General features: G+C 60.0%; 48 protein-coding genes and 1 pseudogene (1 of these 49 running past the window's edge). 22 read left to right on the top strand and 27 right to left on the bottom strand.

Going from position 1 to position 57,671, the window contains the following annotated elements; translation table 11 throughout:
* The first annotated feature begins 35 nt into the window (after nucleotides 1-35).
* From ACNA0J_RS04390 to ACNA0J_RS04420, 7 genes are all read left to right on the top strand, one after another.
* Nucleotides 36-1,748, top strand: a complete 1,713-nt coding sequence (locus ACNA0J_RS04390; protein ID WP_415817135.1) for an aspartate:alanine exchanger family transporter — start codon at nucleotides 36-38, stop codon at nucleotides 1,746-1,748.
* 82 nt (nucleotides 1,749-1,830) lie between these two features.
* Entirely contained in the window at nucleotides 1,831-2,256 is a 426-nt protein-coding gene (locus ACNA0J_RS04395; protein ID WP_415816790.1) for a universal stress protein, read from the top strand.
* Between the two features lie 274 nt (nucleotides 2,257-2,530).
* Complete coding sequence (locus tag ACNA0J_RS04400) at nucleotides 2,531-3,211, top strand: hydrolase (RefSeq protein ID WP_415816792.1); 681 nt, start codon at nucleotides 2,531-2,533, stop codon at nucleotides 3,209-3,211.
* A 466-nt stretch (nucleotides 3,212-3,677) separates the two neighbouring features.
* Nucleotides 3,678-5,249, top strand: coding sequence for a TerC family protein (locus ACNA0J_RS04405; RefSeq protein WP_415816794.1), 1,572 nt, complete (start codon nucleotides 3,678-3,680; stop codon nucleotides 5,247-5,249).
* A 77-nt stretch (nucleotides 5,250-5,326) separates the two neighbouring features.
* Entirely contained in the window at nucleotides 5,327-6,709 is a 1,383-nt protein-coding gene (locus ACNA0J_RS04410) for an NYN domain-containing protein (RefSeq protein WP_415816796.1), read from the top strand.
* A gap of 150 nt (nucleotides 6,710-6,859) precedes the next feature.
* On the top strand, nucleotides 6,860-7,339 hold the full coding sequence (locus ACNA0J_RS04415) for a hypothetical protein (RefSeq protein ID WP_415816798.1): 480 nt from the start codon (nucleotides 6,860-6,862) through the stop codon (nucleotides 7,337-7,339).
* A gap of 194 nt (nucleotides 7,340-7,533) precedes the next feature.
* Nucleotides 7,534-7,713 (top strand): hypothetical protein, encoded by a 180-nt coding sequence (locus tag ACNA0J_RS04420; RefSeq protein ID WP_094821088.1) that lies wholly within the window; start codon nucleotides 7,534-7,536, stop codon nucleotides 7,711-7,713.
* Between the two features lie 29 nt (nucleotides 7,714-7,742).
* Here the strand turns inward: ACNA0J_RS04420 and ACNA0J_RS04425 are convergent, their stop codons facing one another.
* Nucleotides 7,743-8,606, bottom strand: a complete 864-nt coding sequence (locus ACNA0J_RS04425) for a c-type cytochrome (RefSeq protein WP_415816800.1) — start codon at nucleotides 8,604-8,606, stop codon at nucleotides 7,743-7,745.
* An 11-nt stretch (nucleotides 8,607-8,617) separates the two neighbouring features.
* Nucleotides 8,618-9,022, bottom strand: a complete 405-nt coding sequence (locus ACNA0J_RS04430; protein ID WP_415816802.1) for a c-type cytochrome — start codon at nucleotides 9,020-9,022, stop codon at nucleotides 8,618-8,620.
* A 68-nt stretch (nucleotides 9,023-9,090) separates the two neighbouring features.
* Between ACNA0J_RS04430 and coxB the strand changes: the two genes are divergently transcribed.
* The 3 genes from coxB to ACNA0J_RS04445 are packed head-to-tail and all read left to right on the top strand — an operon-like array spanning nucleotide 9,091 to nucleotide 13,031.
* Nucleotides 9,091-10,131 (top strand): cytochrome c oxidase subunit II, encoded by a 1,041-nt coding sequence (gene coxB / locus ACNA0J_RS04435; RefSeq protein WP_415816804.1) that lies wholly within the window; start codon nucleotides 9,091-9,093, stop codon nucleotides 10,129-10,131.
* The gene (locus ACNA0J_RS04440; RefSeq protein ID WP_415816806.1) at nucleotides 10,128-12,677 is read left to right on the top strand and encodes a cbb3-type cytochrome c oxidase subunit I; all 2,550 of its coding nucleotides are present in this window, start codon (nucleotides 10,128-10,130) and stop codon (nucleotides 12,675-12,677) included. The genes coxB and ACNA0J_RS04440 overlap by 4 nt, the downstream gene beginning before the upstream one ends.
* A 6-nt stretch (nucleotides 12,678-12,683) precedes the next feature.
* Nucleotides 12,684-13,031: a hypothetical protein gene (locus ACNA0J_RS04445; protein ID WP_415816808.1), complete on the top strand. Its 348-nt coding sequence runs from the start codon at nucleotides 12,684-12,686 to the stop codon at nucleotides 13,029-13,031.
* Between the two features lie 62 nt (nucleotides 13,032-13,093).
* Here ACNA0J_RS04445 and ACNA0J_RS04450 read toward each other — a convergent pair whose 3' ends face one another.
* Entirely contained in the window at nucleotides 13,094-15,091 is a 1,998-nt protein-coding gene (locus ACNA0J_RS04450) for an acid phosphatase (RefSeq protein WP_415816810.1), read from the bottom strand.
* 211 nt (nucleotides 15,092-15,302) lie between these two features.
* Between ACNA0J_RS04450 and ACNA0J_RS04455 the strand changes: the two genes are divergently transcribed.
* Nucleotides 15,303-15,950, top strand: a complete 648-nt coding sequence (locus tag ACNA0J_RS04455; RefSeq protein WP_415816812.1) for a glutathione S-transferase family protein — start codon at nucleotides 15,303-15,305, stop codon at nucleotides 15,948-15,950.
* A gap of 104 nt (nucleotides 15,951-16,054) precedes the next feature.
* On the opposite strand, the gene ACNA0J_RS04460 is transcribed toward ACNA0J_RS04455, so the two are convergent.
* Nucleotides 16,055-18,283 (bottom strand): NADP-dependent isocitrate dehydrogenase, encoded by a 2,229-nt coding sequence (locus tag ACNA0J_RS04460; RefSeq protein ID WP_415816814.1) that lies wholly within the window; start codon nucleotides 18,281-18,283, stop codon nucleotides 16,055-16,057.
* Nucleotides 18,284-19,012: 729 nt separating this feature from the next.
* Here ACNA0J_RS04460 and ACNA0J_RS04465 point away from each other — a divergent pair.
* Both ACNA0J_RS04465 and ACNA0J_RS04470 read left to right on the top strand, forming a co-directional pair.
* Nucleotides 19,013-20,050 carry an amidohydrolase family protein gene (locus ACNA0J_RS04465; RefSeq protein ID WP_415817137.1) on the top strand — a complete coding sequence of 346 codons (1,038 nt, stop codon included), beginning with the start codon at nucleotides 19,013-19,015 and terminating at the stop codon, nucleotides 20,048-20,050.
* Complete coding sequence (locus ACNA0J_RS04470) at nucleotides 20,047-20,835, top strand: carboxymuconolactone decarboxylase family protein (protein ID WP_415816816.1); 789 nt, start codon at nucleotides 20,047-20,049, stop codon at nucleotides 20,833-20,835. The genes ACNA0J_RS04465 and ACNA0J_RS04470 overlap by 4 nt, the downstream gene beginning before the upstream one ends.
* Here the strand turns inward: ACNA0J_RS04470 and ACNA0J_RS04475 are convergent.
* Nucleotides 20,777-21,178, bottom strand: coding sequence for a YkvA family protein (locus tag ACNA0J_RS04475; RefSeq protein ID WP_415816818.1), 402 nt, complete (start codon nucleotides 21,176-21,178; stop codon nucleotides 20,777-20,779). The two genes, ACNA0J_RS04470 and ACNA0J_RS04475, sit on opposite strands and share 59 nt — an antisense overlap.
* A gap of 89 nt (nucleotides 21,179-21,267) precedes the next feature.
* Here ACNA0J_RS04475 and ku point away from each other — a divergent pair, with 89 nt between their 5' ends.
* From ku to ACNA0J_RS04490, 3 genes are read left to right on the top strand one after another with little or no spacing between them, the layout of a single operon-like run.
* Nucleotides 21,268-22,203, top strand: coding sequence for a non-homologous end joining protein Ku (ku, locus tag ACNA0J_RS04480; RefSeq protein ID WP_415816820.1), 936 nt, complete (start codon nucleotides 21,268-21,270; stop codon nucleotides 22,201-22,203).
* A gap of 2 nt (nucleotides 22,204-22,205) precedes the next feature.
* Entirely contained in the window at nucleotides 22,206-24,752 is a 2,547-nt protein-coding gene (gene ligD / locus ACNA0J_RS04485) for a DNA ligase D (RefSeq protein ID WP_415816822.1), read from the top strand.
* A gap of 39 nt (nucleotides 24,753-24,791) precedes the next feature.
* On the top strand, nucleotides 24,792-25,049 hold the full coding sequence (locus ACNA0J_RS04490) for a DUF1488 family protein (protein WP_415816824.1): 258 nt from the start codon (nucleotides 24,792-24,794) through the stop codon (nucleotides 25,047-25,049).
* Between the two features lie 25 nt (nucleotides 25,050-25,074).
* Here the strand turns inward: ACNA0J_RS04490 and ACNA0J_RS04495 are convergent, their stop codons facing one another.
* The 11 genes from ACNA0J_RS04495 to ACNA0J_RS04545 all read right to left on the bottom strand — a co-directional run bounded on the left by ACNA0J_RS04495 (nucleotide 25,075) and on the right by ACNA0J_RS04545 (nucleotide 44,731).
* Nucleotides 25,075-26,178 (bottom strand): FUSC family protein, encoded by a 1,104-nt coding sequence (locus tag ACNA0J_RS04495; RefSeq protein ID WP_415816826.1) that lies wholly within the window; start codon nucleotides 26,176-26,178, stop codon nucleotides 25,075-25,077.
* 486 nt (nucleotides 26,179-26,664) lie between these two features.
* On the bottom strand, nucleotides 26,665-26,949 hold the full coding sequence (locus ACNA0J_RS04500; protein ID WP_415816828.1) for a MatE family transporter: 285 nt from the start codon (nucleotides 26,947-26,949) through the stop codon (nucleotides 26,665-26,667).
* 50 nt (nucleotides 26,950-26,999) lie between these two features.
* The gene (locus ACNA0J_RS04505; RefSeq protein WP_415817139.1) at nucleotides 27,000-28,046 is read right to left on the bottom strand and encodes a DNA topoisomerase IB; all 1,047 of its coding nucleotides are present in this window, start codon (nucleotides 28,044-28,046) and stop codon (nucleotides 27,000-27,002) included.
* A gap of 41 nt (nucleotides 28,047-28,087) precedes the next feature.
* Nucleotides 28,088-30,175 carry a 4-alpha-glucanotransferase gene (gene malQ, locus ACNA0J_RS04510; protein ID WP_415816830.1) on the bottom strand — a complete coding sequence of 696 codons (2,088 nt, stop codon included), beginning with the start codon at nucleotides 30,173-30,175 and terminating at the stop codon, nucleotides 28,088-28,090.
* Nucleotides 30,172-31,926: a malto-oligosyltrehalose trehalohydrolase gene (gene treZ / locus ACNA0J_RS04515; RefSeq protein ID WP_415816832.1), complete on the bottom strand. Its 1,755-nt coding sequence runs from the start codon at nucleotides 31,924-31,926 to the stop codon at nucleotides 30,172-30,174. The genes malQ and treZ overlap by 4 nt, the downstream gene beginning before the upstream one ends.
* Nucleotides 31,923-34,019 (bottom strand): glycogen debranching protein GlgX, encoded by a 2,097-nt coding sequence (gene glgX, locus ACNA0J_RS04520; protein WP_415816834.1) that lies wholly within the window; start codon nucleotides 34,017-34,019, stop codon nucleotides 31,923-31,925. Before glgX ends, treZ begins: the two co-directional genes overlap by 4 nt.
* A gap of 18 nt (nucleotides 34,020-34,037) precedes the next feature.
* Nucleotides 34,038-36,185 carry a 1,4-alpha-glucan branching protein GlgB gene (gene glgB / locus ACNA0J_RS04525; protein WP_415816836.1) on the bottom strand — a complete coding sequence of 716 codons (2,148 nt, stop codon included), beginning with the start codon at nucleotides 36,183-36,185 and terminating at the stop codon, nucleotides 34,038-34,040.
* A complete protein-coding gene (gene treS, locus ACNA0J_RS04530) occupies nucleotides 36,182-39,463 on the bottom strand; it encodes a maltose alpha-D-glucosyltransferase (RefSeq protein ID WP_415816838.1) in 3,282 nt (1,093 codons plus the stop codon). The genes glgB and treS overlap by 4 nt, the downstream gene beginning before the upstream one ends.
* Nucleotides 39,460-42,558 (bottom strand): alpha-1,4-glucan--maltose-1-phosphate maltosyltransferase, encoded by a 3,099-nt coding sequence (locus ACNA0J_RS04535; protein ID WP_415816840.1) that lies wholly within the window; start codon nucleotides 42,556-42,558, stop codon nucleotides 39,460-39,462. Before ACNA0J_RS04535 ends, treS begins: the two co-directional genes overlap by 4 nt.
* Nucleotides 42,559-42,565: 7 nt before the next feature.
* Nucleotides 42,566-44,104: a glycogen synthase GlgA gene (glgA, locus tag ACNA0J_RS04540; protein WP_415816842.1), complete on the bottom strand. Its 1,539-nt coding sequence runs from the start codon at nucleotides 44,102-44,104 to the stop codon at nucleotides 42,566-42,568.
* A 111-nt stretch (nucleotides 44,105-44,215) separates the two neighbouring features.
* Entirely contained in the window at nucleotides 44,216-44,731 is a 516-nt protein-coding gene (locus ACNA0J_RS04545; protein WP_415816844.1) for a CinA family protein, read from the bottom strand.
* Nucleotides 44,732-44,884: 153 nt separating this feature from the next.
* Here ACNA0J_RS04545 and ACNA0J_RS04550 point away from each other — a divergent pair, with 153 nt between their 5' ends.
* Nucleotides 44,885-46,606 (top strand): hypothetical protein, encoded by a 1,722-nt coding sequence (locus tag ACNA0J_RS04550; protein WP_415816846.1) that lies wholly within the window; start codon nucleotides 44,885-44,887, stop codon nucleotides 46,604-46,606.
* Here the strand turns inward: ACNA0J_RS04550 and ACNA0J_RS04555 are convergent.
* Nucleotides 46,603-47,601, bottom strand: coding sequence for an SDR family oxidoreductase (locus ACNA0J_RS04555; protein ID WP_415816848.1), 999 nt, complete (start codon nucleotides 47,599-47,601; stop codon nucleotides 46,603-46,605). The genes ACNA0J_RS04550 and ACNA0J_RS04555 overlap by 4 nt on opposite strands.
* Before the next feature lie 112 nt (nucleotides 47,602-47,713).
* Complete coding sequence (locus ACNA0J_RS04560) at nucleotides 47,714-48,418, bottom strand: SDR family oxidoreductase (RefSeq protein ID WP_415816850.1); 705 nt, start codon at nucleotides 48,416-48,418, stop codon at nucleotides 47,714-47,716.
* A gap of 111 nt (nucleotides 48,419-48,529) precedes the next feature.
* On the opposite strand from ACNA0J_RS04560, the gene ACNA0J_RS04565 reads away from it, so the two are divergent.
* From ACNA0J_RS04565 to ACNA0J_RS04580, 4 genes are all read left to right on the top strand, one after another.
* Nucleotides 48,530-49,027, top strand: coding sequence for a hypothetical protein (locus ACNA0J_RS04565; protein WP_415816852.1), 498 nt, complete (start codon nucleotides 48,530-48,532; stop codon nucleotides 49,025-49,027).
* 382 nt (nucleotides 49,028-49,409) lie between these two features.
* Entirely contained in the window at nucleotides 49,410-49,823 is a 414-nt protein-coding gene (locus ACNA0J_RS04570; protein WP_415816854.1) for a VOC family protein, read from the top strand.
* Nucleotides 49,824-50,015: 192 nt separating this feature from the next.
* On the top strand, nucleotides 50,016-50,744 hold the full coding sequence (locus ACNA0J_RS04575) for a lytic transglycosylase domain-containing protein (protein ID WP_415816856.1): 729 nt from the start codon (nucleotides 50,016-50,018) through the stop codon (nucleotides 50,742-50,744).
* A gap of 254 nt (nucleotides 50,745-50,998) precedes the next feature.
* Nucleotides 50,999-51,580 carry an SMI1/KNR4 family protein gene (locus ACNA0J_RS04580; protein WP_415816858.1) on the top strand — a complete coding sequence of 194 codons (582 nt, stop codon included), beginning with the start codon at nucleotides 50,999-51,001 and terminating at the stop codon, nucleotides 51,578-51,580.
* A 12-nt stretch (nucleotides 51,581-51,592) separates the two neighbouring features.
* On the opposite strand, the pseudogene ACNA0J_RS04585 reads toward ACNA0J_RS04580, so the two are convergent.
* Nucleotides 51,593-51,667 (bottom strand): annotated as a pseudogene (locus tag ACNA0J_RS04585) (arsenical resistance protein ArsH); the annotation flags it as partial.
* A 4-nt stretch (nucleotides 51,668-51,671) separates the two neighbouring features.
* Nucleotides 51,672-52,859, bottom strand: coding sequence for an MFS transporter (locus ACNA0J_RS04590; protein WP_415816860.1), 1,188 nt, complete (start codon nucleotides 52,857-52,859; stop codon nucleotides 51,672-51,674).
* A gap of 91 nt (nucleotides 52,860-52,950) precedes the next feature.
* Here ACNA0J_RS04590 and ACNA0J_RS04595 point away from each other — a divergent pair, with 91 nt between their 5' ends.
* Nucleotides 52,951-53,745 carry an AraC family transcriptional regulator gene (locus ACNA0J_RS04595; protein WP_415816862.1) on the top strand — a complete coding sequence of 265 codons (795 nt, stop codon included), beginning with the start codon at nucleotides 52,951-52,953 and terminating at the stop codon, nucleotides 53,743-53,745.
* A gap of 43 nt (nucleotides 53,746-53,788) precedes the next feature.
* Here ACNA0J_RS04595 and arsH read toward each other — a convergent pair whose 3' ends face one another.
* The 7 genes from arsH to ACNA0J_RS04630 all read right to left on the bottom strand — a co-directional run.
* Complete coding sequence (gene arsH / locus ACNA0J_RS04600; protein ID WP_415816864.1) at nucleotides 53,789-54,514, bottom strand: arsenical resistance protein ArsH; 726 nt, start codon at nucleotides 54,512-54,514, stop codon at nucleotides 53,789-53,791.
* Entirely contained in the window at nucleotides 54,507-54,932 is a 426-nt protein-coding gene (gene arsC / locus ACNA0J_RS04605; protein WP_415816866.1) for an arsenate reductase (glutaredoxin), read from the bottom strand. Before arsC ends, arsH begins: the two co-directional genes overlap by 8 nt.
* Nucleotides 54,933-55,077: 145 nt before the next feature.
* The gene (arsB, locus tag ACNA0J_RS04610; protein WP_415816868.1) at nucleotides 55,078-56,157 is read right to left on the bottom strand and encodes an ACR3 family arsenite efflux transporter; all 1,080 of its coding nucleotides are present in this window, start codon (nucleotides 56,155-56,157) and stop codon (nucleotides 55,078-55,080) included.
* A gap of 60 nt (nucleotides 56,158-56,217) precedes the next feature.
* On the bottom strand, nucleotides 56,218-56,712 hold the full coding sequence (locus tag ACNA0J_RS04615) for an ArsI/CadI family heavy metal resistance metalloenzyme (RefSeq protein WP_415816870.1): 495 nt from the start codon (nucleotides 56,710-56,712) through the stop codon (nucleotides 56,218-56,220).
* A gap of 13 nt (nucleotides 56,713-56,725) precedes the next feature.
* Complete coding sequence (locus tag ACNA0J_RS04620) at nucleotides 56,726-57,052, bottom strand: ArsR/SmtB family transcription factor (RefSeq protein ID WP_415816872.1); 327 nt, start codon at nucleotides 57,050-57,052, stop codon at nucleotides 56,726-56,728.
* A gap of 162 nt (nucleotides 57,053-57,214) precedes the next feature.
* Entirely contained in the window at nucleotides 57,215-57,382 is a 168-nt protein-coding gene (locus ACNA0J_RS04625) for a hypothetical protein (RefSeq protein WP_415816874.1), read from the bottom strand.
* A 288-nt stretch (nucleotides 57,383-57,670) separates the two neighbouring features.
* Nucleotide 57,671, bottom strand: partial view of a DUF6644 family protein gene (locus ACNA0J_RS04630; protein WP_415816876.1) — a 1-nt sliver only. The gene runs 464 nt beyond the window's last position; only 1 of the gene's 465 nt is visible here; its start codon lies off the right edge, out of view — the gene reads right to left on this strand; its stop codon straddles the right edge of the window (only 1 of its three bases is visible, at nucleotide 57,671).

A 57,671-nucleotide genomic window follows, 5' to 3' on the forward strand; every position in this document is an offset into this window, starting at 1 on the left:
CCCCCCCCNGGCGTCGTCGTTGCAAGCGAGGTTACATGCAATTCGAGCAACTGTTTGAAGTGGTCCGTGCGCATCCAGAGTTGGCCTTGTTCACGACGATCGTCGCGGGCCATTTCATCGGCCGGGTGGAAATACGCAAGGTCAGCCTCGGGACGGTGGTGGGCACCTTGATCGCCGGCATGATTCTCGGTCTGTTGTTCAAGCCCGAGATCCCAGATTTGCTGAAATGGGCTTTTTTTGACTTGTTTTTGTTTGCGGTCGGTTATTCCGCCGGCCCGCAGTTTTTTGCCAGCCTGAAGCGTGAGGCATTGCCGCAGATGGCGCTGGCTGTGGTGGTCTCGTGCACCGGCTTGGCTGCGGCGATTGCGATGGTGGCACTGTTGGATTTCGACCCGGGCCTGTCCGCCGGCCTGGTTTCCGGCTCGATGACGCAGTCCGCGGCATTGGGCAGCGCGCTGAGCGCGATTTCGGCGATGGACCTCGATGAGGCCACGCGCAATGTGTTGATGGCGCATGCGCCGCTGGCTGACGCCACGACCTATATCTTTGGCGAGATAGGGCTGATCCTGTTCGTGACCGTACTGGCCCCGCGATTGCTGAAGATCGATCTGAAACGGGTTGCGAAGGAGGGCGAGGCGGAACTGCGGGATCAGGCGGACGCGGCGGACGACGGCGAATGGGATAGGGCGCCTTTATCGTTGCGCACCTACCGGCTGGAAAATCCAGAGCTCAATAACACGACGGTCCGTGAGTTCGAAAGCCGTTATGCCGCAGGGCGGTTGACCATCATGGCTATCCGTCGCGGTGGGGAAATCCATCGTGAAGTGCGGCCCGGCACGTCATTGGCACTGGACGACGTCGTGCTGATCGCCTCGCGGCGCGCAGGCATCGTCGGTGCGGCGGGGCAGATCGGAACCGAGGTAGACGATCAGGAATTGTTCCAGGAACCCATGGTGGAGGTTTCCATTGTGTTGACGCGCTCCGAGCTCGCCGGCAAGACGCTCGGAGAGCTGGTGCGTGGCGCCGCACGAGGCGCCTTTCTGGAGTCCCTACGCCGGGGACCCAGCACGTTGCCTCGTGCGCTCGGCACGCGTGTTCAACGTGGCGATGTTTTTCGCTTGAAAGGCAGCCGCACCGCTATCGCGATCGCAGCAAAGAATCTGGGCTCGATCGAGCACGACCCGGGACACACCGACCTCGTCTATTTGGCGGGCGGCGTGGTGGTCGGCATTCTGTTCGGTCTGTTGCAAGTGCATTTGACCGGCGTGCCGCTGGGGTTGGGGACGAGCGGCGGTGTGTTGGTGGCAGGTCTGCTGGCGGGTTGGTTGTACAGCCGCTATCCCCTGGTCGGCCATATACCGGAGCCGGCATTACGATTGCTGTCGGATGTGGGGCTCATCGTCTTTATCGCCGCCATCGGCCTGTCTGCCGGTCCGCACGCCATACAGGCTGTGCACGAGGGGGGTGTGACGCTATTTGCCAAGCTGCTCGGCGCCGGCGTGATCGTGACGTTGGCAGGGCCTGTGGTCGGGCTGCTCGTCGGCCGTTATGTGCTGCGGCTTCCCCCTTTGCTGTTGTTGCCCGGCCTGGCGGGAGCTCAGACTACGGTGGCCACGCTCAACGCGTTGAAAGAGCGCGGAAACAGTGATGTCTATGCCATAGGGTTTACGGTGCCGTTTGCGGTCAGCAATGTCTTGATTACCTTGTGGGGGCCCATCATCGTTGCGTTTTCCGTGGCTCTGGGATAGTTGATCTGGATCAATACCGCGTATAGCTGATCTGCTATCCTGAAATGGCGGCATCCATTCACCTCTTTTTATGGAGCAGCTCATGTTCAAGATACTAGTTCCCGTAGACGGCTCGGAATCCGCGCTGCGCGCACTGAAGACAGCCATTGCCATGGCGGGCCAGCACGACGAGGCGGAATTGCATTTGCTGAATGCGCCGCCGCCCATTCTGTCTGGCCATGCCAAGATGTTCCTGGACAAGCAAGTTGTCCAGGATTACTACAACGAAGAGGGCGAAAAGGCGCTGGCTGACGCCCGCAAAGCCGCGGAAAACGCCGGGGTGCGTTTTGTCACCGCCATCAAGGCGGGTCAATCGGCGCAGACTATCGTCGACTATGCGCATGCGCACCAATGCGCGCATATCGTGATGGGCACGCGCGGCCTGAGCGCTTTGCCAGGCATCTTGCTGGGTTCGGTGGCCAACAAAGTCATTCACCTCGCGGATGTGCCCGTGACCCTGGTGAAATAGGGCTCGCTTCCGGATTCGAAAAAAGCACGCTAAGCCGGCCGCAATGGCCGCTTGGCCTGTTTGCAGTCTCGGCTCGTCCCATCTGAACTACCTCGAATGCCGCCGCTATCGTTCAGATAATAGGACGCTGAGACGCGATTTAGGCCACTACACGTAATATCGTCTCGAAATTATGCTTCTCCCATCAGTGCAAACAACATTTTGCCTGGGCTGACCTCTCTGGGTCGGCGGACATTCCGGTGCCATGCACCATTGAACCCTGAAGGAGAAAGCTATGAGCACACCCGCCAATTTCAACGGCCAGCGTCCCGTCATCGACGCGAGCGATGCTGTCATGTTGCTGATCGACCATCAAAGCGGCCTGTTCCAGACCGTAGGCGACATGCCGATGACAGAGCTGCGCGCCCGCGCCACTGCGCTGGCCAAAATAGCCACACTATCCAAATTGCCGGTCATTACCACGGCGTCCGTTCCGCAGGGCCCCAATGGCCCCTTGATTCCCGAGATTCACGAGAATGCACCGCACGCTCAGTACGTGGCGCGCAAGGGCGAAATCAATGCCTGGGACAATCCGGATTTCGTCGCAGCCGTGAAGGCCACCGGCCGCAAGACGCTCATCATCGCCGGCACCATCACCAGTGTTTGCATGGCTTTCCCCGCCATCAGCGCAGTTGCGGAGGGCTATAAGGTGTTTGCAGTAGTCGATGCCTCCGGCACCTACAGCAAGATGGCTCAGGAAATCACGCTGGCCCGCGTCGTGCAGGCTGGTGTCGTACCCATGGATACGGCAGCTGTGGCCTCTGAACTGCAAAAGACCTGGAACCGCGAGGACGCCCAGCAATGGGCTGAGGTCTACACCAAGATCTTCCCGGCCTACCAGTTGCTGATTGAGAGCTATACCAAGGCGCAGGACGTGGTGAAGAACAGCGAAGTGCTCGATTCTGTGCGCCAGTAATCACTGATACCTTGTTCCGGCAACGGCGGGCGCAATGCTCGCCGTGTGGCTGATAGCTCCGGGACGGTTTAGCAGAATTGCCGAATTTCCATTATTATTCAGCTTTATGTCAGCTAAGGGCGCTGCCTGGCCGGCTGTGATCAGCCGGGACGTGTGCGTCCTCTTTTATGAGCAACGAGCCTCCTAGTACCACCGCGCCGTCAGCGATCCAGCCGCGGCGCTTCCCCCTGAGGGCAATGCCCCTCGCGCAGATTTTTTCCTCTCACGAGGCACAGGCTTGGCCATGGCGCCAAGTACGGCGGCCGTTCGTGCATCTCTTCCTCTATCGAGACCGGGGCTTGGCTCCGCCCGGCGCCGTTGCAGCGCCCGCCCGGGCTCGCGCATGTTGACCCCGAATTTGTCCTCTATCACGGCCGCATCGCGTCGTGACGACGGCTATTGCCTTTTCCTTTACTAGGATCTCTGCATGTTTTTTGACTGGATGGCCGACCCCACTGCGTGGTTGGGTCTGGCGACACTGATTATTCTGGAAGTTGTCCTGGGTATCGACAACTTGGTCTTTATCGCCATCCTGGCCGATAAATTGCCGCCTGAGCAGCGCAATCGTGCCCGTGTGATCGGCCTGACGCTGGCGATGCTGATGCGTCTGGGCCTGCTGGCGAGCATCGCCTGGGTGGTCACGCTGACCGAACCGCTGTTTACCGCATTCGGCGCCGAGATTTCCGGCCGGGATCTGATCCTGATCCTGGGTGGCCTGTTTTTGCTGTTCAAGGGCACGATGGAACTGCATGAACGGGTCGAGGGCAGGGCGCACGGCGGGAGCCAGAAGGTGCAGCACGCGGTGTTCTGGCAGGTGATTCTGCAGATTGTCGTATTGGACGCGGTGTTCTCGCTGGACTCTGTCATCACCGCCGTGGGTATGGTTCAGGAATTGAGCATCATGATGATTGCGGTGGTGATCGCCATGGCAGTCATGATGCTGGCCAGCCGTCCGTTGATGGCGTTCGTCAATCGCCACCCGACGGTAGTGATCCTGTGTCTGGGCCTGCTGCTGATGATCGGTTTCAGCCTAGTGGCCGAAGGCCTGGGTTTTCATGTGCCCAAGGGCTATCTGTATGCCGCCATTGGCTTTTCGGTCGTGGTCGAGGCCTGCAATCAGCTGGCCCGACGTAACCGCAGCCGGCGCACGCAGAATCTGACCGGGCGTCAACGCACGGCTCGGGCAGTGTTGCGCTTGCTGCGCGGCGGCAAGAGCCCGGCAGATCAGAATGCCGTGGAGGACGTCGCAGCCCTGGTTGATGGCGCAGGTGACGAACCCGGGTTTGGTCCGGAGGAAAGCCAACTGGTCGAACGTGTGTTGGGTATAGGCACGCGCAACGTGCGATCCATCATGGTGCCGCGCGGCGAGATGATCTGGCTGGACATCAAAGATCCCGTGGATGCCATCGTCAAGAAATTCTCGGCCGGCCATGCGCGTATGCCTCTCTGCGACGGCGATCCTGCCAATGTGATTGGCGTTGTCCACTTCAAGGATTTGCTGCATAAGCTGCAGTTGCCCAGCGCTATCGATCTGGTCGAGTCGGCACGTAAGCCTTATTACATCCTCGAAAGCACGCCGGTGCTCAAGGTGCTCGACGTGTTGCGCCAGTCGCGCGAACACATGCTGATCGTCGTGGACGAGCTTGGCGGCTGCGTGGGCCTGGTCACGCCGCTGGACGTATTGGCGGCGGTGGGAGGAGATCTGCCCGAAGACGCGAACGAGCCCCCGCAGGCGACTCGACTCGCCGATGAGGTGTGGCTGCTGGACGCCGCCATGCCGATCGAGGAGGTACGGTTGCTGCTGGCGAGCCCGGAAATGCATCAACCGCTGCCCGACGCTACCCTGGCGGGGGCGCTGTTGAGAGTGGCCGAGCGGTTGCCGGAGGTGGGCGAGACGATTCGCTGGGGAGAGTGGGCCTTTGAGGTCACCCAGCGTGACGGTTGGCGCATCAGCCAGGTCCGGGCAGACCGGATCGCCGGCCAGGATGAGCAGACATGATGCGTCGGCGAGGCCGCCGGCGTGTCAAAATAGCGGCTACCTCTGCGCCATTGTCCTGAGGTGCATTAGGAGAGCTTGTGAACAATTCCAACGAAAGCGTCAGCATGGCGCTTTTCTGCGACTTCGAGAACGTCGCGCTCGGCGTGCGTGACACGAAGTACCAGAAATTCGATATTCGCCCCGTGCTGGAGCGGCTGCTGCTCAAAGGCAGCATTGTCGTTAAAAAAGCCTATTGCGACTGGGAGCGTTACAAGGAGTTCAAGTCTCCTATGCACGAGGCGAATTTCGAGTTGATCGAGATTCCACATCTGCGGCAGTCGGGGAAAAATTCCGCCGACATCCGCCTGGTCGTGGACGCGCTGGACTTTTGCTATACGAAGTCGCACGTCGATACTTTTGTGATCATCAGCGGCGACTCCGATTTTTCGCCGTTGGTATCAAAGCTGAGGGAAAACAACAAGAAGGTCATCGGTGTGGGCGTCAAGCAGTCCACGTCCGACCTGCTGGTCGCAAATTGCGACGAGTTTATTTTCTATGACGATCTCGCCAGGGAAGGCCTGCGCAAGGCGGAATCCCGTCGAGACAATCGGGGGACGCCCGCCGCGGGTCAGCGCCGTACGCCAGAGGAAGAACGCAAACGGAAGGAAGAGCTGGAGCTGCGCAAAACGCAAGCGGTTGAAATGGTCGTCGAGACCTTCGAGGCCCTGATGGCCGAGCGCGGGGATAGCGGCAAGATCTGGGCGTCCGTGCTCAAAGACGCACTCAAACGCCGCCGGCCCGATTTCAACGAATCGTATTATGGCTTTCGCGCCTTTGGAAACCTGCTGGACGAGGCGCAATCGCGTGGGTTTCTGGAGGTCGGCCGAGAGGAAAATTCCAGCGCTTATGTGTATCGCAGCGGCGGCGGGGCGTCTACCGCTGTGCAGGACGAGCCACGTGCCAAACTAGCGCGCAGGACTCGAGGCGGCCGTAGAGCCGAAGGCGCCGGCAAGGAAACGGGACAGCAGCCTGTTCAACACGCCGATCAGAGTCGTATGTTCAATGATGCCGATGCCGGCCATCAGGAACGTACGGCAACTGAGCCCGGCGCGCCGCTGATCGAGCAGCCAAAATATCCCGATGTCCTAGAGCCGCGAGCAGCAGCCAAACCAAGTGCCGGTGAGGCTGCGGCGGTCGCCGTTGAACAGCCGGATGATCGTGGCACGGCCGCATCCGCCGCGGTCAAGCGCAGTCGCTCACGGACTCGTCGAGCCAGCAAAACGGCCGATGCAGGGGAGGCTGTGCCTCAAGGCAACGCGCCTCAGGAGGCCCTTGTTCTCGACGCCGCAGCGGGATCTGCGCCAGAGGTCGAATCGGCCTCGGCAGTGTCAGAGGCTCCCAAAAAAGCGGCGCGGAAAACTTCTCGCAGCACAACGACGCGCACGCGGCGTCCGCGCAAGACCGCCAGCACAGAGGTTTGAACGTGGGGGGAGCGGTTCCAAGGATATCGACGCGCCAATCATAGATATCGGTTTATTCCAGTTAAAACGATATCTATGACTGATCGGAGACGCGCCAGGAACGGTGCTTGCTCAGGTGTGTGGTCTCAAACCCGAGCAAAGGAATCTGTCATGCCGTCTGTCCCTCTCGCTGCCTACTGGGATCGCGATGCCGCGGTTCAAGCCGTGCGTCTGGCGCGGCCGATGTTGGATGCCGCGTTGTCTGATACAGGGGTAGGAGAAAGCGGTTTTTTACACGTGGTGGTCATGAACCCCTTGGCCAAGCCCGGCGGGTGCGATTTTGCCGACGCGATCCTGTATGAGGAAAGCATAGGCAATCCGGAAGAATGGGACGCGGACTATGGCGCGTTTGCGCGGGGTAAGGCCAGGCTCAGCTGGCGCACGGGCTTGCCCAGCCACGAGGTCGTAGCGCTAAAGCCGCATTTGTTGCAGGCGAAAGACGGCACCGTGTGGGGCAGTGTCTGCCTTGACGGCATTGTGGTGGGGGTGAGCGGCGCCAACCCGTGGTTCGATGAGGCATTTGCCACGGCGGTGGCGGCGCTGTTCAAAGCGGTGGTTCATGGACGGCGCGATGAGGAAATGGTCCCTTAGTTCAAGCGTCGCGTCTGACGTACACCTGCAGGATATAACGCCGGCTGCGGGGTAGCTATGCGTACCCGGCCCTTTGCTATACCCCTCGGTAAAAAGTACAGAAATGGCACTAGCTGGCTGCGGCATTGGTCAACACAGGCATCTGGCATGGCACTTGCGACGCGCCAAGTCTCAACCCGATAAGGACACTGACGATGAAGCAGCCACAAAGTAAGCCCAACCCGTCCGAGGACGATACGGCACGCGAAGCGCAAAGTAGCCATCGCGATACACAGAATCGCAGCAAAAAAGAAGGTCACGCCACCCAGATCGGTACGGGTCAGGATCAGCAGAGCCAGCGCAACCGTGGGTCCGGCGCCCGAAGCAAGCCTTAATGACGGCACGCCTGGGCGAGGCCGTAGAGCTATTGAGGTTCGGACAAGGTGGTCAGGAACGCCGCGATGTCGCGCGCGTCCTGATCACTGATGCTTAAATCCGGCATGGCCGTGCCGGGCTTGATCGTGGTGGGCGCCATCAGCCATAGCCGCATGTTGTCGGGATTGTTCGATAGCACGCCAGCAATGAATGGCCGGGTGGCAATACCGGCCAACGACGGGCCTACATGGTGAGACGCGCCGGCCACATCGGGAATGACATGACAGGTAGCGCATAGATATTGCTCCACCGCTTGACGCCCCGCGGTCGCGTCGCCGATCCGTGACGTGCTGGTTGGGGCGGAGGCAGACGATGCGGACCGGGGCAACCCATTCGTCGATTTTTCGTCCCATTGCCGATAATCCACGGGTGACAGGGCCGGCAATATCCGCATGAAGGCCACCACGTCCCACATCTGGGTGTCCGTCAACCGGTATTTCCAGGCTGGCATGCCGGTCATTTTGATTCCCTCTCGGATAATCCAGAAGATCTCCGTCGCCGGACGTTCCCGGGCGCTGGCGACCAAGGATGCCGGAACGGGATTCAAGCCCAACGCGTAGGGTGCGGGAGCCACACCGGGGGCACCGTGACATTGAACACAGTGCGTGCGAAACAATTCAAACCCATTTTGAATACGTGCCTCACCATTCAGGTCCGGTTCTCGGATCTGTTCGGCGCGCACGGCGACCGAGCGTGCCAATCCTATATCCAGCAATCGATGAACCAACTTCGTATGCGGCCGGGTGGCGCTGACGTCGTACCAGCCGATATAGACCAGCAGGCCCGCGGCCAACAAGGCGCATACCGCCAATCCGGCAAGGGTGAGGACCACAACGCGTTTGCAGCTTTTCATGTTGCCATTGCTCAGGGTAACGAGATTAAGAAGGCGGCAATGTCCTCGGCTTGCGCCACGCTCAATCCCATATTTGGCATGGCGGTTCGAGGATTGACGGCGGGCGGGTCCAGCAACCACTGCACCAGGTTTGCCGGGGTGTTGGGCAGCAAGCCGCTCAAATAGACTTGGCTTCGTACGTCAGTCAATGGCGGGCCGACGGTCGACACGGGGGCGCGGATCTGCGGTACGACGTGACAGGCGATGCAGCCTTTCTCGGCGATCAACCGGCGGCCTCGGGCTGGATCGGCCTGATTCAATAGGCGTGCAGTAGAGGCGTCTTGAGCCAGCGGCGGCTTCGCGTCGCCGCAAGCCGCCACGCCACTCAATCCGAGGATCGCCAGCAAAAAGAGGGTGGTGCGGACGGGCTCGCGCAAGGTCTTCTGCTCCTGATCCTGATGGAGGTACCTAGGCGCAAGTTTCGTACCTGGGGTGGGTACGGCGCATGCTCCTCGATCGGTCCCTGCTATTACGCGCCGATCCTGCTTCCCACATGTCTGGTGCCGCTCATTTTCTGGTGTTTATCGTTTGGGCCGCTTTGATGTGGCCGTCGCTGGCGCGAGCGAGGCCGACACGCGACGGACTGCCGCACAGTGAAACCGCGATGCGGACCGCCGAAATCAGTGATGTGCTGTTCGTGGGCGCCGCAGTCATTTTTGTGGTCATGGTGGTGCTGGTGGTGATTGCTGCCTTTGGCCCGGTACGCATTCGTCATCGGCTGGCGCGGCCCGCACTCATCCACGTTGCCGGCATTGCCTTTCCAGTGATCGTGTTGACGCTATTGCTGTCCTATACCCTGGGCGCGCCGGCCTCGTCGAAACAAGGGGCAGCCCCAAAGCTGCGAATCGAAGTCGTCGGGGAAATCTGGTGGTGGCGGGTACGTTATCTCGATGAGTCGGGCTCGCTATGGTTCGAGACAGCCAATGACATCCGTATTCCCGCCGGCGTACCAGTGGACCTGGTGCTGAAGTCGGACAACGTCATTCACAGCTTCTGGGCGCCGGAGCTGGGTGGCAAGCTGGACATGATTCCGGGCCACGTTAACCGCATGACGATGCAGGCTGAGGAACCGGGCGTATTCCAGGGGGTATGCGCTGAATATTGCGGGGCACAGCACGCGAAGATGCGATTCACGGTGCATGCATTGGCGCCAGAGGTGTTCGATGCATGGATGTCCGCGCAACGCCGTCCCGCCAGAGAGGCCGGGCCGGCGTTGCAACCCGGGGCCCAGCGGTTTCTCCAAGCCTGTGCAATGTGTCATACCGTGCGAGGCACGCCGGCTGCGGGGACGTCTGGCCCGGACTTGACGCACGTGGGCAGCCGACCGTCGCTCGCAGCGGGAACCTTGCCTAATAACGTGGGGGCGTTGGCAGGGTGGATCGCCGCGAGTCAGCGCATCAAGCCAGGCAATCCCATGCCGTCGTTCGATCACTGGTCGGGAGAGGATTTACGCGCCGTGGCCACCTACTTGGAAAGCCTGAAATGACGACACCTGTTCCCGTATCCGCGCCGTCGCAGCCACTGCCAAATCCGGTTCCGCGACCTCCGGGAGAACTCGAGCTATTGAAGCAGGTCTGGCGGCGTCCGAGCGGAATCAGATCGCTGACGGTCGTCAACAATACGCACATAGGCTTGCTCTACATCGGCACTGCACTGCTGTTTTTTGTGCTGGCCGGGGTGCTGGCGTTGCTCATGCGCACACAGCTGGCCGTGCCGGAAAGCGGCCTGATCGGTCATGAACTGTACAACCAGTTGTTCACGATGCATGGCACGGTGATGATGTTTCTGTTCGCCGTGCCGGCAGTCGAGGCGGTGGCTGTGCTGCTCTTGCCCAATATGCTTGGGGCACGCGATCTGCCATTTCCGCGATTATCGGCCTATGCGTATTGGGCCTACGCCGTAGGCGGGGTGGTGTTTTTTTGCAGCCTATTTGCAGGCCTCGCGCCGGATGGCGGGTGGTTCATGTATCCGCCGCTCACCAGTACGCAGTATTCCCCCGAGGTCAATGCAGATTTGTGGTTGCTGGGAATCGGCTTTATTGAGATTTCGGCTATTGCCGGTGCCGTGGAGCTGGCGGTAGGTATTCTCCGCACGCGCGCGCCAGGGATGTCATTGGAAAAAATGCCTGTTTTCGCTTGGGTAATGCTGGTGTTCAGCGGGATGGTCATCATCGCGTTTCCGGCGGTGATCGTGGCTACGGCATTACTGGAATTGGAGCGTGCATTTGATATGCCGTTCTTTATTGCCGAGCGTGGTGGCGACCCGCTGCTGTGGCAGCATTTGTTCTGGTTCTTTGGTCACCCTGAGGTCTACATTATTTTTCTGCCGGCGGCTGGCATGGTGTCGATGATCGTCCCTGCTATGACGGGTACACCGTTGGTGGGCTACCGCCTGGTTGTGCTGGCGATCATAGGCACCGCATTCCTCAGTTTTGGGCTGTGGGTGCATCACATGTATGCCACCGGGATTCCCCCGTTGTCCTTGAGCTTTGCGTCAGCGGCGAGCATGGCAGTGTCCGTACCCACCGCGATCCAGGTGTTTGCCTGGGTCGCTACGATCGCTGCCGCGGTACGCCTGCGGCCGATCAAGACGCCCATGCTGTTCATCCTGGGATTCTTTTTCATTTTCATATTGGGCGGACTGACCGGTGTCATGGTGGCCGTCATTCCCTTTGATATGCAGGTGCATGACACGTACTTCATCGTCGCGCATCTGCATTACGTCTTGTTTGGCGGCATGGTGTTCCCCTTGTTTGCGGCCTTTTATTATTGGATGCCGTTCGTCAGTACGCGTGCACTGTCTGAACGTCTCGGCCGCTGGGCATTCTGGTTGATGTTCGTCGGATTCAATGTGGCGTTTTTCCCTATGCATCTGACGGGGTTGGCAGGTATGCCGCGCCGCGTTTACACCTATGCAGAGAGTCAGGGCTGGGGAACACTCAATATGGTATCGACCATTGGCGCATACCTGATCGGTGCCGGGGTGCTGGTGTTCCTATGGGATCTGGTGCGCAACTTTCGACCCAGCAGCGAGCACAATGCCGGCAACGTGTGGAACGCAGGCACGCTCGAATGGCTGCCGGCGGCGAGTTACGGGCTGCGCAGCATTCCTGTCGTCACCACGCGTGAACCGCTATGGGATCAGGCTGGTATCGATGACGATGTGTCGGCCGGGCGCTACTTTCTGCCTGACGCGCCGGCAGGACTGCGTTCGACGTTGGTGACAAATGCACTGGATGCAAGGCCCGAATATGTGTTGCCATTGCCGGGGCCAGGATGGTCGCCGTTCGTGGCGGCGTTAGGGACGGCGGGCTTTTTTTTGTTGCTGACTTTCAAACTGACTTTGCCCGCCGGGGTCTGTGGTGTGCTGGCGATTGCGGCAATATGGCGTTGGCTATGGGACTCGGACAGGGCGCCTGACATTCCGCCGGTCAGTATTGGGGCAGGCATTCGGTTGTCAATGGGTTGTTCAGGACCAGCGTCTCATGCCTGGTGGGCCATGATGCTGCTGATCATTGTCTGCCTCAGCATCTTTGGCGCGTTGATTTTTGCTTATCTGTTTCTATGGGTCACGTCCCCAGAGGTCTGGCCGTCTGCGGCATCGCTTGTGTCCCCGGCTTGGCCAGGACTGTCTGCCGCGCTGCTAGTGGGGGCGTGTGTCGTAGCGATACATGCCGCGCGAAAGCTGCGTCGGGGCGGAGTAGGGGCCTTAAAGGGTTATCTGCCCCTGGGTATTGCACTGTTGATAGCGGCAAGCGCCTTGGATCTGTACACCTATTGGCAACATGGCCTGCGGCCTCAGGCATCGGCGTATGCGGCTGTGGTGTTTGCCCTGATCGGCTTGCAAGCCACATTCACCCTGTTGACCGGTTTGATGGGGATATTTACGGTCGCGCGGCTATTGGCAGGCAGGTTGAGCGCGGTGCGGCGAGCGTGTGTCGATTCGACTTTGATTATCTGGCACTACACCGTGGCGCAGGGTTTGATCAGCCTGGGGATCGTTCATGGGTTTCCACGGCTGGCGGCGGGGTAGCAGGCGATGCGAACGAGATTCTGGGTCGAACTGTTATTCTTGATCGCTGGTCCGGTGATCTGGCTGGCGCATTACCTGTTTATTTATATCGTCAATGCGTTGCACTGCGCCCGTCCTCAGTCCTGGCTGAGCACGGTTTGGCTGGCCCTGCCGATCTCGTCGTGGATCATTCTGGGCGCCAGTGCGCTGGCATTGACCTTCATGGTATGGACTGCCATACGCCAGCGTCGACGTGTCGCAGCCTATGGGCTGCCGAGATTTCACGCCAAACTGACCGCTGCGTTGTGCCTGTTGTCCGCGCTGGCTGTCGTTTGGCAGACCCTGCCGGTTTTTATGGTTCCGGAATGCGAATGACGCGTTTGGAATGATCAGCGACGCGGTGCGAGTGTTGCGCACGGCGTCGCTGTCATGGCCTATCAGGCCTCCGAATCCAGGTGCACTTGAACCGTACCGGTGCCATACGTCACCGTGGCATTGAAGCCGTCGACGGTCACGCTATCGAATTGGCCATGCAGGCCTTTGGCATTGAGCACGGTCAAGGTCTGGCCTACGGCAGGGGTGTAACCCTCGGCGAACTGGACCTGCAGCGTACCGCCCAATGCGGCAACGCCTGTCACCGTGAGTTGGCCTGCGTTTCCGCTGCCCAGATTGACCGACAGCGTACCGGTGCTCAGTTGGGTGTAGGTGGCTTTCACTTGCACGGCATCGTGGGCGTTGACCTCCAGCGTACCGCCATCGATATAGACGGCGCCCGTGCCCAACGCTGATTCGGAGTCGGCGCGTAGCGTGCCCTCCGAGACCTCAGTGCCACCGCTGTATTCGTTTGCCCCCGTCAATGCCAGCGTGCCGGTGCCTGCCTTGGTCAGCTTGCCTTCGCCGGTGATGTCGTTATGCCAGCTGTCCATGGCGTTGAAGCCGCCTTGGCTGGCATCCATGGTCACGGTGACGTCGCCGTTGAATGCGGCATAGCCGTCGGCGGCTGCGAATAGGTTCAGACGGCCATAGCCTTCTTCATCATCCAGCACGGGGTAGCCTGCGGGCACGGCCGTGGTCTTGAGTACGACGCGGCGTTGATCGGCGCTCAGATAGGGCAGGCGGGTTTCCAGCACCACTTCGGCGCCCTTGGGTACGACGGCGTCGCTGTCTGCATCGCTGGTGCGCTCGAAATCCCACGTCAGACGATAGCGATAGGTTTCCGAATTCACTGCATGATCGGCAAAGCGGTCTGCCGACAGGTCTTGCGAATGGGCAAAATGGTAGAAATCTTCTTCGGTCGCTGCGCCGACGGCAGCCTGCAGCGTGTCATGCGCCTGCGTAAAAGCAGCCAAGCGGACTCCCGAGTCGCTGTTGTAGATATTGGCCACTGCCGATGCGGTGCCCAAGATGCGGCCACCCGTCACATCCAGCGGCGAGTGCATGCCGGCCATGACGCGGTTGTAGCCCAGCTCCATGCTGCGCGCGATCATCTCCTGGAAACGTTCGGGTACGACATAGGCCATGGCGATGGCGTTGCGCACGGCTTCGGCGGTGTGGCCGCTCGGATAGCCGCCGTCGGTTTCGGGTGTGCTGCTCTTGGCGGCCTCCAGCGAGGGCGCGATGATGACATCGCTGCTCCAGCGCCACGGACGTCCGTATTTATAAAAGCGCTTGCCAGGTTCGGTCGAGGCGTCGGCGCCCATGCTCTGCACAAAGGTGATGACCGTGCCGAACGATGGGTTGGCATCACCTGCCACACCGGTGTTGTTGCCTGAGTCGTTCAGGTTGGTGGTGTAGGCTTCGGCGGGGATCGCGGTGGCGCCGGCAAACGTCGAGGTTTGCTGCGCTGCCGTGCGCCAGTAATCGGTCAAGGGACCCATACCGTCGGTCACGCTGTAGTTTTTGCCGCGGCGGTCATCGAGATAGGCGGCGAGTTCCTGCGCGGCCGTACGGTTCTGGGTAGTGCGTGCAGAGAACCCAATGTTTTCGGCATGAACGTCGGCATTGAGGATTTTGCCATCGGTCGCGTCGCCGGGAATGCCGCTCCAGTCCGACGCATCGAAACCTGTGCATCCGTTGCTGGCTTCAGCCGACACGCCCGCGTCGACGAGACGGGTGCTGGGCTCCCAGACTTTCAGAAAACCTTGCAGTACACGCACGCCCGCGTTGGTTTCAATCGTGGCATGGCAAGCATCACCACGCACATTGGTCGCTGCCGTATCGACAAAATACTGAATGCCGGATGGCAGTGGCGCGCTGTCTTCGTATCCGAGGCCCGCCGGTGCAGCAGGAACGACATAGTCGCCGCCGGAAGAGACATCGTCGTCGTCATCATCGCTGCCGCTGCCGCATGCAGACAACGCCATCATGACGGCAAGGGTGGTCAGGCGCAGTGCGTAGACAGGAAACGGACGGGTAAAAGGAAGTTTGGCGTGCATGGCGCTTATCAACGGTTGAAAAGCCCGCCATCCTAAGAACCAATTGTGTAGCCTTGATGACGTTTCCTTTTTACCGAGCCTGTTTATTCCTTCGGCAACGCGGCGATGTGTCGGTGATTGACCCTGTAATGAGCTTGCCATATGCTCGGATACCGCATTTCCCATACGCTCCACGACTGCTGAGCCCAATCTGACAATGAACGACAGAATCGTGACGAAACTTTTTTATCATCCCGGCAATGCCAGCATGGCGCCGCATTGCGTGCTCGAAGAAATCGGAAAACCCTTTGAGCTCGCCTTTGTCGATCGCGCGCACAATGCACATAAATCTGCGGATTATCTCCAACTCAATCCGAACGGTCTCATTCCCGTGTTGGTCGATGGCGATCTGGTGCTATACGAAACGGCCGCGATCTGTCTGCATCTGGCCGACACGCACCCGGACAAGAAACTGGCGCCTGAGTTGGGTACGCCAGAGCGCGCACAGTTCTATAAATGGCTGATGTGGCTGACCAATACTCTGCAGAGCACGCTGATCGCCTATTTCTATCCGGAACGATGGGTAGACGCGGGCAATGTGGCCGGAGCCGCGCAGGTAAAGGCCCATGCCGAGGCAAAGGTGGCGGGCCTGTTGGATCAATTGGAAGAGCATCTGAAGACAAACGGTGGCCCATGGTTTCTGGGCGATCAATACACGGTGCTAGACCCGTACATCATGATGCTGGGCCGGTGGACGCGAGGTCATGCCAGACCTGCGCGCGATCTGCCTGTGCTGGGACCGTACCTGCAACGCGTATTGGCTCGTCCGGCCATTCAACGTGTCCTGAAAACCGAGGGTTTGGCACAGCCTTGGGTGTGAGTCCCGTTATTCGACAGGCATGAAAAAAGCCGGTGATTCGCAAAGAGTCACCGGCTTTTATGCCGATTGTGGCGGGCGAGCCCGCCACATCAGGCCTGGCGCGATCAGCCGATCGAGGACAGGACCTGGTTCAGCGTGGCGCTGGGGCGCATAGCGGCGCTGGCCTTGGCTTCGTTGGGCTGGTAATAGCCGCCGATGTCCACGGGCTTGCCTTGAGCGGCTTTCAGTTCGTCCAGGATCTTGGTTTCGAACTCGCCGAATGCGGTGGCCGGGGCCTTGAACTGCTGGGCCAACTCGGCATCGTCGGTCTGCGAGGACAGGGCTTCGGCCCAGTACATCGCCAGATAGAAGTGGCTGCCGCGGTTGTCCAGTCCACCGACCTTGCGTGCCGGCGACTTGTTGTTGTCGAGGAATTTCGACGTGGCCTGATCCAGGGTACGAGCCAACACGCTGGCGCGCGGGTTGTTGTAGGCACGGCCCAGATGATCCAGCGATTCGGCCAACGCCATGAACTCGCCCAGCGAATCCCAACGCAGGAAGCCTTCTTCGACGAACTGCTGCACGTGCTTGGGCGCGGAACCGCCTGCACCGGTCTCGAACAGTTGGCCACCGGCCATCAACGGTACGATGGACAGCATCTTGGCGCTGGTACCCAGCTCCATGATCGGGAACAGATCGGTCAGGTAGTCACGCAGCACGTTGCCGGTCACCGAGATGGTGTCCTTGCCTGCGCGGATGCGTTCCAGCGAGAAACGGGTCGCCTGGACGGGATCGAAAATATGCAGTTCCAGGCCATTGGTGTCGTGGTCGGCCAGGTATTTTTTTACCTTGACGATCAATTGGGCGTCGTGGCCGCGCTTTTCGTCCAACCAGAAGACGGCGGGCGTCTTGGTCAGGCGGGCGCGGGTGACGGCCAGCTTGACCCAGTCTTGTACCGCGGCGTCCTTGGTCTGGCACATGCGCCAGAGGTCGCCGGCCTGAACCGCATGTTCCAGCAAAACGGTGCCGGCCGCGTCAGTCACGCGCACGGTGCCGTCGGCGGGAATCACGAACGTCTTGTTGTGCGAACCGTATTCCTCGGCAGCCTGAGCCATCAGGCCGACGTTGGGCACGCTGCCCATGGTGACGGGATCAAAAGCGCCGCGCGCCTTGCAGTCCTCGATGACTGCTTGGTAGACACCGGCGTAGCAACGGTCCGGAATCACGGCTTTGGTGTCTTGCAGTTCGCCGGCGGCGTTCCACATTTTGCCGGAATCGCGAATCATGGCCGGCATCGATGCGTCGACGATCACGTCGCTGGGCACGTGCAGGTTGGTGATGCCACGATCGGAGTTCACCATCGCCAGCGCGGGCAGGTCCTTGTAGGCGGCGTCGATGTCAGCCTTGATCGCGGCTTGTTGAGCCTCGGGCAGGGCGGTGATCTTCGCGTACAGGTCGCCGATCCCGTTGTTGGGGTCGAAACCGACTTGTTTCAGCGCGTCAGCATGGCGAGCCAATACGTCTTGGTAGAACACGGACACCACGTGGCCAAAGATGACGGGGTCGGAGACCTTCATCATGGTGGCTTTCAGGTGGACCGAGAACAGCACGCCCTTGGCCTTGGCGTCGGCGATCTGGGCTTGCAGGAAACTGCGCAGCTTGGCTGTGGACAGCACCGATGCGTCGATGATTTCACCGACCTTGACGGGGGTCTTGTCCTTGAGCACCGTTTTGGTGCCGTCAGCGGCGGTCAGCTCGATCTTGACGTCACCGGCGGCTGCCAAGGTGACCGACTTTTCGCTGCCGTAGAAATCGCCGTCGTCCATGTGGCTGACGTGCGATGTGGAATCAGCGGCCCAGGCGCCCATCTTGTGGGGGTGCTTGCGTGCGTAGTTTTTGACCGACAGGGGTGCGCGGCGGTCGGAGTTGCCCTCGCGCAACACGGGGTTCACGGCGCTGCCCTTGACTTTGTCGTAGCGCGCTTTTACGTCACGCTCGGTGTCGTTGGCGGGCTCGTCGGGGTATTCCGGCAGCTTGTAGCCCTGGGCTTGCAGTTCCTTGATGGCAGCTTTCAGCTGGGGCATCGAGGCGCTGATATTGGGCAATTTGATGATGTTGGCGTCGGGGGTAACGGCCAGGGCACCCAACTCGGCCAATGCGTCACCGATTTTCTGGCTATCGTCCAGATAGTCGGGGAACACGGCAATAATGCGGCCAGCCAGCGAAATATCGCGGGTTTCGACCGTAATGCCTGCGGATTTAGCGAAAGACTGAACGATCGGCAGCAACGAACGGGTAGCGAGCGCCGGGGCTTCGTCAGTGAGGGTATAGATAATCTTCGGAGTTAGAGCCATAGTCTTCGTTTTTGCCCGGGCGCCAGGCGCAATCCGGACATGCGTTGCCGGACACCGTTGCCGGTGTCATCGTAGGGTGGGTGAAACGGGAGGGCGCACGAGGCGTCTACCCGTCATGCCGGTAATCCCCCCGTTATGGACTGCTTTGGGCGGGTATTGCCGTCATGAAGACCCTATTGTAATCCCGACAAAGGCAAATGTGGTGAAAGTCTTATAGAAGACTCACATATTTTTAAACGAAAGTCTTATATAAGACTCGAAGGGCCGTGCACTGTGCCAAAACCTGGGACATGGGAAAAAGCGCCGGTGAATTAAGGGCCAGATTCACGCAACAGAGTCCTTTGCGTTGTTCGCTAAAGTGCTTTGCCCTCGCTTGCATTGTTGTGGCGGCATCAATTCATTACCTTTCATGGACTAGTGATTTCAATTGAAAGGGGTGCACATGTTGGATCTGAGCGGTAAGGTAGCGGGCGCAGGGTCGGTGGAGGACGGCTGGAGCAATGGGCGGGAGATGGCGGTGCTGCGCGCTCGCCATTGCCGTCGTGTTTCTGGCCAGCGACGAGGCGGGTTACATCACAGCGACCAAACTGATCGCGGTGTCACGGCGTCACGGTCGGGCCCGCAATGAGCGGNCCGCGATCCCCGCACGGCTCGTCCTCGCAGGCAAATCAGTCGCCTACGCATCTGCCCGTCAGAAATGACTGGCTGAACCTGCAACGCGAAGCGCCATTGGAGCCTGAACATCCTGTCATCGATGCGCATCATCATCTCTATGACCGGCCGGGTTCACAGTATCTGTTTGATGACTATTTGGCTGATCTGGGTACTGGGCATAATGTCCGGGCGACGGTTTTCCTGCAGGCCAGGGCCATGCTCAGAGCCCATGGCCCTGAGCACCTCAAGCCGCTGGGCGAGACCGAGTTTGCCAATGGGGTCGCGGCCATGAGCGCCAGCGGCATCTATGGAGCGACGCAGGTCTGTGCCGGAATCGTCGGTTTCGCAGATCTCACACTGGGCGACGGCATCCGCCCGGTACTGGAGCGCCACATTTCCTTGGCCGGCGGCACCACGGTGTCCGGCGGGCGATTTTGTGGAATCAGGCAATCGTTGACGTGGGATCCGGACGCCACCCTGACCAATCCGCTGTATCCGACATCCGAATGCCAGATGGACACCACCGCCTTTCGCGCCGGTTTTGCCCATCTGGCGCCATTGGGCTTGAGCTTTGACGCCTGGGTCTTTTTTCATCAATTGCGCAGGCTGGCGGTGCTGGCGCGCGCTTTTCCCGAGACGTCCATCGTCGTGAATCATTGCGGCGGCTTTGTGGGTATCAAAGGGTACCAGGGCCGCGGCGATACCGTTTTCCAGGAGTGGCGTCAGGGAATTCTGGAATTGGCTGCGTGCCCGAACGTCATGATCAAGCTGAGTGGCTTGGGTATGCGGCTGAGCGGCCTGACATTCGAGGGGCAGGATAGGGCGCCGAGCTCCATGGCGTTGGCTCAGGCATGGCGTCCGTGGTTGGAGACGTGTTTGACTGCCTTTGGGGCCCATCGGTGCATGTTTGGCAGCAATTTTCCAGTGGACAAAGGCAACCACAGCTATGGCGTCGGATTGAACGCGCTCAAGCGCGTGCTCGGCACATCGACGCCCGCGGACAAGGCCAACGTACTCTGGCGCTCAGCAAAGACGTTCTATCGACTGCCTATCGACTGTGCTGCGCCCCTTTCCTCCGGCATGAATGCCGACGTTTCTCGGAGCAACGGATGAACCATGACAACCACGCTGCCGGTGATTTCGACACGGTTTTTCGCAGTGCGGCGGTTGCTGAGGCGCTTGCCCAGGCTGCTCCGCCTCTACACGAGGCCGCATCCGCGTTCTGGCAATCGGCAATGAGCCAGGCTGCGCTTTCACCACGGATGAGAGAGCTGGTACTCGTGGCGCTGCACAGCACCGTGACCTCGTTGAATGCGGAAGGTACACAACGGCATGTTCGCCGTGCCTTGGAGGCGGGGGCCGAGCCGGCCGACGTATTGGACGTGCTCGTGACGATCGCGCCGACTGCCAATCACGCACTCTATTTTGCGGTGCCGGTCTTGATGAGGGAACTGAAGGCAGCCGGCATGGACGCCGAATATCCGCCGCCTACAGCGCAAGCGCAGCAGATCAAGGATGACTTTATCCGCTCGCGCGGAGTCTGGCTGGAACAGCGCGAGGCCATATTCCGATTGATGCCCGAGTATTTCGCCGCGCTTTCGAAGCTCTCGACAGCCTCGTGGACGAAGGGCTCTCTGACCCGAAAGGAACGCGAACTCATCGCGATCGCCATCGATTGCGTGGTGACCCATATGTTCGAGTCGGGTCTGGCGATGCACATCCGTTGCGCGCTGGAGTATGGGGCAACACGGCAAGAGATCCTGGATGTTTTTCAACTTGCCGCGTTGATGGGCCTGGAGACGTATATACAGGGCGCAGAGGCGCTCTATGCTGCTGGGCTCAAGCCGTCCACCAACGCCACGCTGCAATCAACAGGGCGATCCATATTGCCACGATGACCACCGCTGCGGCCCAGTTGCGAGGTTTGGGCTCGTTGGCATTCAATCGGGCTTCCGCCTGAGCCCGGCATTCTTGCAACACATCGCTCGGCAGCATCTTGATCGCCAACCAGATCAGACCCGGTAATAAGATCACATCGTCGAGATACCCGAGTATGGGGATGAAATCGGGTATCAAATCGATGGGGCTGAGTGCGTAGGCAACGACAAATACTCCCAAGGCCTTGGCATACCAAGGCGTGCGCGGATGCTTGGCGGCAAACCATAGCGTCAATCCGTCTCGTTTGATACGCTTGGCCCATGCCTTCAGGCGGCCATGCATGGGGCTGGCGGGGATAGGCATGATACTTGCTTGGCCTTGTTGCAAGCCCTGAGGGCGCTCGGTAGATTGGCTCGACAGTTTACTGTTTTCACTGCCAGGGAGGATCGCTTATGGCCACGCGCACCATCTGGAAAGGTGCCATCACGTTCGGTCTCGTCCATATTCCGGTCGGCTTGCACACGGCGACCACGGAATCGGGCGTGGACTTTGACTGGCTGGATCGGCGCTCGATGGATCCGGTGGGATACAAGCGCATCAACAAGCGCACCGGAAAAGAAATCGAGTCCAAAGACATTGTGAAAGGCGTGGAGTACGAGGATGGCGAGTACGTCATCGTCTCGCCCGACGAAATCGCCGATGCCTACCCGCGCACGACGCAGACCATAGAAATTCAACAGTTTGTTCGTGCCGAAGAGGTGTCATTCGTCTTTCTGGAGCGTCCTTATTACATCGCGCCGATCAACAAGGGGCACAAGGTGTATGCGCTGTTGCGCGACACCTTGGTGAAAACGGGAAAAATCGGGATTGCCAAGGTAGTGATCCAGACGAAACAGCATCTGGCAGCGTTGATCCCATCCGGAGATGCGCTGGTGTTGAATCTCATGCGTTGGGGCGACGAAGTGAAATCGCTGGACGGCCTGGATCTGCCAAAATCCGGAGACAAAAGCATGTCGCCGAGTGCGTCGGAGCTGAAGATGGCGAAAATGCTGGTTGACGAGATGTCCGAGGATTGGGATCCAGAGCAGTACCAGGATGAATTCAAGTCGGCCATCATGCATCTGGTGCAGAAAAAAGTGAAGGCCGGCAAAACCGAGACCGTCATCGAGCCGCAGGAAGAGGCCCCCGCTTACGCAGATAACGTGATTGACCTGACTGAGCTGCTGCAACGCAGCCTGGGGCGGGGCGGAGCAACGAAAACGGCGCGGAGCAAGACCGGCTCCACGGCAGCAAAAAAGACAGCCCGCAAATCCCCAGCCAAGAAAAAGCCGGCAATCAAGACCGCAACCGCTCGAAAACGCGCTAAACCGGCGCGAAAGGCAGCCTGATTATGGTGGACAGCCTCAAAAAATATCGGGAGAAGCGAAATTTCTCGGTGACGCCAGAGCCCTCGGGCGGCGGAGACACCAACGAGGGCGAGTTGGTATTCGTCATCCAGAAACATTGGGCCAGCCGTCTGCATTACGATTTCCGGCTCGAGCTGAATGGGACAATGAAAAGCTGGGCGGTGCCCAAAGGTCCTTCTTTTGATCCGTCGGTAAAGCGGATGGCGGTGCAGGTCGAGGATCATCCCATCGCGTACAACCAGTTTGAAGGGACCATACCGAAAGGCCAATACGGTGCCGGCAAAGTCATCATCTGGGACGAAGGACGCTGGAGCCCCGTTGGAGATCCCCGCCGGGGATATCAGTCGGGACACCTGAAATTCTCGCTCGCGGGCCAGAAAATGCGAGGGGGATGGGCGCTCGTGCGATTCAAAGGGAAATCCTCTGAACGGCAGCCTCCGTGGCTATTGATCAAAGAAAAAGACGAGTACGCTCAACCCGAATCCGAATTCAGTGTGGTGGACGAAATGCCGGACAGTGTGGTGCCGTTGCGTGACAAGAAGCCGGCCACAACGTCTTCGGCCAAGAGCAAGTCGCGAAAAAATGGCTCGACCTCGTCTACAGAGTCGCTGCCCGGAAGATCAGCAAAAATCCCTGCGCAGATGAAACCGCAATTGGCCACGCTGGTCGACGCCATGCCTCGCGGCGCGCAGGACTGGCTGTATGAGATGAAATTCGACGGATATCGGATTCTGGCCAGGATAGAGGGTGCAGAGGTCAAGCTGTTCACGCGAAATGGGCACGATTGGAGCGCCAAGATGCCGCATCTGGTGCGCGAGCTGAGCGCCTTGCAGCGCGATACGGGCTTTGGCAATGCATGGCTGGATGGCGAGATCGTCGTGCTGTCCAGCGAGGGGATTCCCAGCTTTCAGTCTCTGCAGAACGCGTTTGATACTGAACGCACAAAAGATATCGTTTTCTATGCGTTTGATCTGCCTTATATCGCCGGTCGAGATATCAGCAGCGAGCCGCTCACATTGCGCCGCCAGTTGCTGCAACAACTGATCGAAAAATCCAAAAAGGACTCTCATCTGCGGTTCAGCGAGGCTTTTGACAAGCCGATTTCGGACTTGGTCGCGTCCGCGTGCAAGCTCGGGCTCGAAGGCGTGATCGGTAAACGGCCGTCGGCGCCTTATGTATCACGACGGTCAGACAACTGGATCAAGGTCAAATGCGGGCGGCGACAGGAATTCGTGATCGTGGGTTTTACCCTGCCCAAGGGAGAACGCACGGGATTCGGTGCGCTGCTGCTGGCCGTCCATGGCCGTGACGGTGGCCTGCGATACGCCGGCAAGGTGGGAACCGGTTTCGATGATTATCTGTTGAATGACCTGCACCGGAAACTGGTGCGGATCGAACAGCCGGTGTCGGCGATCAGCGAGGGACGTCCTCCGGCGGGCCGAGATATTCGATGGGTGCAGCCGAACCTCGTCTGCGAAGTCTCGTTTGCCCAATGGACCAACGGCGGTCATGTGCGCCATGCGACGTTCAAGGGGCTGCGTACCGATAAACCCGCTGAGGAAATCGTGCGGGAAAAGCCGGTCCCTGCAGCGAAAGTTGCCGGCAAGGCGAACGCAACGCGGCGCAGGCGAACCGAGAGCCAGGTCCCCACTGCCAAAGCGCTGAAACTCTCGCATCCAGAACGGGTGATCGATCCCTCGTCCGGCCTGACAAAACTGGACCTGGCACGCTATTACGCACTAGTCGCGCCGTTAATGATGGAACACTTGCACCGGCGGCCTGTCTCCTTCATGAGAATGCCGGCAGGCATACAAGGGGAGCACTTTTTTCAGAAACATTCTGATTCTGCCATCGCCGGCGTCACGATGCTGCCCGAGCGCTTGCAGCCTGGACATCCTCCACTGATGGAAATCGCCAAGGCCGAGGGCATTCTGGCGGCAGCACAATTGAACGTCGTCGAGTTCCATACCTGGAATGCGATCAAAACGACGATCGCTAAACCAGATCGAATGATATTGGACCTGGATCCAGGCGAAGGAATGCAATGGCAGGGCGTGCAGCAGGGCGCAGAATTGGTGCGCGTGCTGCTGCACGAACTCGGCTTGCAAAGCTGGCTGAAAACCAGCGGCGGCAAGGGCTTGCACGTTGTGGTGCCGATCCGCAGGCAGTATGGCTGGGATACGGTAAAGGATTTCTCGGCGGAGATTGTGCGACATCTGGCCCGCACGATCCCACAGCTTTTTGTTGCCAAAAGCGGCCCGCGCAACCGGGTAGGAAAGATCTTTGCCGATTATCTGCGAAACGGCTTCGGCAGTACGACGGTGGCGGCGTGGTCCGCGCGTGGCAGGCCTGGGCTGCCGGTGTCGGTGCCTGTGGCGTGGGACGAGTTGAGTGCGCTCAAGAGCTCAGCGCAATGGACGATCGCCACCGTGCATCAACGGCTGGATGTTGGAAACGATCCCTGGGCGGACTATGCCCCGCAAGGCATTGCCCAGGCGATGAAGGCGCTCGGTTTCGATCCGTCACGATAGAGATACGGGCAAGGTAATTGGACATAAGGAGCGTTCACGATGAAATTCACAAAAGCGACCGGCGCGAAAGCGCAAGGCGATGCGGTGATCTTCAATATGGAAATCTCTGGCGTCACACGGCAGTTCGAGATATCGGGAGACGCATTGCGCCGAAACTTTGGCGCACTGGATGACAATGCAATCGAGCTATTACAGGCCTTTGAACGCGGGGCAGACGCCATACGAGAGGCCACTCACCGCGTCCGCTCAACGCCCACCGACGGCCGTGTGCTGTTGGGGGCAGGGGATTTTGACTAGGAGCTGAGCGTGCCACGGGGCTGGCTTATGCGTCCTGGTCTGCTGCTTCTATGCAGTTGCATAATCGATCAAGCTCCAGCGCAACCTCATGCCATACCCAGCGAATCAGCTCGACAGCTTCCAGTTCTGCAGCGTTGAAAGCGTTCTCGCGCATAGCACTTTCTACGACCCGGTTCAGACGGTTGAATGGCTCGCTGGTATGACAGCCGGGCGATTCGCTTCCTCTGTCGCGTACGGCTCGGGCTAATCCGTCGATCTGTTCTTTTGCCGCGGCGGCCAGCTCGTCCAGCGCTGGGCCCAGGCGTCGACAGATATTGTCCGATAGCGCTAGGCCGCCGACACGCTTCATCAGGGGTACCGTACGCCATAATCCGTCGAGGTCACTGATCAACGGATGCGCGGCATTGCGTTTCCAGAAAGAGATGGGAAATGCATGCGATTGATACGCCATATCGTTGGCGCGCCAGCGTGCGTGCTCCATTGCAGGCCTGTCACTCACATCTGGACGCAGCCGCCCCTCATTCATGGCGGCTGCCCAGTCGACGAGCAGGTCGCCATATATCTCGATCGACGTTGCCAGATTGGATCGCATGCTGAGGTGGGCGGACAAAGGCAGCACGGCGACGGAGGCGGCGACACCGGATAGCGAACCGATGACAATCGCGATGGACTTGTGATACGCGCCGCTGAGGATATCGTTATCGGGCGCGACGGTGAGAATGGTGACCGTGACCAGACTATAGCTCAGCGTGTTCCAACGTGCCGACAGGTAGGCCCCGATGCCGACGCCGATCAGAATGCCCCCGAGCGGAGACATCGTTGTACTGCGCGATATGAGCACGAGTGAAACGCCGAGCGCCACACCGATGAATGCACCCATGAGCCGTGCTACGGCTTCGCTCACCGTCCCTTCTACGCTCGCGCGCACGACGAACAGCGCGGAAAATGCGCCCCACGCGATCTCGGGATAGCCTTGCCATGTCATCCAGGCGTAGGCCAACAATACAGCGGCAATGTTCTGTAAGGGTAGACGAACGCCGTCGCGCGTCACGGCCGCGGGACCGGAGGCGGCATAGGTGAGGACACGAGAGCACGATTGAATCCAAGCGTGAGGTAGATGAACAGGCACGAATCACCGAAAGAAAGGGAGGCTCATCAGATGTCCATCCCGCAATATTCATGCCGCCGCAGTGTCGGCGGCAGCGATCGCTCGGCAGTTCGAGCCCAGACCGCTGATCGATAGCCGTCGAAAATCGTCCATTGTGAGATACGAGGGAGGCAGCGCTGACTATACCCATCAGGTACAGCACTTGCGCTGATAGGTGCGCGGCGCCGACATCGGAAGCATCCGTTGTTCGTTTTCAAAGCGCCTGTGTCCTGCGCGGCAAACCGCGGCAGAAACCAGAGAATGGATTGGAGAATTTCATGGGTCCAAAGACCAAACGTCTGCTCGCTCTCACCGCAATGGCTGTCGCGTTCGCGGTATTGGTGGCATTGGTGCCCTGGTAGAACTCTGACGTACGGCGGCGCAAACAGCACGGGAGCACGGGACGGCAGACGCTGAACGTACCGCTACGCTCAGCGTCGCATGCCCCGATTCACGCATTAGAAGAAATCAATCTTCTTCTTCGCCGCCGAGCGAGCGGCCAGATGCGGGAGGCAAGCCGCCGTTGCGCTCCGGATCGGCCGGGGCGCGCGACAGGCCGGCCTGGTCGGCATTGACTTCTTGATCGGTATCTATGTCGCGGCCAACGTCATCCTGGATGGTCGGAGGCTCGGCCGAGGCACGTTCGCCGGTGCCCGCCGCATCGCTGTCGGCAGGCTCCGCGGGCCGGTCATTGGCTGAGTCCGATGAATCACTCGGACCGTAGGGGTCGGGGGAGGTAGCAGGTGTCGTCATGATCGAGCTCCGGCAAGGATTGAAAATCACCCGTGCCGCAAGCGTCATTCCTAGGACGATACTGATGTGTCTTGATCGCGCAAGAACGCCAGAAAGCGGCGCTCCGCCGGGCTCAGCCCCTTGGGCGAACGCGGTGCAGGTCCGTTGCTGCTCAACGCGGACGCCTCGTGCGCCTGGAGCACCGCTGGGTGTACATAACAGTTGCGGCAGACGGCCGGGGTGTTAGCCAATGTACGCGCTACGGCCTTGATCACGTCAGGCGGTGAGGCCGCCGGATCGTTACGCAGCAGCTCAAAGGCCAACACCGACGCTGCCCAGGTCCGGTAGTGCTTGGTGGTGAAATCGCCTGCGCCCGCCGCGCGCAGGTAGTCATTCACCATGCTGGAGTCAACGGCATGGCGCACACCCGATTCGTCCTGGTACTGAAACAAACGCTGGCCTGGGATTTCCATGCAGCGTCGTATCAGGCGAGCCAGCCGCCGGTCACGCAGGGTGACATCGTGCACGATGCCACTTTTACCGGTAAAGGTCAGGCGTATTTGGCTGCCTGCCACGGTGGTGTGACGGCGCGACAGGGTAGTCAGCCCATACGATCTGTTTTCACGCGCGTACTCGTCTGAACCGATACGGATCAGGGTGCGTTCCAGCAAGGTGACGATCAATGCCAGCACGCGTTCCGGCGGCAGGCCTGGCCGCGCTAAATCCTCTGCGACCTGGCGGCGAATTTTCGGCAAGGACGCCCCGAACAGCGCCAACTGCTGGAATTTTCCGGCATTGCGATCGGCCGTCCAGTCCGGGTGATAGCGGTATTGTTTGCGCCCGCGCGCGTCGCGGCCCGTTGCCTGTAGATGACCGGCAGGCGATGGACAGATCCATACCGCTTCGTAGGCCGGCGGTATCGCCAGCGCCCGGATACGGGCCAGTGTCGTTTCGTCGCGGATCAAGCGGCCCTCGGTATCGTAGTAGCGGAACTCGCCATCTTTGTCACGTTTGCGTCCTAGTCCTGGCTGGTTATCGTCGTAGTAGATCAAGCCGGGAGGCGTTGCGCTTTCGCCCTGGTGGACAGGCACACTCGTCCGAGAGCGATCGGTGGACATTGAGCTGGCGTCGAGTTGTTGGCGTAAAGCCGCGCGGCGCGTCATGAGCGTTCCCGGGTCTGACGCAGGGCTAGCAGCCGGTCACGCCATGGAGGCGAGTCCATCGCGGTCATGGTATTTCCTGGCAATCGCCTCCGCCAATTGGGAAACTCGACCGTTGTGCCCGGCACGTTGGGGCCCTCATCCAGCCCGGCAATATCCTCCAGCGAAGCCAGCGCCAGCGCACACGGGGCACTCGCTACAAAGGCAAGCATCGCAGGCAGAGGGGCACTGGCCGGCAAGGGCGATCCATCACCGAAGCAGCTCCATAGCGCGAGTTTGTCTGCCTGGCGCTCTGTCAGCAGCTGTGTTGCCGTCTTTTCCGGGCTCAACCGGCCGGCGTCTCGGCGCTGGTGGATGTCTGTACCGTGCCACCATCCCATCAGGGTCGGTAAATCATGCGTGGTGGTCAGTGCAGCAGCATCGCGCGGCCACTGCTCAGGGGCCATGAATGGCGCCGATTCTGCTTCGGAATCCCGCATGAACCACAGCACATTCATCCCGCCGATACCGTGATCACGCAGCCGGTCGTCAAAACCGGCGGGCACGGTGCCGAGATTTTCACCAATCACCAAGCTGCGATGGCGCCAAGCCTCCAGCGCGATCAAGCCGAGCAACGCATCGACAGGCAGGTGCAGATAGGCACCATCAGCCGGGTCGCCGTCCTCGGGCACTAACCAAAGGCGCTCCATACCCAGGATATGGTCTATGCGCGTGCCGCCGGTACGGGCCAATGCCGCACGCAGCACGCCGATGAACGCGTCATAACCGCGGCGCTGCATGGCGGACGGAGACAACGCCGACAGCGCCCAGGATTGACCACGCGGTTGGTGAATATCCGGGGGAGCACCGATCGATACACCGTGCAGAAAGCTATCAGGATCGCTCCAGACTTGGCTGCCGGCAGGACTGACACCCACTGCCAGATCACTCAACAAGCCGATTCCCATGCCCGCATTGCGGGCAGTGGCCTGAGCATGAGCCAGGCTCGCCATCGCCAGCCATTGGGTAAAACAATGGAAATCGACATCCTTGGCATGGTGATCGGCGAAATCCCGTACGTGGCGGGATCGAGGATCACGCCATGTTTTGTCCCAGGTCGTGCATGGCTGTATCTGGCCCGCCGCCGCGATATGAAAGGTGTGCAAGGCCTCGAAAACAGCATGATCCCGCAGGGGTTGCCCCTGTTGCTCGCAGAAAGACCGATAGTCGCGCTGCAGCGACGCATCCCTCGTCGCAAACTGTTCGTGCAGGCGGCGAAGCACCTGCAGCCGGGCCGCAGCGGCACGAGGCCAATGGATCTCAGCGCCTTGGTCCAACGCGGCCCAGTCCTTGGGCGGCAATGAGTCCAACGCTTGACGCACAGCAGCCTCGCCCAGCACCTGAGCCGGCGCAGCGTAGAGCACATTGAGAAACAGCCGGTTTGACGGAGAGTAGGGACTGCACGCGGCAGGATCGGCGCTGAACATGGCATGCAGTGGATTCAAGGCCAGCACATCGGCGCCCGCGCTGCCCAGGCGTTTTGCCAAGCTCGCCACAGTAGCCAGATCGCCATGTCCCCAGGTGCGGAGTACGGGATCGAGGTGCGTTTCTCGCAGGCTGTAGACCTGCGCCATGACGCCCCAGCTGCGCGGTTCAGAGCGTCCCAGCAGGGCATCCATATCTGGCGCTCGAGGTGTGACGGCCAGCCGCTGCGCTGCTTGCCCGGCCTGCCGCAGCTCGTAGTAGCCCGGCTTGATCGGTAGCCGCAGCTGCGCTCCTTGTGCGTGTGACTCAAGGGTGACTGGATGCACGTCTTCGTCGGCTCCGGAAACCAGATCGGCAGGCCCGTCTCGCCATTGCGGTAACGGCAAAACATAGCCAGCACGCGCGACGAGCAGGGCAGGCGTACCTCGTTGCGTCGCGTCCAGGGCAGCATGGGCGGCCGCCACATCGTCAGCACTCTCGCAATGCACCCCCAGCGCGCGAAGCAGCCGGTGCAGTTGCTCTGGCCCGACGCGGCGCGCCTGCCGGTGGGCATCTATCCAATGCTCCTGCAGTCCGCAGCGACGGGCCAGAGCGGACAGGTCTCGCGCGGCTGCGTCGCTCACTTCGGTTCCTCCAGTAAACAGAGTGTGCAGCGGGCGGGTAGCTCACCGATAGCCGCCTGGGCCAAGCCGCCGTCGACGCTTTCATAGCGCAACGCCTGGCGTTGCGTAGCCGAGAGAGCCTGGGGCAGGCGGCATGGTTCTGATCCCAGATTAGTCAACAGGGTCAGCAGCGCGCCATCACCCAACCGCCATTGCGCTTGAACGGCAGCAGGGCCGAGGACTATGCTGGCTTCGCTGCGCGAACCCGCCAGGCAGGGTGACAGGTACCGTTGGCGCAAATCGAGCAGGTGCTTGTAATAGGTCTTCCATGCGTTTTCAATGCTGTTTTCGGGCCATGGACAGCTGCGTTGATAAGTGTCCGGCGAGTTCGGGTCAAGCAGATCGGCCACGGCCGCCAACGCCTCGAACTCACGCTGACGGCCATGCCGCACGGCATCGGCCAGCGCCTCATCGGTGTGGCTGGTGAAGTAAAGAAAGGGCGCATTCGATCCGATCTCTTCGCCCATGAACATCATCGGTATGCTTGGCGACAAGAGTTGCAGCGCCACTGCGGCCTGTAACGCCTGCTCGTCGCATAATTGAATCAATCGCTCGCCGAATGCGCGATTGCCAGTCTGATCATGATTCTGCAGAAACCAGACGAAAGAGGAGGGGGCCAAATCGTCGCTGGCCTCACCGCGCGGTTTGCCGTTTCGAAAACGTGATGCCTGCCCTTGATATTGCCAGCCTTGTGCCAGGCAACGGCTCAGTACGCGGGCGGGGGACTCGGCATAATCGCTGTAATAGCTCGCGGTCTCTCCAGTCAGCAGGTGGTGCAGGACATGATGGCCGTCGTCGTTCCACTGCGCGTCAAAGCCGGCGCGCAGCAGGCGGGATCGATTCTTATCATCCTCGATCACGAGATAGACCCGGCGTGGTGCGAGGCGCTCTCGCAGTCGTTGCGGCAAAGCCAGCAGCCAGTTCTCGTCCTCGATGGCATGCACGGCGTCCAACCGTAGACCGTCAAAACGATATTCATCGAGCCAATAACAAGCGCTATCTTCAAAAAAACGCATGACCTCTGGCCGGCGAAAATCGATCGCTGCGCCCCAGGGTGTGGTCACACCCTCGCGAAAAAAAGGCTGTGCGAGCCGAGGCAAGTAGTTCCCGTCCGGGCCAAAGTGGTTATAGACCACATCCAACATCACGGCGAGCCCCAGCCCATGGGCGCAGTCGATCAGGCGCTTCAGCTCTGTGGGTGTGCCGTAGGCCGTGTCGGGCGCGTAAGGCAGCACACCGTCGTAGCCCCAATTGCGCGGACCTGGGAAGTCAGATATCGGCATCAATTCAATAGCAGTGACACCCAGCGCGGCCAAATCGGCAAGCCGTTCGCGCAGACCGTTGTAGCCGCCCGCGAGCCCCACGTGCACCTCATAAAGCACAGTGCGTTCCCACGGAGGCGGCTGCCACGAAACGTGGCGCCACAAATAGTCGTCCTGTCCCATCACAATGCTGCAATCGTGCACATCGCCATCCTGCAGGCGCGATGCGGGGTCCGGCACCCGGGTTCCATCACCCAGGCGATAGCAGTAACGAGTGCCTGCAGGGCAATCAGGGACACGATGCTCGACCAAGCCATCCAATTGCGGCTGCAAATCGATCGGCGCGCGGCCTGAGATTTCCAGACGCAGGCCCGGCCCCGCAGTAGGGGCCCAGAGTCTGAATACTGCGCTGCCGTCAGGCTGCACATTGGCCCCAAAATACGGACTCATGCAGCGCCTCCCGCATGCGTGGCAGACAGCAGCATTGCGCTGTGTCCCTGGACCAGCACCTCACCGTTTGGCGGCTCGCTGGCGGACGCCAAATCTGCGGTGTCCAGGTCCAGTGTCCACGTCAAATCCGGTGCCGGCAACGTAAAGGCCAGCGGCTCGGCTGTCGGGTTCAGTATCAGCAAAGTGACGTCCACTGCACCATCGGTACGCACCGCACATCGGCGCAGCGCCAATGCAGCACCGTCGTCTGGCTGTTCCAGGTATTGGCCGCCAGGCTCAAACCAATCTATGCGACGTAATGATGGCGCCAACTCCTGGCCTGGATCGCCATACCGCTCGGCACGCAGGCTGGGATGCGCCCGGCGCAAGGCCGTCAGGCGTGATACGAATTGGCCGAGCTCGCGTCCCTCTGCACTGTCTGCCTGTGCCCAGTCCAACCACGATAGCGGATTGTCCTGGCAATAGGCGTTGTTATTCCCGGCCTGACTATTACCGAACTCGTCGCCTGCCAACAGCATCGGTGTGCCATCGGCACATAGCAGCGTGGTCAATAATGCACGGGTCACCCGCAATCGGGTTTCGCGGATTTCTGGCTCATCGGTGGGGCCTTCAGCCCCCCAGTTATGGCTGAGATTATCGGGGTGACCATCCTGGCCGTCCTCTCCATTTGCCTCGTTATGCCGCTCGGCATAGCTCACCAGATCTGCCAGCGTGAATCCGTCGTGCGACGTGATGAAATTGATGCTGGCCCAAGGCCTGCGATGACGGCGGTCAAACAGCGGCCGCGAGCCCGTGAGCGCATCCATCATGGGGCCGCGCTGGCCCGCATCACCGCGCCAGTAACGCCGTGACGTGTCGCGGAACACGCCATTCCATTCCGCAAAGCCCGGAGGATGATTGCCCAATTGATAACCATCGGGGCCGATATCCCACGGTTCGGAAATCAGCTTGCAACGCGCCAGCAGCGGATCCTGCAGGATGGCATCGAAAAATCCGGACCCGGGATCAAAGCCCGTGCCTTCGCGTCCCAGTGTCACGCCCAAGTCAAAGCGGAACCCGTCGATACCATATGACTCGGCCCAATAGCGCAGCGAATCCACGACCATCTGCAGCACACGCGGATGCGACAGATTCAGGGTGTTACCGCAACCGGTATCGTTGATATAGTGCCGTTCCTCCCCGGGAATGAGCCGGTAATAGCTCGCATTGTCCAGCCCGCGCCAGGAGACTGTCGGACCCCATTCATTGCCTTCGCACGTGTGGTTGTAGACGACATCGAGCCAGACTTGAATACCGGCTGCATGCAGACGCCGCACCGCCTGGCGCAGCTCGTTGGCGCCTTGCGGCGTATAGGCCGGCTCGGGCGCGAAATATGACAATGTGCTGTAGCCCCAATAATTGCGCAGGTCTTTTTCGATCAGGAACCGGTCCTGCAGAAAGGCATGCACAGGCATGATCTCCAGCGTGGTGATGCCCAAGCGCAGTAGATGATCAATAAAGCGCGCGTCGCCCAGTGCGGCAGCCGTACCACGTATCGGCACGCGCAGATCGTCGCGCTGCATCGATGCACCGCGCAGATGCACTTCGTAGACGACGGTATCCTGCCAGCCAATCGCGGGTGCACGTGAGTTTCCCCAATTGAACGGCACGTCGGCAGTGACAATGCCCTTGGGCATTAACGGTGCACTGTCACGACGGTCCAGCGTCAGGTCGCCGCGAGGATGCCCCATACGATAGCCGAACAGGGCGTCCCCCCAACGCAGCGGCGCATGCAATTGGCGCGCATAGGGATCAATCAACAGTTTGTTCGGATTAAAGCGATGGCCATGCTGTGGATCATAGGGACCGTGTGCGCGATAGCCATAGATCAGCCCCGGCTGCGCATCGGGCAAGTAGCCATGCCAGATTTCGTCGGTGCATTCGGGCAATCGCACACGCCGCAATTCCTTGCGGGCCTTTGTGTCGAACAGGCACAGGTCGATCTGCGTCGCATTGGCAGAAAAGACGGCGAAATTGATGCCCAGGCCATCACTGGTCGCGCCCAGCGGGTAGGGGGTTCCGGGCATCAAGGGCGTTGAGAGGGTTGCATCCATGATGAGTAGGTCTCCTCGTCAATCCACAGGTTTGAGCACCAGCGTCGTCAGGCCAGGCAAGCTCAGGCTCAAACTATGAGGATGGCCGTGGGCCGGGGCCTCTTCAGCACGCCAGCTCTGGCCGTCGGACTGCAGGTGTCCGCCGTATGCCACGTCGCTGGTGTTGAGCCGCTCGAGCCAGTTGCCGCCACGCGAGACGCCGACGCGGTAGCCATGGCGCGTCACGGGCGTCAGATTGCAGATCACCAGCAACGGCAGGCCATCGCCGCTGCGCCGCTCAAAGGCCAGTACGCTATTGTCGGCATCGTCACCGATCGTCCAGGCGAAGCCAGCAGGGTCGCTATCGGCACGGTAAAGCACAGGTTCGTCGCGGTAAAACTGGTTCAATGCGCGCACGAGGTGCTGCACGCCACGATGCGAGGGCTGATCCAGCAGGTCCCAATCCAGCACGTGGTCATGATGCCATTCATGCGGCTGCGCCAGCTCGCCGCCCATGAACAGCAGTTTTTTTCCGGGGTGCATCCACATATAGCCAAAGTAGGCGCGCAGATTGGCGATGCGTGCCTCTTCATCCCCGGGTATCCGGGTCAATAGCGACCCCTTGCCATGGACGACCTCGTCATGCGACAGGGGCAGAATGAAATGCTCGGAATAGGCGTACACCAAACCGAACGTCATGTCGCGATGATGATAGCGGCGATGTATGGGATCCTCTTTCATATAACGCAGCGTGTCGTTCATCCAGCCCATGTTCCACTTATAGTCAAAGCCCAGCCCGCCGCCAGCGGTGGGGCCGGTCACGCCGGGCCATGCCGTGGATTCCTCCGCTACCGTGATGCTGCCGTCCTCACGCTCGTGAACACTGTCATTGAGCGCCCTCAGAAAGTCGATGGCCTCCAGATTTTCTCGCCCGCCATAGCGGTTGGGGATCCACTCGCCCGGTGCCCGGCTGTAATCGCGATACAGCATCGACGCTACAGCGTCCACACGCAGCCCATCGACATGAAAACGGTTCAACCACTGATGGGCACTGGCCAGCAGCATGGCGCGGACTTCGTTACGCCCGAGGTTATAGACGCAGCTGTGCCAATCCGGGTGATAGCCCTCGCGCGGGTCGGCATATTCGTACAGCGCTGTGCCATCGAAGCGCGCCAATCCGTGCGGATCATCGGGAAAATGTGCCGGCACCCAGTCCATGATCACTCCCAGTCCAGCGGCATGGCAGCGATCGATGAAGCGCACCAACGCTGCCGGCGGCCCATACCGTGCAGTGGGCGCGAATTGCCCTAGAGGTTGATAGCCCCAGGATCCGCCAAACGGATACTCGGCCACCGGCATCAACTCCACATGGGTAAATCCCATGGCGCTGACGTACGCGGGCAAGCGGTCGCTCAGGCTGTCCCAGTCTTTCTCATCGCTCCAGGAGCCTGCATGCACTTCGTAGATAGATACTGGCCGTTCGGGTGTGGCGTTGCGCGCCTTCATCCAGGCGCCGTCCTGCCACTCGTGCGATTGCGGGTCCGTGATCACAGAGGCAGTAGCCGGCGGGCATTCGGCCTGCTGGGCGAGCGGATCGGCTTTCCAACGCAATTGTCCCTGATGATCGAGGATGGCGAACTTGTAGCGCTGACCGGCCTGAGCGTGCGGCAGAAAGAATTCCCACACGCCGGCTTGATGGCGTAAACGCATACCATGACGATGCGCGTCCCAGCCGTTGAAGTCGCCCGCCAGCGATACACGGCGGGCGTTCGGCGCCCATACACTGCAACGCAATCCAGGCACGCCCTGGCATTCGTCCAGCCTCGGCAGCATGTCAAACACCGCGCGCCAATCGCTCTGTGAGAACGCTGCCAGCGTCTCGTCCGACAAGCACGAATCGAAGGCATAAGGATCGAACAACACCTCTTCGCTATCCGGCCAACGCACGCGCAAGCGGTAGCCCAGCGGCCCGCGTGCTCTCAGGTCAGGTACCTGGGCATGGAATAAGCCACCTTGTCCGGACAGAGTAATCGTGTCGCCGTCAGTCAATTCAGCATGCACGCTGACCGCGCCAGGCATCAACACCCGCAGGATATCTCCATGCGGGCCGAGCACCGAGAATGGATCACCATGAGAGCCATCCAGCAAGGCGCGGCGATCATCGTCCGAGAGACGGTCATTGTTCATCGCGGTTCCTCCCCAGGGCCTTCTTTGCGCAGGGCTGCGGACAATAGCAGCTCACGTCCCAGCTCAGCCAGCGCTGCCAGTGGCACTGGCAGCCAGTCGGGACGGTGGGCCGCCTCGTAGCACACCTCGTACGCGGCCTTCTCGAGTTGAGCCAAAGCCAACAATGACTGTTCCTGATCGGACGGCAATGCCGCGCCATCCGATCGCGCTTCGCGATAGCCCGCCAGAAAAGCCGTGGTGGCCAACGCGCGGAAACGTCCTAGCAGCACGTCATGATGGCTAGATACTGTGCCGGCCAATGCGTCTGAGGGTGGAGCACCCGGCCCCTCGGGCGACATGGGCGCCAAGGCGGTGGCGCGGGCCGCGACACTCGCTGCATAGTCAAATGAACGCAACATGCCCGCCAAATCCTTGTAGACCGTACTCGGCGCCTGGCGTTGCCCGGCATCGCGCAGCGGTTCACCCTCGAAATCAATCAAATAGGCGTCCGTCTGCACGACCAGCACCTGACCCAGATGAAAATCACCGTGCACCGATTGGCGGGGTACACCATGTTCGGTTACCGCCAATTCTCGAATGCATGCTTCCAGGCGAGGGGCATGTTCAGCCAGCCACTGGCCGCTGGATTGCAAGGCCGCAGGCAAGCTGGCGTGATGGTGATGAATCACGTCCACCGCCATCCGCAACTGCGCCAACACACGCGTCGCCGTTTCATCGCTGTCGCTCGGGTGATCGCTGGGCTCATGCAGCGCGGCGTGCATCTGCGCCAGCCGCTGCCCGATGACGCGAACGAACGCGTTATAGCCCGCCAAATGTTCTTCGAAGGCATTGACGTCTTCGTCAGCGACCAAGGCCGCATCCAGTACGCGTCGCAGATAATCGAGGGTCCACGTCCACGCATCGCCCTCATTGGGCACGTAACGATGAAACAGCGCCAGCGTCGTATTTATGCCATCGCGCTGACACTGCAGCGTGCCCAACAATGCGGGCGTATTGTCGAATCCCTTGGCAGCCAGCCTGCGCCCCATCTCTGCCTCGAGGGAAGGGCCCTGCGGCGGTGCACGCAGCACCTTGACCATCACCTGGTCATCGACAATGGCCGAACTGTTGCTTTGCTCAACGTTCAACCAGCGCACCGTGGGCGTCTCGGCATCGGCCAATTCCCGGGCCGCAGGCTCGGCATTGAAAACCAGGGGGCCGCCATCGCCTGCGCCTTGGCGCAATCCATCCACCAGTGCCCGGACGAACGCCTCCTGTAGAAATGCATCAGCCAGGTAGCCTGTCACGGCGCCACGCCGCAACCGGGCCGCGGGATAGCTGACGTCGACCGTGTCGTCCCATATCAGGGCCAGCGGTAGCTGCAGATCAGGCTTGTCAGGCGCGTGATGGACGGCGAGCCAGTAGTACTGTCCCTCGTGACCCGGCAGCGGCAGGACGGCGCTCACGCTTAAATCTCGTGCAGTACTACCCGGGTACCAGCGCTGGCGGGCGAGATACTCGGGCAGGACCTCGTTTTCAAAGGCGCGCCGGGCACCGTCGGTCAGGGCCAGATCGCCGCGCGGTTTCAGCACCAGCGTAATCAGTTCGGGCATCTGCTCTGGCGCCTGGGCATGCCAGGCCGGAACACTGGCGTCGCGGCTCAGCTCGAACCAATAGAATCCATAAGGCGGCAGGGTCAGCAGATAAGGCAGCTCCCCAATCGCCGGAAATGCCGAGCCTCCCAACAACTCGACCGGCACCGTACCCGCGTATGCCTGCAGGGGCAATTCGACCGGCTGCGCGGCTGCCGACAGGTTGGCCACGCACAGGATGCTGGTGTCCTGCCATTCGCGCAGGTAGGCCAATATCCTGCGATTGCCTGGCGAGAGAAAGCGCAGAGTGCCGCGGCCGAACGCCTGACTCTGGCGGCGCTGGGCCAACATGCGGCGCGTCCAGTTCAATAGCGAATGGGGATCGCGCTGCTGGGCTTCGACGTTGATGGCCTCATAGCCATACAGCGGACTCATGATCGGTGGCAATTGCAATCGTTCCGGATCGGCGCGCGAGAACCCGCCATTACGGTCCGCGGACCACTGCATCGGCGTACGCACACCATCGCGGTCGCCCAAATGGATGTTGTCGCCCATTCCTAATTCGTCACCGTAGTAGAGCACTGGCGTGCCGGGCATGGACAGCAGCAGACTGTTCATCAGCTCGACCCGGCGGCGATCACGCTCGAGCAGTGGCGCCAGCCGCCGGCGGATACCCAGATTGATGCGGGCACGTGTGTCCGCGGCGTATACCTTCCACAGATAATCCCGTTCCCGGCTGGTCACCATTTCCAGCGTCAGCTCATCGTGATTGCGCAGAAAGATGGCCCACTGGCAGTTTTCCGGGATGTCCGGCGTCTGGCGCATGATGTCGATGATGGGGAATCGATCCTCCTGGGCGATGGCCATATACATGCGCGGCATCAGCGGAAAATGAAAAGACATGTGGCACTCATCGCCCTGGCCAAAGTATTCCTGCGCGTCCTCCGGCCATTGATTGGCTTCGGCCAGCAACATGCGTCCCGGGTATTCGCGTTCAATGACAGCCCGTATTTGTTTAAGTACCGTATGAGTCTCCGGCAGATTTTCGTTATTGGTGCCTTCTCGCTCAACCAGATAGGGCACCGCGTCCAGGCGCAGTCCGTCTACCCCCATATCGAGCCAGTAGCGCATGACGCTGATGACCTCGCGCAGCACCCGCGGATTGTCGTAGTTCAGATCAGGTTGATGACTGTAAAAGCGATGCCAGTAATAGGCCTGGGCGACAGGGTCCCAGCTCCAGTTCGATGTCTCGGTGTCGCAGAAAATGATGCGAGTATCGGCATAATCGCGGTCAGAGTCGGACCACACATAGTAGTTTCGGGCCGCCGAACCCGGTTTGGCGCGCCGGGCGCGCTGGAACCATGGGTGCTGATCTGAGGTATGGTTGACGACCAGTTCGGTAATCACGCGCAGGCCACGCTCGTGTGCAGCACGGATCAAGCGGCGCAAATCACTGACCGTGCCATAGTCGGGATGGACAGTTCGATAGTCTGCGATGTCATATCCGTCATCGCGACGCGGCGATGGATAGAACGGCAACAACCAGATGGCAGTCACCCCCAGGTTCGCCACATAATCGAGCTTGGCCAACAGGCCAGGCAGGTCGCCCACGCCATCGTCGTTCGAGTCGAAGAACGACTTGACATGCAACTGGTACACGACGGCATCCTTGAACCAGAGCAGATCGTCGATAGGTGTCTGAGTCATGTGGCGCTCCTGCAGGGTTCGGCCGGTAATCTCCAGATAGAGTAGGGGGCCTCGGGCGTGAGCCGGATGTGAGCAACGCCGCCGTGCCAGGCTTCGTGCCCACCCGTCAATAGATCTTCGGCCTGAGCGACAGGCTCAGGCAGTCGTACTTCGGCCGTTGTGCTCTGTTGAGGGTCGAGGTTGATGACGACCAGAATCACATTGGCGCCGCCAGACGCGCGTTTGATATAGGCCATCACTGTGTCGGGCCACGTATTCAATGGCTGGAAACCGCGATGCGTTTGCAGGGCGGGATTGGCGCGGCGGATGGCATTGAGCTGCGTAATTTCCGTGCGGATGTTGCCCGTCATGTGCCAATCGCGCGGTCGTAACTCGTATTTTTCGGAGTCAAGATATTCCTCGCGCCCGGGCAATGCAGCCGATTCACACAGCTCAAAACCGCTGTAGATACCCCATAGCCCTGATCCGGTTGCCGCCAGTGCGGCGCGCGTCAGAAATCCCGGGCGGCCATGCGACTGCAAATAGTATGGATTGATATCCGGTGTGTTGACAAAGAAATGCGGCCGGAAAAAACTCGCTACCGGCTCGCCTGATAACTCAGTGAAATACTCCGCCAGTTCCTGCCGGTGGTTACGCCACGTGAAATAGGTGTACGACTGCGTGAATCCGATCTTGGCGAGCCGGTACATCATGGCGGGGCGCGTGAACGCCTCTGACAGGAATAGGATATCGGGGTATTTGGCATGTACCTCGGCAATCAACCACTGCCAAAAAGGCAGCGGCTTCGTGTGGGGGTTGTCCACGCGGAATATACGCACGCCGCGCTGCGCCCAGAACAGCACGATGTCGCGCAAGGCCCGCCACAACGAGGGCTTGCGGCGCCACGGCGGTGTGCTCTCGTAAAAGGCAACGTTGACGATGTCTTCGTATTTCTTTGGCGGATTCTCGGCATAGCGCAGACTGCCGTCGGCCAGCCACGAGAACCAGTTTGGATGGGCCTTTAGCCATGGGTGATCAGGCGAGCACTGGATAGCGAAATCCAGGGCCATTTCCATCCCCTGTGCATGGGTCGCCGCCACCAGACGGTCGAAATCCTCCAAGGTGCCCAATTCAGGTGCCACCGCATCGTGTCCGCCAACGGCCGAGCCAATCGCATAGGGACTGCCGACGTCGTCTGGACTAGCCGTCAAACTGTTGTTGCGGCCTTTTCGGTTGCGCTCGCCTATAGGGTGAATCGGGGTGAGATACAACACATCAAAGCCCATCGCTCGAATATCCGGCAACCGGTCGATGACGTCGTCAAAGCTGCCATGACCGGTCGCAGCCTGAGAGCGTGGAAACAGCTCGTACCAGGCCGCATGGCGGGCGCGGTTGCGATCTACCCATAACGGATATACAACGCTGGCACGCGCATGCGGCCGTTGCGCCGTTTCTCGTATGGCCCCGGCCAACAAAGGGTCCGTTAACTGCTGTAGAGCACGATCCAGCGTCACACCGCCATCAAAGACCTGCTTCAGGGTTTTCAGGGCGCGCTTGAGCCGGGTACGGACCTCGGCCGGCACATTGTCACGCTCGGCCTTTGCGATCGTGCGCGTCAGCCATTGTGCGCCCTCGCGCAAGGGCATGTGCAGGGACTGGCCCGCCGCGTGCTTGCTGTGCCATTCATGACAGTATCCAGCCCAGACATCCTGCCATGCCTGCACCCGATACTCGTGAGCCCCGATACGTTGCGGCGCGAACGCTGCCTCCCAACGGTCGTTGCCGAGTAATTGCATGGGAACGCGATGCCAATGACGTTCGTCACAAGCGCGCCAGCACAAATCGGCAGCCAACTGATCGTGACCGTCCATGATCAATGTGGCTTGCACCATCAATTGTTCATGGGCTATGCACTTGATGGGCAGGCGATCAGGTTCCAGAGCCGGTTGTACGGATTCGATTGCCAGTCTAGGCGCCTGCGGCTGGCGTTCGTCGGCTGGCGCACGTGCGTCTGACTGCACCTCGGCCGGCTCTTGCCAGAGCAGCAGGGAACAACCGCTGGCGCCGACAGCGCCATGACGGGCGCGCAACGCCGGCGGCGCATCCTGCTCGGCCAAAGAGCCGGCCGGCAATACTCCCGCCGACGGCGCCAGATCGATGGCACTGGATGACTCGTCGTGTGGCGTGACGGCCATCCCCACCATCGCATCGTCCTGCGACTTGCGCAACAGCAACGTTGCCCGCCCGGCCTGTCCACCGACGACCGTCAGCGGGCCTGAAAGACCGTTGCTGGCATGCCATTGCAACGCCGCAAGCACCTCACTCGTGGGCGTGGCACCATTGCTGGCGTCAACCAGCAATCCATCGCCGCAGAACGCCGCCAACCACGCCTGGCGGGCGTCTGATTGTGCGTCCAGCGGCGCCAATACTGGGGCCACGGCGCGCAGACGAACGTCTTCTTGCGCGAACCAGTCGTGCCGCCCATCCCACCAGGGCAGCGAATTGACTGTCCAATCGAAGCCGGTGTGCGTGTGCTGCTGCAAATCGTGCGTTGTCATGCCCTGCGTGGCCGCGATATAGCGTGCTTCAGGATGCGTGTGGCGCAGTTTGCCCAGCAGCGCTGCCCAGACGTCAGGCGAGAGGCCCTGAGGCCGTTGAAGATAGTAGCCATCGATTCCCGCACTCAACCATTTACCGAGGCGTTCGCTCCAGGCACGCAGGAAATCTTCGCCGTTGCCTCGTACTTGCTGCGACGACAATGCGTCCAGCGGCCGCCGTGGATCCAGCTCCGGCAGATCCTGATCCACGGCGAGCCAGTCTGCATGTACCGTCGTTGCTACGGCATCTCGCGCAACGCGATCCAGTATCACATCAACATAGCAGGCCAGCCCCATTGCGTGCACATACTCGGCCTGGCGCGCGACGATGTCAACGGCCGGCTCGCTGCCGTCGGCGGCCAAATCGGCATCATGCGGAACATTTCCCGCACCAGCGCTGCGCCACGGCGCGGGCAGCAGGACGGCATTGACACCTGCGCGCATCCATGGCGCGAGCGCGTCACGCTCGAGTTGCGTCGTGCGCAACAGCCGCAGGGTAGGGGAGTGGGGCAGCACCATCCTCGTTTTACGCTGACACGGCTGATTGAGCCCGCGCCGCCTTGCCCGGCCGTATTTGTTCGGAACGCCGCTGCGCAATCGTCAGGCGACTACCTGTCAGCGCAGCGAACAAGTCCAGATAGTTCTGAACGGCATGCGACCATCCGTGCGAACCCGTCATGGCGTTGCGTTGCATTCGGCGCCATACCGCATCATGCGCCCGTAAATGCGCAGCGCGTGCCAGGGCCGTCATCACACCGTTTGCGTCCTGACTATCCATTACCAAGCCATTGGCGTGCATCATGGCGGCTTCCCCGGCATGCGGGCCAGGATCTTGGACCGAATCTGCCAGTCCCCCAACTGCCGTCACAATGGGCAAAGTGCCATAGCGCATCGCGTAAAGCGGCGTCAATCCGAAGGGTTCAAACCGGCTCGGGTGCCACAGCACGTCCGCGCCCGCCAGCAGGCGGTGGGCGACGGCCTCGTCATAACCGATATGCACCCCGCAACGTCCAGGATGTTTCGCTGCGATCTGTCTGAACGCCTCTTCGAATCTCTGGTCGCCTTTGCCCAGCAAGGCAAACTGCAATCTCGGGTGTGCCGCGAGTGCATCTGGCAACGCATGCGCCGTGAGGTCGGCCATCTTCTGTTCCGTCAGCCGGCAGCACGACACCACCAGCAAGGCACTCGGAGCCGGGTCCAGGCCATAGGCTCGCTGCACATGATCTTTCCAGCGGGATTTATTGCCCAGATTATTGACACTGAATCCATTGGGTTGCAGATGGACATTCGTGGCAGGATTCCACAACTCGTCGTCAATCCCATTAGGCAACGCCACCAGCGCATCGCCCCGAAACCGCAGTGCGCCGTCCAATCCGCAACCCCGTTCGGGTCCCAGGATTTCGCGCGCATAGGTATGACTGACTGTCGTGACGCGATCGGCATGCAGAATGCCGGCTTGCAGGAAATTCAGACGTCCCCAGGCATAGAGTCCAGCCGCTTCGCGTACACCGGCCGGCAGGCCGAGATGTCGCACTTCGCCGGGATCGAATGCTCCCTGGAACGCCAGATTATGGATGGTGAGTACCGTTTTTACCGATCGCAGTCCGGCGCCTTTGATGAGCAGCGGCGTCAATCCCGCGTGCCAATCGTGAGCATGTACGATGGCGGGTCGTTCCAGGCCCGGCAGCCCTGTCGCCACGGCAGTGGCAGCATGCGCCAGCGCTGCAAACCGGCAAGCATTGTCCGTGTAGTCGTGGCCGGTCTCGTCGATATAGCAACCGGCGCGATCAAACAGGGCAGGGTTGTCCAGAAGCAGGCAGGCCAGGCCCGTGGAGCGGCAATGACCGGAAACCAGGCGGGCAGGGCCCCCGGGCAGACCATCGATCGGCCAACTGGCGTCGATACGGACTTTGTCCAACACGCCACGATAGGCCGGCAACAATATCCGTACCTGAGCACCCGATTGGCTCAACGCCTGGGCCAGCCCCGTCACAGCGTCGGCCAAGCCCCCTGTCTTTACCAGCGGATACGCTTCCCCAGCGACAATCAGTACTGTGCTCGACATATTGGCTCCTTGTTATGGACCTTTCATTTCTTTCAGGAGCAAGTAACGTGCCTGGCCAGATCTCCGCGTTTTGAACCGCATGCCTCATACTGTGCATACAAGTCAGGCAAACTAATCATCGTTATTTCCGCGCTCTCGAGATGCCAGCCATTGCGCGTGATAGTGCTGAATACGCTGCAGTGCATACTCGGCCGCCATCTGCCTGACCTCGTTGCGACTACCGGAAAACTGGCGTGTCTCGGTGTAAATTCTGGTTGGGATACCGGGCGCGCGCAGCAGCCAGGCATAGCATTGCGTACCGGCCTCGACGCCTTCGCCGCCATCATCGGCCACACCGGTGTTGGCGATGATCACCGACGCGCCGCACCGCTCAGAGGCGCCTTTTGCCATGGCGCACGAGACCTCGGTGCTGGTCAGGTTGTATTGACGCAAAATCTCGTCGGAAACACCCAGGCAACTGCGTTTGGCGGCAGGCGAATAGACCACGAACGCACACTCCAGTAAGCCGCCCGCACCCGGCACCTCGGCCAGTTGAGCCGCAATCAGGCCGGCCGTGCAGCTTTCAGCCGTTGCCAGCGTCAGACTGCGACGGCGCATGTAGTTGGCAACGTTCTCGATCTCAGTCATTTGATCGTCCTCCGGCGGCGATTTGTGCGGATCGAATCAGGAATCGGGCAGGGGAGGTATTCATGCTGGCGCAGCAGCAAGCCTCGTTCCTGGTTGGGTACGCGACTTGCAGTATGTGTCTATCCCACCTCATCAGCCCTCAGGGAAATTCCCATGCTCGAATCGCTCTCTCAGTACTCGGTCACGCAATCGGCATCAGTTCCGCGCCACACCTACCCAGCGGCGATCAATCGCCAGCGCGTTTATTTGCCTGCAGAGCTGGGACGTCGCGTAGCCGAACGGTTACAGGTTATGCGGGCGCAGCGATGGGTATCGCGGTTATGGGCAGGCGACGCCAAACTATGGACCGATACTGACGAGAGCAATTGGATGGGATGGGTCGACCCGTCACGGCAGGAACCTGTGATACGGCGTTATCTGGCTCAATGTGCGCGGCTGAGAGACAACGGCTGCGTCAACGCGATCCTGATGGGCATGGGCGGTGCCGCCCTGGGGGCACATGTCCTGCAAAATGCCTTGGGTAGCACAGCGGGCGGTTTACGCTTGCATGTACTTGACTCGACCGACCCGGACCAAGTGGCGGCACTGCAGCGCCGGGTTGCGCCGGAAAGCTGCCTGCACATTGTGGCCAGCAAATCGGGCACGACAATGGAATCAACACTGCTCGCCCGGCACTTTTATGAAGTTGCTCGCGAGAGTATCGGTGATAGTGCGGGCCGGCACTTTTGCGCCATTACCGATCCGGGTTCGCCGTTGCAGGCTCTTGCAGAGGAGCAAGGGTATGCCGCCATTTTTACCGGTGATCGGACAGTGGGAGGACGCTACTCTGTGCTCTCGGCCTTTGGCCTGGTGCCGCTGGTCCTGATGGGCCACGACCCGATGGAGTTTCTACGCAATGCCAAGCTGCTGCGTAATCACTGCGGGCCGCGAGTTCCACTGAACAACAATCCTGCCGCTTTGTTAGGGGCTACGCTAGGCGAAGCGGCCCTCGCTCACCGCGACAAGGTCACTATCTGGGCTGAACCTGAGCTCGAGGGTCTCGGCGAATGGATTGAGCAGTTGTTAGCCGAATCGACAGGGAAGCTTGGCGGCGGCTTGATCCCTGTCAATCAAGAGCCGATAGCGCAGGCGAACCGGTATTCATCAGACCGCCTGTTCGTCATATTGCGCCATGGGACCACCATGGAGCGGCAACGGGATGCCTTGCGATCGGCCGGCCAAGCGGTCATCGATGTGGAAATCGGCGACGGCGCCGCATTGGCGCAGGAGTTCTATCGCTGGCAATTCGCCACCGCCTTGGCGGGCTCCATCCTGCAGGTCAATCCCTTTGATCAGCCGGACGTGGAGGCCAGCAAATCGCGCACGCGCCGATTGCTCGGTGCCCCTGTGACGCCGGCAAACGGGCAACGTTACGGCAGTCTGATTGTTGACACCGGCAGTAAACAGGACCTGGGCGAATGGCTGCAGACGCAGGCTGCGCGCTATTTCGCGTTGCTCGCTTACGTTCCGTGCAACTCCCGTAACCGCGCGTGGCTCTCGTATTGGCAAGGCCGGCTACGAGACCTGTCCGGTACTGCGGCCACCGCGGGATTCGGGCCACGTTATCTCCATGCCAGCGGCCAACTGCACAAGGGCGGCCCAGCAGGCGGTGCTTATCTTTTCATCGGCCGCCAGGCCTGCGACGCCAACGAACTGGGCAGATGCCAAGCCGCCCAGGCGCAGGCCGACTTGGCAGAACTCCGTGCCCGCGGCAGACGTTGCGCCGCCGTCTGGTTCGCCGCAGATGCCGTCCAGGGGATGCGCGATCTGGGGGCACTGCTGGAGCTGGCTCTGGGCGTCACAGGCGCCATCGCCGCGGATGCAGCCCTGACCTAGTGGCGACGTCGAGCCAGTGCCGTGCCAACCAACAGCACCGCACCCGTCCCCAGCCAGAACATCCCTTTACCGCGCGTGTTGACTTCCGTGTAATAACTATGGCGCCGAACCTTTGAGGGCGACGGCGTTGCGGTTCGGACGCCAGGTTCGTATAACCCATCGCCGCCTTCGCTGGCCGGGACGTTGCTGCGTTGATGCCGTGTCAGCCAGCCTCCCAGCGCGTCCATCAAGCCCGGTGCGCGATGGCCAAGGGAAGCCATTATCTTGGCTGCCGAGCCGACATACAGATCACGCTGCGGTTTGTGGGCTGCATACAGAATGGCCTGCGCTACCGCTTCCGGCGAATAAATGGGAGGCGGCAAGACGGGCTCGACATCCATATAGTTACGAGCGCGGCGTGTGTAGTCCGTATCGATGGACCCGGGCTTGATCAGCGTCACGCTCACTGGCAGGTTTTCATGCATCAGCTCCATGCGCAAGGCATCGGTAAATCCTTTCACCGCATGCTTGGCGGCAGAATATGCGCCCTGCATGGGAATCGCGCGGTCAGAGACCTCGCTGCCCACATTGATCAGCGCACCGCCTCGCTCTCGCAGATAGGGCACGGCCGTCAGCGAGCCATACACCACACCCCAATAGTCCGTCTCGAAGAGCTTGCGTTGATCTTCAATCGGCACACTTTGCAATGGTCCAAAAATAGACACGCCGGCGTTGTTCACCCAGGTATCGACCGAACCATAGGCTTCCAGCGCGGCCTGCAGTAATCTGTGATGATCTTCCTCGATCCCGACGTCCATCGTTACGGTCGTGACCTGACCGCCTTCAGTCCGGATCGATTCTGCCACCTTGTCCAATTCAGCCGCATCGCGGCCAGCCAAGACGACCCGAGCACCTGCCCGGGCGGCGGCGCGGCCGGTTGCCGCCCCAATACCGCTGCTGCCCCCGGTGATGACGAGCACTTGTTCAGCCAGCGGTTTCAAGTTCAATTTACGCATCGTGACCTCCCTGTGAAAGCAGGGCAGGCCAGCAAGACACATGCCTGGATGGGCTTGCCTCTATCGCCAAATGCGTGAAAAACCGCGCGCGACGAGTTAGGCCATGGACTCGTCACACCGATCGCGTCAATCCGCCATCGACTCGAATATTCTGGCCAGTGATGTACGCCGCGCCTTCGCTGGCCAAGAATGCCACCGTCGCAGCAATCTCATCGCTCGTGCCATAGCGTTTCAATGGCACGTTATCACGGCGCTCATCGCGCTGCGGCAAACTGTCGATCCAGCCCGGCAAGACGTTATTGATACGAATATTGTCCTGGGCATACGTATCGGCAAAAATCTTGCTGAACGCTGCCAACCCGGCGCGAAACACCGCCGACGTCGGAAACATATCGCTAGGCTCGAATGCCCACGCGGTGGAAATATTGATGATCGCGCCGCCTTTCTGTTTCTGCATGACCGGGGTCACCAGGCGAGTCGGGCGGATCACGTTCATCAAATAGGTGTCCATCCCCTTGTGCCAGTCATCGTCGCTGATCTCCAGAATCGGCGCGCGCGGTCCGTGCCCGGCGCTATTGACCAGCACGTCGATCCGATCCCATTTTGCGATGGCCGCATCGACCAGACGGCGCAGATCGTCATTGGACTGATTGCTGCCCGTGACGCCGATGCCGCCCAGTTCCTGGGCCAATGCCTCGCCCTTGCCGGACGACGACAAAATCCCCACCTTGAAACCGTCCGCAGCCAGGCGTTTGGCTGCCGCCGCGCCCATTCCGCTGCCGCCTGCGATGATTAGCGCTACTTTTTCTGCTGTCATTGTGGGTGACTCCTGATGTTCTAGACCCTATATCGTAAAGGGTAGGGGGAGACTCGTGATAAATTCCCCCACCATCCACATGTTTCGCGACCTTTTTACTTGGCGATGTCAGTGACTTCTAAATCCAGTAATCAACCCGTTCGGCAGTTTGCAGCGACTATCGGTGCGTTTTGCGTCGGTTTGACCTTGATGGTTTCTGCCGCCAATAGCCTCGCACAAGCAGCAGCCGGCGCTGAAGTCGCACAGACGCTCTCGTCCATGGGCCGTCCGGCACCAGGTACCGACACCTTTGGGCAGCCGCAGTATGTACTCTCCGGCGAGCCGATCGTGCCGCCGCGCGATTACAGCAAAAGCATCGAGGTCCCGCAGCCGCAGGACTACGATCCCCGGGCGGTCGGCATCATCTACGACGTCTGCTTCCTGGGCATCGAAGACGGAAATATGCAGTTCGAGATCCGTGGCTTTTCCGCCGAGGACCTGGATTTGCCCGAAAGCGGCCAGACCATGGAGTTTCCTGCGGATCAAAAAACCATTGTCATCCGCGACCTGACGATCGAAATCGATGAGGTACTGCCGGGCAGTTTGACGTACGTGGTTCGACGGTCGTGATCGCTCAGCGGCTGCATGCCGCGGCTGCATGTCGCAGTTGACCATCAATCGTTGAACTACGTATACTGCTCGGGCTGCTTGCCAATCAAGCAGCCGTAAGCGTTACCGTCATCCAACGCGTCCTTTTCCGAGAGGAGTCCAGCTGGACAGTTCTCGGTTAACCTGACGCCGTTTCGATGACAGCATTTTTCATCTGTCCGGGCTCCAGCCGGACCCGAACATTTCCCCCGATTTCATTGGCGCCTTTTGGTGATTTTCATCGCCGATGGCTGCTTTCGCGCGGCTATGTCCTATACGGCATACCCGGGCAAAGCAGGGGAGCAGCAAGATTCTGTCGGTCTGATGCGGCTTCAAAAGCAACTCACTCATCAAGACTTAAATCATGAACCTTACTGATAACACCTTTCCAGTCCAGTGCAAGGGTCTGTTGAATCATCTCAGCTTTCCGACGACAGACCCGATGGCCACCGCTGTTTTCTTCCAAAAGTATTTTGGATGCGAGATTGTTGCCGCCGGCGACGCCATCCTGCTCAAGCGCGATGGCATGGATATCGTGCTGGACCACACCTCGAGTCCGGTCCAGTGGCCGGGCAATTTCCATTTTGGCTTCGAGGTCGCTACGCTGGACCAAGTACGCGAGCTATATCGCGTCTTTAAAGAAGACGGCGTCAAAATGGAGACCGAAGTCTTCAACAACTCCCGCGGATCCCGCTTTTTTTGCTGCACTCCCGAAGGCATCCTGATCGAAGTAAATACCCGAGAGGACAAGGAAGACGATTGGCGTAAGTTGTTTTAGAAAGCCCAACGGTTGAAAGTTAGAGACAACCACGGTCGCTAGGCATTGATCCGTGTCATGGGCACGGATCAATGCAAATAGCCTCGATCAAATAACTGTCACATTTCTGTCGTAGCATCGGCACCCGACGCAGGGGCAGTACGCGCTCGCGGCGTAAAACTGTATCCAGATGACACGACCGGGGAGGGCACATTGAAAAGGAAATCGTGGCGCAATACCGCCGGACTTTTCATCGCCGGTTTGATCTTGCTGGGGTTGCCGCCCACGGCATTGGCCCAGACATCGAAAACCAAGGCGAAAACAAAAACAACGGCCAACAAGCACCATGCGCCCGCACCACCTGCCATGCAGATCATCGAAAACGGTATTGTCGTTGCCGAGATCAACCTCCATGGCGGTGAGCTGGTGTTGTCGTATCCGGCGCCTACAGTAGCAAAAACCGCTAAAGCCGCTAAAACAGCGCCCCGGCAACCGCCATCGCAAGCGATCCACGACCCAGTCCGGCTCTATGATCCGGTGATCCGAGAGGCCGCATGGCGTTACGGTATGGACCCCGACTTGCTGCACGCGGTGATCAAAGTGGAGTCCAATTACAACCCACATGCGGTTTCGCCCAAGGGCGCTACGGGTTTGATGCAAATCATGCCGGCCACGGGTGTCGAGCTGGGTTTCGCCAATCCGCGCCGGGATTTATTGATTCCGGCCAACAACATCGACGCGGGAGCCCGGTATCTGGCATGGCTGAAGGATCAATTCGACGGCGATCTGAGTCTGGCGCTCGCCGCCTACAACGCCGGCATAGGGGCCGTGGCGCGGAACCAGGCGCTGTCCAATTATCCCGAAACTAGCAAGTACGTCAGGTCTGTCTTGGACCTGTACCGTCAGGCTGAGCTGACCGCCTTGCTGCGTGCACGCTATTAAAACGATTCTAGGAGCCTGAGTCCTCGAATCCTGGGCAGGGCGGTCGCATAGTCACGCCGTAGCAGGCCTGTGCATGGCCTTGCTGCTCCTCCTGGGACTTGGCGGTGCAGGTGTCTACGCCAAGCCGCGATGAAATGCGCAGCGTGCGCATGGCGCGTGCGGGCGCTAGCGTCTGAGAGAAGGTATAGTGATGCGCCCTCAAGGTTCGCGCCTTTGCGGCGAACCAGGATTTGTCTTTGATTCAGGAAGTTTGCATGACCATGACCGCCGAACAGTTTCACGAACGCATGTGGGAGATCCTGGAACTCGTGGACACTGACTATTTCGAGGCCCTGTCCGCACCCGCGCCCGACGCGAAAGCGATCGCCGGCCTGGAGGCCGCTGTCGGTTTTCCGCTGCCGGCGGCGTTTGCGGCCTTCTGCCAGCGCAGCAACGGTCTGTCCGTGATAGCGCGCGAAGAAGTCTGGCCGTATGCGCAGGAATTCGAGGTGGGCCCCGCCTGGACTTTCTGGCGTGGCCTGGTGCTGCTGGGTATCGATGCGCCGGAGTTGCCCGAATGGGCCAGCATTTCGGCGCATCAGCGTCAGCTCGCCGAGGCCGGTTTGCCCGGCATCCTGCCCGTGCTGAAGATCGTCGGCGACGGCGGCCGGATCTGGGGGGTGGATCAGAAGGGGACAGTCGTCGTGATTGATGACTTGACCGATCCAGAGCCGCTGACGGGTGACCTCACCGACCTCTACGCCGAGCAGATCGCCGATCTGGTGCAACGCCAGCAGGATATGGCGCTGCGATTGACCGAGCGCGCGACGCGCAAGAAACCCAGGTTGCCGGGATAGCGGGCAGCAAGTGGTTGGGCGCACGGCGCCGGTCGACAACAGTATCCAATCAATCTGGGTTTTCATCAGGCCTGTCATTGCGCCATGACAATCATGCCGCGTGGCTTATCTTTTGAGCTCGACCAGCTCGCATGCCGATGACCACCGCCAGTAGCGCCAGCACAGTGCACAGTCCAAGCGGAACGTCCCACCCGCCCAGCGAGTCGTGCAGTGCACCCATGGCCATCGGGCCTGCTGCGGCCAGCAGATAGCCGATACACTGCGCCATTCCAGACAAAGCTGCCGCTTGCTGCGCGGTAGTCGTGCGCAGACTGATAAAGGCCAAGCCAAGAATGATGCCTGCGCCAGTGCCTATACCGAACAGGACCGACCACACGAACGCGAACTCGGGTGCCGCCATGAAGCCGGCAAGCGCGATGGCCGAGCACAGCGCAACCACCGCCGCCGCCAAGCGCTGGTCCCGCATTCGACGCATGATCGGTGCGAGCAGAAAACCAGGTATTGCCGTGGCCAACTGCAATACGCCATGCAAGGATCCTGCCTGGTTTGGCGACATTCCCGATTCCGTCAGGATGGTAGGCAGCCACCCAATCGCCACGTAATAAATCGTCGAATTCAGGCCAAGGAACAGCGTGACCTGCCACGCCAGGGCGGAACGCCAGACCGTGCCGCCATGAGGCGGGGTGGCTGTACCTGGAGCGGGCCGCGAATGCCCCGCCAATTGAGCGGACCACACGGCGATCGCCGTCACCGGCAGAATAAGAAAAGCCAACAGGGCCGTGTTCCATCCCCACGTCTGTGCGAGAGGAGCAATAGCGGCTGAGCCTAGCGCGGCCGCAACGCCCATTGCGAGCGCATACGCGCTCGTAATCGCCGTGACATTGTGCGGAAAATCGCGTTTGACCAAGCTTGGCAGCAACACGTTTCCGACAGCAATACCCATTCCGATGATCCATGTGCCGAGATACAGGCTCCAGATCGACCCGGCCGACCGGATCGCGATGCCGGCGGTGACCGCGATCATCGCACCGAACAACGTGCGCTCTAACCCGTACTCACGGGCAAAAAGCGCGCTGAAGGGTGAAAGCAGGGCGAATGCGAGCAAGGGAAGGGTGGTGAGGGCGCCGGCGGCCGTCGTGCTCAGTCCCAGGTCGGTGCGAATCGCGTCCAGGAGCGGAGGCAATCCCGTGATCGGCGCGCGCAGATTTGCGGCAATCAAGAGGATTCCGATGAACAGAATAGGGTACGTTGAGGCTCGACTGCGTGTTGATGTCGTCATGGAGTTTCAAGGAAACACTAGGGAATTCCCTGACTCTACCTCCCAAGACAGTGATCATAATAGAGAATGAATGACAATTAATCGCTAAAACATGACAACTCGTGCTCCGTTAGATCAGACGCTATGCCATTTCGACCCAGACGAGAGCGACCGGCCTGTCATTGCCTGGCGCATCGAAGTCGAGCAAAACGATGCCGAACAACCCGTGCATATGCATCGCAAAGGTCAGCTCATCATGGCATTGCACGGTGGCGTGACGTGCGAAGTCCCACAAGCGATGTGGATGGTTCCTCCGCATCATGCGGTCTGGATACCGGGCGGAATGCCGCACAGCAATCGGGCTACCGACAATGCTCGGATCTACTTTCTATTCATCGAGCCGGCAGCTGCCCGAATGCCGCAAGAATGCTGCACGGTGGCAATCTCTCCGATGGTGCGGGAAATGATCAAGTACCTCGCGGATCTAGGGCCCGACTACCCAGACGAGGGTCCGACCGCCAGATTGGTAGCAGTGCTGCTTGATCAGATTTCGGTGGCGCCTGTTGAGCAACTGCATCTCCCGATCTCGCGACATCCCAAGATCCGGCGCATTACCGATGCGCTGGCCACAGATCCGTCTGATCGGACGACTTTGGCAGATTGGGGTGACCGATTGGCGATGAGCGAACGAACCTTGGCGCGTTTGGTCATCCGAGAAACAGGGCTAACGTTCGGGCGCTGGCGACAACAGCTTCATCTCATCGTTGCCTTGCGTCAGTTGGCGGCAGGAGCGACAGTGCAGCAAGTTGCCGGGAATCTCGGCTATGACTCGGTCACGGCGTTTATTACGATGTTCAAGAAGGCTCTGGGGCAACCGCCGGCGCAGTACTTTTCTACGTTGCGGTAAAAGCAGGGGCGCGTGGCTTGGTCTATCGTTACAGATCAAATGCTCAGATGGATTGTTGGTTCAGCCGCTTTGAGAGTGCAGCGGACGTTTCTTTACGTTCGCTATAACGGTCCAACAAATACGGTTCGATATCGCGTGTGAGCAAAGTGAACTTCATCAGTTCCTCGACGACGTCGACGATTCGATCATAGTACGGGGACGGCTTCATCCGCCCGCTGTCATCGAATTCCTGATAAGCCTTGGCCACGGAAGATTGATTGGGAATCGTCAACATCCGCATCCAACGCCCCAGCACTCGCATCTGGTTCACGGCATTAAAGGACTGCGAACCGCCCGACACCTGCATCACCGCGAGCGTCTTGCCTTGAGTGGGGCGCACGGCGCCGGCTGACAACGGTATCCAGTCGATCTGCGTCTTCATTAGCCCTGTCATGGCGCCGTGACGTTCGGGTGAGCACCAGACCATCCCTTCAGACCACTGGGCCAACTCGTGCAGTTCTTGTACCTTTGAATGCCCTTCGCTGGCAGCGTCATCTACCAACGGCAAACCTGAGGGATTAAACAACCGGGTTTCGCCGCCCAAGGCACGAAGCAACCGCCCGGCTTCCTCGGCGACGAGGCGGCTGTAGGAACGCTCGCGCAAGGAACCGTACAGCAACAGAAAACGCGGAGCATGAGTGGCCCGTTGCAGAGGAAACAACGAGGCCTCGTTTGGTGCTTGGAACAATGAGCCGTCGACGTTCGGCAGATCTTTCAGGGCATCAGACACGTCGTCCCTCCGCGTCGATGACCGGCTCACCGTCTTCTTTGTTGAAAGCACCGCGTTGCGGCTGGGGCAGGATGTCCAAGACAGCCTCCGAGGGCCGGCACAGGCGGGTTCCCATCGGCGTGACGACAATCGGGCGGTTGATGAGAATAGGGTGTTCGAGCATGAAATCTATTAATTGCTCATCGGTCCACTTCGGATCCGACAACCCCAACGCATCGTACGGCGTGCCTTTTTGGCGAAGGACATCGCGTACGGGAGTGCCCATGGCAGCGATCAACGCCCTGAGCGTTTCCCTGTCGGGCGGGGTTTTCAGATACTCAATGACGTGTGGCTCCTCGCCACTGTTTCGAATGAGGCCCAATACGTTTCGAGAGGTGCCACAGCCGGGGTTGTGATAAATCGTGATTGAACAACTCATAAAATGCCTCTTGTTTCAAAACTAAAATTTCAACGCTGTGCTGATGAACCATGTCGAAGCGAAGACAAAGGCGAGGAGGGGGGTTGGCAGTGTTTGGGCTGTTGCCCACGTTGCCAACGTCACGAACAGGAGCAGCGCGCACAAATCAATTCCGCTTGGCGCCGGCGTCGTACCAGTCTTTGCTTTGGTTGACGATCCGCACGACGAGCAACATGACAGGAACCTCGATCAGCACGCCCACGACGGTCGCCAGGGCGGCACCGGACTGGAAGCCGAACAGGCTGATCGCAGCAGCGACGGCCAGCTCGAAGAAGTTGGACGCTCCGATCAGCGCGGATGGACACGCGATGCTGTGCTGCTCTCCGACGCGGCGATTGAGCCAGTACGCCAGGCCCGAGTTGAAAAATACCTGGATGAGGATGGGCACAGCCAGCATCGCGATCACCAACGGCTGGCCAATGATCGCCTCGCCCTGGAACGCAAACAACAGGACCAGCGTCAGCAGCAAGGCCCCCATCGAGAACGGTCCGATGCGTGCCAATGCTGCCTCAAAAGAGGCTTGCCCTCGACGTAGCAGTGCACGGCGCCACCATTGGGCAAGGATGACGGGAATCACAATGTACAGTCCCACGGAGACGAGCAGCGTGTCCCATGGCACCGTGATGGCCGATAGGCCCAGCAACAGCCCGACAACCGGCGCAAAGGCAAACACCATGATGGTGTCATTGAGGGCAACCTGGGACAGCGTGAAGACTGGATCACCACCCGTTAATCGGCTCCAGACGAAGACCATGGCCGTGCAAGGAGCAGCAGCCAGGAGGATCAGACCTGCGATGTAGCTATCCAGCTGGTCGGCAGGCAACCACGGGGAAAAGATCTGCCGGATGAACAGCCAGCCCAGAAAAGCCATGGAAAACGGCTTTACGGCCCAGTTGATGAACAGCGTCACGCCGATGCCGCGCCAGTGTTGTTTGACCTGTCCCAGCGCGCCGAAGTCCACTTTCAACAGCATCGGAATAATCATGACCCAGATCAGAATTCCGACCGGCAGATTGACCTGGGCGATTTCTAGACTCCCTATCGCTTGAAACACCGTGGGCATGAACTGCCCAAGGACAACGCCCAACACGATGCAAAGAAAAACCCACAACGTGAGGTAGCGTTCGAAGGCGTTCATGTGGGAAGGCTGGCGTGAAGCGATTGCTGCTTGTGCACTGGAAGACATCGACTTATTCCGGGGTTTTGCCGATGCCGCGCAGTTGGGACTGGAGTGACATGGGAACTCCTAGCAGCAACGGGTGGTGGAATTGACCATCGGAGAGCAGCAACTGGTTGGTGCCGGGATTTGGGCAGGCGTCGGACAACAGGCACTTGTTGTTGGTGTGCCTGCGGACTCCTCGCGCGACTGGCCATACACAGGGATCGTGCCGAGCGTGTGGAAATGTTCCCACGCCAGGCCCTGGGGATCAGTGACCCAGTATTTATCACTACGGGCGTAGCAACATGACGCCATTCCCTGGTCTTCCAGAACAAGACTCGCCGCCTCTGCCCGAGACTTCAGCTCAGCGAGTTCGTCCGCGCTCTCAGCCTGTATCCCGAAGTGATCCACTCCGTAGCCCGACCCTCTGGTGGATATCGCGAAATTCACGGGGGGATCGTCGAGCATCCACTTTGCGTAATCTGACTCAACCCGAGCAGGATCCCGGGAGAACAATTGCGAGTAAAAGCCGATGTTCTTGGCGAGATCATCGACGTGCAAATGGACATGAAAACGCTTCATGGACAACTCCTCATCAGCAGGAAGTGCAGGCGCCGGGATCGGACGCCTCACATGGCGCACCTTGACAGCAGTGCTCGGTGAGATAGCCGAGCAACCCGTTCATCTGGGAAAAATCGGCGCGGTAGATCAGGTTGCGGCCCTGTTGTTCCACCGTGATCAACCCTGCATGCGATAGCTCCTTTAGATGAAAGGACAGAGCATTACGGGCGACGCCGAGCTGATCAGCCAGGACGCTGGGAGTGAGGCCAGACGGACCCGCTACGACCAGGGCGCGAAATGTGCGCAACCGTTGGTTGTGAGCCAGGGCACCGAGTGCAGAGATAGCTTGATCTTCATTCATAATTCAATAATACATCAATCATTGAATTATAGGGAAAGCTTGTTTCAGTGTTGAACGACACGCGAAACTAGGGGTGCAAAGATGGGCCTGACCCAGGTCAGGCCGGTTCAGCGCCGCCGTCAGGCGGGCTGAAGGATGCCGGTGGCGAACTGCTGTCGGAAATTAACCCGAGTGCGGGCGCTTGCCGGGATTTTTCTTGTGGTGGGTATGCGAGCCACGCTCCAGGCTGCTACGCTGGCCGCCGCCTTGTTTCTTAAAGGTCACGCCCTTGGGAGCGGCGGGAGCGGGAGTGCGCTTGCGGTCGGCTTCCGTAACGATCTTATTGCCCATGGAAATCTCTCTAGTTTGGTAAAACCCGCTATTGTTCCACATTCAGTCGGTTTTTTCTTGCGAAGCAGGAAACAAGGCAGCGGAAATCATTGCGGTTTGTCTTGAGCGTGCAAACGGACGGGTGTGGCTGGCGGGGTTCCCGATTCCGTGCAAATTCATTACTTTACATAATATACATTATGCGGTTATTAGATAGGCATAAAGCCGACCTCATTTCGACCGCCTGAAATCATCTGCCGTGTCCCTTTTGACTCGTTTTCGTGCAGATCCTGGCCAATACCCGGCGCAC

Source organism: Bordetella tumbae (assembly GCF_965139195.1).
Taxonomy (GTDB): domain Bacteria; phylum Pseudomonadota; class Gammaproteobacteria; order Burkholderiales; family Burkholderiaceae_B; genus Bordetella_A; species Bordetella_A tumbae.

Bases quoted from the DNA above. Each gene is read 5' to 3' on its own strand.
- ACNA0J_RS04390 (WP_415817135.1), top strand. From the start codon at position 36: ATGCAATTCGAGCAACTGTTTGAAGTGGTCCGTGCGCATCCAGAGTTG.
- ACNA0J_RS04395 (WP_415816790.1), top strand. From the start codon at position 1,831: ATGTTCAAGATACTAGTTCCCGTAGACGGCTCGGAATCCGCGCTGCGC.
- ACNA0J_RS04400 (WP_415816792.1), top strand. From the start codon at position 2,531: ATGAGCACACCCGCCAATTTCAACGGCCAGCGTCCCGTCATCGACGCG.
- ACNA0J_RS04405 (WP_415816794.1), top strand. From the start codon at position 3,678: ATGTTTTTTGACTGGATGGCCGACCCCACTGCGTGGTTGGGTCTGGCG.
- ACNA0J_RS04415 (WP_415816798.1), top strand. From the start codon at position 6,860: ATGCCGTCTGTCCCTCTCGCTGCCTACTGGGATCGCGATGCCGCGGTT.
- ACNA0J_RS04420 (WP_094821088.1), top strand. From the start codon at position 7,534: ATGAAGCAGCCACAAAGTAAGCCCAACCCGTCCGAGGACGATACGGCA.
- ACNA0J_RS04425 (WP_415816800.1), bottom strand. From the start codon at position 8,606: ATGAAAAGCTGCAAACGCGTTGTGGTCCTCACCCTTGCCGGATTGGCG.
- coxB (WP_415816804.1), top strand. From the start codon at position 9,091: ATGCTCCTCGATCGGTCCCTGCTATTACGCGCCGATCCTGCTTCCCAC.
- ACNA0J_RS04440 (WP_415816806.1), top strand. From the start codon at position 10,128: ATGACGACACCTGTTCCCGTATCCGCGCCGTCGCAGCCACTGCCAAAT.
- ACNA0J_RS04445 (WP_415816808.1), top strand. From the start codon at position 12,684: ATGCGAACGAGATTCTGGGTCGAACTGTTATTCTTGATCGCTGGTCCG.
- ACNA0J_RS04450 (WP_415816810.1), bottom strand. From the start codon at position 15,091: ATGCACGCCAAACTTCCTTTTACCCGTCCGTTTCCTGTCTACGCACTG.
- ACNA0J_RS04460 (WP_415816814.1), bottom strand. From the start codon at position 18,283: ATGGCTCTAACTCCGAAGATTATCTATACCCTCACTGACGAAGCCCCG.
- ACNA0J_RS04470 (WP_415816816.1), top strand. From the start codon at position 20,047: ATGAACCATGACAACCACGCTGCCGGTGATTTCGACACGGTTTTTCGC.
- ACNA0J_RS04475 (WP_415816818.1), bottom strand. From the start codon at position 21,178: ATGCCTATCCCCGCCAGCCCCATGCATGGCCGCCTGAAGGCATGGGCC.
- ku (WP_415816820.1), top strand. From the start codon at position 21,268: ATGGCCACGCGCACCATCTGGAAAGGTGCCATCACGTTCGGTCTCGTC.
- ligD (WP_415816822.1), top strand. From the start codon at position 22,206: ATGGTGGACAGCCTCAAAAAATATCGGGAGAAGCGAAATTTCTCGGTG.
- ACNA0J_RS04490 (WP_415816824.1), top strand. From the start codon at position 24,792: ATGAAATTCACAAAAGCGACCGGCGCGAAAGCGCAAGGCGATGCGGTG.
- ACNA0J_RS04500 (WP_415816828.1), bottom strand. From the start codon at position 26,949: ATGACGACACCTGCTACCTCCCCCGACCCCTACGGTCCGAGTGATTCA.
- ACNA0J_RS04505 (WP_415817139.1), bottom strand. From the start codon at position 28,046: ATGTCCACCGATCGCTCTCGGACGAGTGTGCCTGTCCACCAGGGCGAA.
- treZ (WP_415816832.1), bottom strand. From the start codon at position 31,926: ATGAGTCCGTATTTTGGGGCCAATGTGCAGCCTGACGGCAGCGCAGTA.
- glgX (WP_415816834.1), bottom strand. From the start codon at position 34,019: ATGGATGCAACCCTCTCAACGCCCTTGATGCCCGGAACCCCCTACCCG.
- glgB (WP_415816836.1), bottom strand. From the start codon at position 36,185: ATGAACAATGACCGTCTCTCGGACGATGATCGCCGCGCCTTGCTGGAT.
- treS (WP_415816838.1), bottom strand. From the start codon at position 39,463: ATGACTCAGACACCTATCGACGATCTGCTCTGGTTCAAGGATGCCGTC.
- ACNA0J_RS04535 (WP_415816840.1), bottom strand. From the start codon at position 42,558: ATGGTGCTGCCCCACTCCCCTACCCTGCGGCTGTTGCGCACGACGCAA.
- glgA (WP_415816842.1), bottom strand. From the start codon at position 44,104: ATGTCGAGCACAGTACTGATTGTCGCTGGGGAAGCGTATCCGCTGGTA.
- ACNA0J_RS04545 (WP_415816844.1), bottom strand. From the start codon at position 44,731: ATGACTGAGATCGAGAACGTTGCCAACTACATGCGCCGTCGCAGTCTG.
- ACNA0J_RS04550 (WP_415816846.1), top strand. From the start codon at position 44,885: ATGCTCGAATCGCTCTCTCAGTACTCGGTCACGCAATCGGCATCAGTT.
- ACNA0J_RS04555 (WP_415816848.1), bottom strand. From the start codon at position 47,601: ATGCGTAAATTGAACTTGAAACCGCTGGCTGAACAAGTGCTCGTCATC.
- ACNA0J_RS04560 (WP_415816850.1), bottom strand. From the start codon at position 48,418: ATGACAGCAGAAAAAGTAGCGCTAATCATCGCAGGCGGCAGCGGAATG.
- ACNA0J_RS04570 (WP_415816854.1), top strand. From the start codon at position 49,410: ATGAACCTTACTGATAACACCTTTCCAGTCCAGTGCAAGGGTCTGTTG.
- ACNA0J_RS04580 (WP_415816858.1), top strand. From the start codon at position 50,999: ATGACCATGACCGCCGAACAGTTTCACGAACGCATGTGGGAGATCCTG.
- ACNA0J_RS04590 (WP_415816860.1), bottom strand. From the start codon at position 52,859: ATGACGACATCAACACGCAGTCGAGCCTCAACGTACCCTATTCTGTTC.
- ACNA0J_RS04595 (WP_415816862.1), top strand. From the start codon at position 52,951: ATGACAACTCGTGCTCCGTTAGATCAGACGCTATGCCATTTCGACCCA.
- arsC (WP_415816866.1), bottom strand. From the start codon at position 54,932: ATGAGTTGTTCAATCACGATTTATCACAACCCCGGCTGTGGCACCTCT.
- arsB (WP_415816868.1), bottom strand. From the start codon at position 56,157: ATGTCTTCCAGTGCACAAGCAGCAATCGCTTCACGCCAGCCTTCCCAC.
- ACNA0J_RS04615 (WP_415816870.1), bottom strand. From the start codon at position 56,712: ATGAAGCGTTTTCATGTCCATTTGCACGTCGATGATCTCGCCAAGAAC.
- ACNA0J_RS04620 (WP_415816872.1), bottom strand. From the start codon at position 57,052: ATGAATGAAGATCAAGCTATCTCTGCACTCGGTGCCCTGGCTCACAAC.
- ACNA0J_RS04625 (WP_415816874.1), bottom strand. From the start codon at position 57,382: ATGGGCAATAAGATCGTTACGGAAGCCGACCGCAAGCGCACTCCCGCT.